The 46795-nt window shown below is 39.8% G+C and carries 43 protein-coding genes, 4 tRNA genes and 1 other RNA gene; 14 read left to right on the forward strand and 34 right to left on the reverse strand.

Annotated elements, in window-relative coordinates; all coding sequences use genetic code 11:
- Positions 1-62: 62 nt before the first annotated feature.
- Complete coding sequence (locus P20311_RS05005) at positions 63-1352, reverse strand: outer membrane protein transport protein (RefSeq protein WP_008110372.1); 1290 nt, start codon at positions 1350-1352, stop codon at positions 63-65.
- A gap of 282 nt (positions 1353-1634) precedes the next feature.
- Between P20311_RS05005 and P20311_RS19260 the strand changes: the two genes are divergently transcribed.
- Complete coding sequence (locus P20311_RS19260; RefSeq protein WP_008110373.1) at positions 1635-1958, forward strand: hypothetical protein; 324 nt, start codon at positions 1635-1637, stop codon at positions 1956-1958.
- On the opposite strand, the gene P20311_RS05015 is transcribed toward P20311_RS19260, so the two are convergent.
- Positions 1918-3135: an HD-GYP domain-containing protein gene (locus P20311_RS05015; RefSeq protein WP_036984879.1), complete on the reverse strand. Its 1218-nt coding sequence runs from the start codon at positions 3133-3135 to the stop codon at positions 1918-1920. The two genes, P20311_RS19260 and P20311_RS05015, sit on opposite strands and share 41 nt — an antisense overlap.
- A 263-nt stretch (positions 3136-3398) precedes the next feature.
- A tRNA-Arg gene (locus P20311_RS05020) sits at positions 3399-3473 on the reverse strand.
- A 237-nt stretch (positions 3474-3710) separates the two neighbouring features.
- Between P20311_RS05020 and P20311_RS05025 the strand changes: the two genes are divergently transcribed.
- On the forward strand, positions 3711-3893 hold the full coding sequence (locus tag P20311_RS05025) for a hypothetical protein (protein ID WP_008110377.1): 183 nt from the start codon (positions 3711-3713) through the stop codon (positions 3891-3893).
- Here P20311_RS05025 and P20311_RS05030 read toward each other — a convergent pair.
- Genes P20311_RS05030 through P20311_RS05040 form a run of 3 tightly spaced genes read right to left on the reverse strand, consistent with a single transcriptional unit; the run spans position 3890 to position 5602 of the window.
- Positions 3890-4693 carry a phosphotransferase family protein gene (locus tag P20311_RS05030; RefSeq protein WP_008110378.1) on the reverse strand — a complete coding sequence of 268 codons (804 nt, stop codon included), beginning with the start codon at positions 4691-4693 and terminating at the stop codon, positions 3890-3892. The two genes, P20311_RS05025 and P20311_RS05030, sit on opposite strands and share 4 nt — an antisense overlap.
- A gap of 3 nt (positions 4694-4696) precedes the next feature.
- The gene (gene pnuC / locus P20311_RS05035; RefSeq protein WP_008110380.1) at positions 4697-5320 is read right to left on the reverse strand and encodes a nicotinamide riboside transporter PnuC; all 624 of its coding nucleotides are present in this window, start codon (positions 5318-5320) and stop codon (positions 4697-4699) included.
- A gap of 30 nt (positions 5321-5350) precedes the next feature.
- Complete coding sequence (locus P20311_RS05040) at positions 5351-5602, reverse strand: hypothetical protein (protein WP_008110382.1); 252 nt, start codon at positions 5600-5602, stop codon at positions 5351-5353.
- A gap of 100 nt (positions 5603-5702) precedes the next feature.
- Between P20311_RS05040 and P20311_RS05045 the strand changes: the two genes are divergently transcribed.
- Positions 5703-5942 (forward strand): DUF2960 domain-containing protein, encoded by a 240-nt coding sequence (locus P20311_RS05045; protein ID WP_004588463.1) that lies wholly within the window; start codon positions 5703-5705, stop codon positions 5940-5942.
- Between the two features lie 71 nt (positions 5943-6013).
- On the opposite strand, the gene alr is transcribed toward P20311_RS05045, so the two are convergent.
- The 18 genes from alr to P20311_RS05135 form a co-directional block, all read right to left on the reverse strand.
- Positions 6014-7093, reverse strand: coding sequence for an alanine racemase (alr, locus tag P20311_RS05050; protein ID WP_008110385.1), 1080 nt, complete (start codon positions 7091-7093; stop codon positions 6014-6016).
- On the reverse strand, positions 7093-8472 hold the full coding sequence (dnaB, locus tag P20311_RS05055) for a replicative DNA helicase (RefSeq protein WP_008110387.1): 1380 nt from the start codon (positions 8470-8472) through the stop codon (positions 7093-7095). The genes alr and dnaB overlap by 1 nt, the downstream gene beginning before the upstream one ends.
- Positions 8473-8585: 113 nt before the next feature.
- Entirely contained in the window at positions 8586-9524 is a 939-nt protein-coding gene (locus P20311_RS05060) for a DUF4097 family beta strand repeat-containing protein (protein WP_008110389.1), read from the reverse strand.
- A 9-nt stretch (positions 9525-9533) separates the two neighbouring features.
- Entirely contained in the window at positions 9534-10013 is a 480-nt protein-coding gene (locus P20311_RS05065; protein WP_008110391.1) for a hypothetical protein, read from the reverse strand.
- A complete protein-coding gene (locus P20311_RS05070) occupies positions 10006-10557 on the reverse strand; it encodes an RNA polymerase sigma factor (RefSeq protein ID WP_008110393.1) in 552 nt (183 codons plus the stop codon). The genes P20311_RS05065 and P20311_RS05070 overlap by 8 nt, the downstream gene beginning before the upstream one ends.
- Before the next feature lie 142 nt (positions 10558-10699).
- Positions 10700-12433, reverse strand: a complete 1734-nt coding sequence (locus P20311_RS05075) for a pilus assembly PilX N-terminal domain-containing protein (RefSeq protein WP_008110395.1) — start codon at positions 12431-12433, stop codon at positions 10700-10702.
- Positions 12430-12951 (reverse strand): PilW family protein, encoded by a 522-nt coding sequence (locus P20311_RS05080; protein ID WP_008110397.1) that lies wholly within the window; start codon positions 12949-12951, stop codon positions 12430-12432. The genes P20311_RS05075 and P20311_RS05080 overlap by 4 nt, the downstream gene beginning before the upstream one ends.
- Positions 12948-13352 carry a prepilin-type N-terminal cleavage/methylation domain-containing protein gene (locus P20311_RS05085; protein WP_370587301.1) on the reverse strand — a complete coding sequence of 135 codons (405 nt, stop codon included), beginning with the start codon at positions 13350-13352 and terminating at the stop codon, positions 12948-12950. Before P20311_RS05085 ends, P20311_RS05080 begins: the two co-directional genes overlap by 4 nt.
- Positions 13349-13801 carry a GspH/FimT family pseudopilin gene (locus tag P20311_RS05090; RefSeq protein ID WP_008110401.1) on the reverse strand — a complete coding sequence of 151 codons (453 nt, stop codon included), beginning with the start codon at positions 13799-13801 and terminating at the stop codon, positions 13349-13351. Before P20311_RS05090 ends, P20311_RS05085 begins: the two co-directional genes overlap by 4 nt.
- Before the next feature lie 5 nt (positions 13802-13806).
- Positions 13807-14235, reverse strand: a complete 429-nt coding sequence (locus P20311_RS05095; protein WP_008110403.1) for a type IV pilin protein — start codon at positions 14233-14235, stop codon at positions 13807-13809.
- Between the two features lie 473 nt (positions 14236-14708).
- Entirely contained in the window at positions 14709-15161 is a 453-nt protein-coding gene (gene rplI, locus P20311_RS05100; RefSeq protein ID WP_008110407.1) for a 50S ribosomal protein L9, read from the reverse strand.
- Between the two features lie 36 nt (positions 15162-15197).
- A complete protein-coding gene (gene rpsR / locus P20311_RS05105; RefSeq protein WP_002962753.1) occupies positions 15198-15425 on the reverse strand; it encodes a 30S ribosomal protein S18 in 228 nt (75 codons plus the stop codon).
- 12 nt (positions 15426-15437) lie between these two features.
- Positions 15438-15755, reverse strand: coding sequence for a primosomal replication protein N (priB, locus tag P20311_RS05110; protein ID WP_008466122.1), 318 nt, complete (start codon positions 15753-15755; stop codon positions 15438-15440).
- A gap of 43 nt (positions 15756-15798) precedes the next feature.
- Complete coding sequence (rpsF, locus tag P20311_RS05115) at positions 15799-16140, reverse strand: 30S ribosomal protein S6 (RefSeq protein ID WP_008110420.1); 342 nt, start codon at positions 16138-16140, stop codon at positions 15799-15801.
- Between the two features lie 454 nt (positions 16141-16594).
- On the reverse strand, positions 16595-17761 hold the full coding sequence (locus P20311_RS05120; protein ID WP_008110422.1) for an FAD-dependent oxidoreductase: 1167 nt from the start codon (positions 17759-17761) through the stop codon (positions 16595-16597).
- Positions 17758-18945, reverse strand: a complete 1188-nt coding sequence (gene ubiH / locus P20311_RS05125; RefSeq protein ID WP_008110424.1) for a 2-octaprenyl-6-methoxyphenyl hydroxylase — start codon at positions 18943-18945, stop codon at positions 17758-17760. Before ubiH ends, P20311_RS05120 begins: the two co-directional genes overlap by 4 nt.
- 14 nt (positions 18946-18959) lie before the next feature.
- Positions 18960-20282, reverse strand: coding sequence for a Xaa-Pro aminopeptidase (gene pepP, locus P20311_RS05130; protein WP_008110426.1), 1323 nt, complete (start codon positions 20280-20282; stop codon positions 18960-18962).
- A 36-nt stretch (positions 20283-20318) separates the two neighbouring features.
- Positions 20319-20882 carry a UPF0149 family protein gene (locus tag P20311_RS05135; protein ID WP_008110427.1) on the reverse strand — a complete coding sequence of 188 codons (564 nt, stop codon included), beginning with the start codon at positions 20880-20882 and terminating at the stop codon, positions 20319-20321.
- Between the two features lie 501 nt (positions 20883-21383).
- Between P20311_RS05135 and ssrS the strand changes: the two genes are divergently transcribed.
- Positions 21384-21566: non-coding RNA, 6S RNA (gene ssrS, locus P20311_RS18605), on the forward strand.
- A gap of 146 nt (positions 21567-21712) precedes the next feature.
- On the opposite strand, the gene P20311_RS05140 is transcribed toward ssrS, so the two are convergent.
- The 6 genes from P20311_RS05140 to P20311_RS05165 form a co-directional block, all read right to left on the reverse strand.
- Entirely contained in the window at positions 21713-24796 is a 3084-nt protein-coding gene (locus P20311_RS05140; RefSeq protein ID WP_008110431.1) for an efflux RND transporter permease subunit, read from the reverse strand.
- Positions 24793-25989 (reverse strand): efflux RND transporter periplasmic adaptor subunit, encoded by a 1197-nt coding sequence (locus P20311_RS05145; RefSeq protein ID WP_008110433.1) that lies wholly within the window; start codon positions 25987-25989, stop codon positions 24793-24795. The genes P20311_RS05140 and P20311_RS05145 overlap by 4 nt, the downstream gene beginning before the upstream one ends.
- Positions 25986-27395 carry a TolC family protein gene (locus P20311_RS05150; RefSeq protein ID WP_008110436.1) on the reverse strand — a complete coding sequence of 470 codons (1410 nt, stop codon included), beginning with the start codon at positions 27393-27395 and terminating at the stop codon, positions 25986-25988. Before P20311_RS05150 ends, P20311_RS05145 begins: the two co-directional genes overlap by 4 nt.
- Positions 27396-27917: 522 nt before the next feature.
- Positions 27918-27993: transfer RNA gene (locus P20311_RS05155), tRNA-Phe, on the reverse strand.
- A 126-nt stretch (positions 27994-28119) separates the two neighbouring features.
- Positions 28120-28195: transfer RNA gene (locus P20311_RS05160), tRNA-Thr, on the reverse strand.
- Positions 28196-28255: 60 nt separating this feature from the next.
- Positions 28256-28331, reverse strand: a tRNA-Phe gene (locus P20311_RS05165).
- A 307-nt stretch (positions 28332-28638) separates the two neighbouring features.
- Between P20311_RS05165 and P20311_RS05170 the strand changes: the two genes are divergently transcribed.
- Positions 28639-31422, forward strand: a complete 2784-nt coding sequence (locus P20311_RS05170) for an ATP-binding protein (RefSeq protein WP_008110438.1) — start codon at positions 28639-28641, stop codon at positions 31420-31422.
- 90 nt (positions 31423-31512) lie between these two features.
- Here P20311_RS05170 and P20311_RS05175 read toward each other — a convergent pair whose 3' ends face one another.
- Complete coding sequence (locus P20311_RS05175) at positions 31513-31785, reverse strand: oxidative damage protection protein (RefSeq protein WP_008110439.1); 273 nt, start codon at positions 31783-31785, stop codon at positions 31513-31515.
- Between the two features lie 32 nt (positions 31786-31817).
- Entirely contained in the window at positions 31818-32879 is a 1062-nt protein-coding gene (gene mutY, locus P20311_RS05180) for an A/G-specific adenine glycosylase (protein WP_008110440.1), read from the reverse strand.
- 150 nt (positions 32880-33029) lie between these two features.
- On the opposite strand from mutY, the gene trmB reads away from it, so the two are divergent.
- The 4 genes from trmB (at position 33030) to arcA (ending at position 37782) form a co-directional block, all read left to right on the forward strand.
- On the forward strand, positions 33030-33755 hold the full coding sequence (gene trmB / locus P20311_RS05185; protein WP_036933398.1) for a tRNA (guanosine(46)-N7)-methyltransferase TrmB: 726 nt from the start codon (positions 33030-33032) through the stop codon (positions 33753-33755).
- 36 nt (positions 33756-33791) lie between these two features.
- On the forward strand, positions 33792-34817 hold the full coding sequence (locus P20311_RS05190; protein ID WP_008110442.1) for a methyltransferase: 1026 nt from the start codon (positions 33792-33794) through the stop codon (positions 34815-34817).
- Positions 34818-35001: 184 nt separating this feature from the next.
- The gene (locus tag P20311_RS05195; protein ID WP_008110443.1) at positions 35002-36606 is read left to right on the forward strand and encodes an ATP-binding protein; all 1605 of its coding nucleotides are present in this window, start codon (positions 35002-35004) and stop codon (positions 36604-36606) included.
- Positions 36607-37065: 459 nt separating this feature from the next.
- Positions 37066-37782: a two-component system response regulator ArcA gene (gene arcA, locus P20311_RS05200; protein WP_008110444.1), complete on the forward strand. Its 717-nt coding sequence runs from the start codon at positions 37066-37068 to the stop codon at positions 37780-37782.
- A gap of 7 nt (positions 37783-37789) precedes the next feature.
- Here the strand turns inward: arcA and arcB are convergent, their stop codons facing one another.
- Entirely contained in the window at positions 37790-40108 is a 2319-nt protein-coding gene (gene arcB / locus P20311_RS05205; RefSeq protein WP_008110445.1) for an aerobic respiration two-component sensor histidine kinase ArcB, read from the reverse strand.
- Between the two features lie 212 nt (positions 40109-40320).
- Between arcB and folE2 the strand changes: the two genes are divergently transcribed.
- The 4 genes from folE2 (at position 40321) to P20311_RS05225 (ending at position 43709) form a co-directional block, all read left to right on the forward strand.
- Positions 40321-41244: a GTP cyclohydrolase FolE2 gene (gene folE2, locus P20311_RS05210; protein ID WP_008110446.1), complete on the forward strand. Its 924-nt coding sequence runs from the start codon at positions 40321-40323 to the stop codon at positions 41242-41244.
- Between the two features lie 93 nt (positions 41245-41337).
- Positions 41338-41934, forward strand: a complete 597-nt coding sequence (locus tag P20311_RS05215; protein ID WP_008110447.1) for a DUF2726 domain-containing protein — start codon at positions 41338-41340, stop codon at positions 41932-41934.
- Positions 41935-42047: 113 nt separating this feature from the next.
- On the forward strand, positions 42048-42755 hold the full coding sequence (gene mtnN, locus P20311_RS05220) for a 5'-methylthioadenosine/S-adenosylhomocysteine nucleosidase (RefSeq protein WP_008110448.1): 708 nt from the start codon (positions 42048-42050) through the stop codon (positions 42753-42755).
- On the forward strand, positions 42756-43709 hold the full coding sequence (locus tag P20311_RS05225) for a regulatory signaling modulator protein AmpE (protein ID WP_008110450.1): 954 nt from the start codon (positions 42756-42758) through the stop codon (positions 43707-43709).
- A gap of 49 nt (positions 43710-43758) precedes the next feature.
- On the opposite strand, the gene tyrS is transcribed toward P20311_RS05225, so the two are convergent.
- Entirely contained in the window at positions 43759-44958 is a 1200-nt protein-coding gene (gene tyrS, locus P20311_RS05230; protein ID WP_008110451.1) for a tyrosine--tRNA ligase, read from the reverse strand.
- A gap of 491 nt (positions 44959-45449) precedes the next feature.
- Between tyrS and P20311_RS05235 the strand changes: the two genes are divergently transcribed.
- Positions 45450-46763, forward strand: a complete 1314-nt coding sequence (locus P20311_RS05235) for a peptidoglycan DD-metalloendopeptidase family protein (RefSeq protein ID WP_008110453.1) — start codon at positions 45450-45452, stop codon at positions 46761-46763.
- The last annotated feature ends 32 nt before the right edge of the window (positions 46764-46795 follow it).

Below are 46795 nucleotides of genomic sequence, written 5' to 3' on the forward strand. Positions count from 1 at the left end.
AGCGGCTTTTTTTGTGTCTAGGTTCTAGGTTCTAGGCTCTAGGCTCTAGGCTCTAGGCAGAATTAGAATGTGTAGTTATACTGCGCGCCTAACAATACTGCATGACCTTTTGATTCAAAAGACCATTGCTGTGGTAGTGTTTCGCTTTCTACTTTTTCAGTAAAGTTTTGTGTTTTACCACGTAATACGCTCACACCTAAATCAACATTTGAGTTTTCATCGATCGTATAGTTACCACCAAACGAGAACCAAAAACGGTCTGTATCAGGGATAGAGATTGATAAATGCTGCTGTGATACAGGCGACTCATCAAACGCAAAACCAGCACGAAGCATTAAGTTTTCGCTGTACTGGTAATCAGTACCAATTGAGTAGCGCATTGCATCAGAGAAATCTTCTGTTTTTTCAAACGCGCTGAACTTGTCACCTGTAGGCGCTGTTACTTGTGCTTCTAATGAATCAAAGCTGCTCCAACCTGTCCATAATACGCTGTAGTGAACGCCTAGCTTTTCATCTAACTGGTGAGAACCAGAGAACTCGGCAATTGCTGGCAATGTGATTTCAACAGAGCCTGGTAAAACTTGATTTTGAAGTGGTGATACTGGAAGCTGTGTAAAGTACTCGCCTTCAAAAGTAATGTCTGTTTCTGTGCGGTAATTAAAACCAAAGCGGCTATTTTCATCTAGCTGATACATTAAGCCAACGTTTAAGCCGTAACCCATATCATCACCTTCAAGGTTAACCGCATCAGCACTTGCAGGAATAGATGCAATAACAGGGTTTACAGGAGGTACGAAACCAAACTTACGGATAATCTTCGCTTCTGCGTAAATTGCATTTAAACCAATACCAAAGCTAAACTGCTCTGATACTTTATATGCAACACTTGCGTTCATGTTTACAGTAACAATTTCAGTTTCACCAGCAATTTGGCCAGCTGCATAATCATCGTTAAACTCAGTCGCTAGGCCAAAGTTAGAAAAAGCACCAAAACCAACCGATACTTTATCGTTTACTGGCATAGTGAAATAGCCCGCAGGAATAATCGCGCTTGGTGCGATGCTGTCATCATTTAATACGCTGTTATCTAAACCGTAGGCATTACCTGTGCCTGTTAGGCTCACATCAGGGATTACAGCCATAGCTGCAACACTCAGTTGCTTCTCTTTAAACAACGTCATTAATGCTGGGTTACGAGAAACCACAGACGCATCGTCTGCTACAGACGCTTCACCTGCGTATGCGCGGCCTAAACCAGATACGTTTTGTTCAGCAAGCTGAAAAGCCGCTGCAAAGGTATCAGCTGAAACAAATGCCAGCGATGCCGCAATAAGAGTTTTAGTAAATTTCATTGTTGTGTCCTTAGCCAAACTCACTGTTTGGATAGCTATGTGTGTTGTTATTAGGATTTCAAACCCGCGTACACTACCTTAATTTTTTATAAAAAACTCTACTAAAACGTTAAAAAAGACTAAAAAACACGTTTTTTAACGACATTTTAACAACTATTTAAAACTCATCGGAGCAGAAGCGTGCTATTAGAGTATATACTCTAATAGCATTGATTCTCATTTGCATTGACTTGGATTACGTTGCAATTTACACTACCAATGGAATCACCAAGGGAGAAAATAGTGATCATTTTACTTATTATTGCAGGGCTTATTTTTTGTGGTTTAAGTGTTTATTTCTTTTATAAAGCAAATTATTGCGCGTGTACGCAAGCTGGTAAATGTGACAATCCTGTCAATCACTATTGGTTAGCGGCCATTAGCATGGCGGTTATTGCTTTGGTTTTTTGCTGCTTAGCACTGCATGTAGAATTAGGCACGTTACTTTGGATAACGCTAATGGGAAGTTGCTTTTTAGGTGGATATATTTCTGCTAAAACAAACAGAAAAAGACGATGCAAAAAAACTAAAGCAGTAAATGCTCTTTTAAAAGTCGAGGCAAATTAATTTTATAATCAGCGGGTTTGACACTTGCTTGTATTTTTATTTCATTATTGTTTAAGCTCAAATCAATATCTTTTGCGGTAACATGATGGTTATGTTTTGCGTTATAAAAAAGCTTCACTTTAGGTTTGATTGGGTTTGAATGATTCCCCTCTAGTACCAAGGCCAACCGTTCATTGGTTAACTTAACAATAGTACCCACCGGGTGAACACCTAAGCACTTTATAAATAGCTGTACTAACTCTGCGTCAAATAGCTGTTTATTAGCCAACAAATAACGTAGCGCATTTATAGGCTCATCCCCTTCTTGATGCGGCCTGTCTGCGGTGAGTGCATCGTACACGTCAACAATCGCCAAAATTCGAGCAGGACGACTTATTTTGCTTTCATCAACTCCTCGAGGATAACCAGAACCATCAAGACGCTCATGATGGTTTACAATCATATCTAGCATTAAAGTGGTGATACCTTTTGCACCTTTTAATAACCCTAAGCTTTGTGCAACATGCTTTTTTATTGCCGTCATCTCGTTACCTGTAACTTTGCCAGGTTTAGAGAATATTCCTTGGGGTAATTTGGCTTGCCCTAGGTCATGCATTAGTGCACCCATTGCAAGCTCCTGCACGGCTTCGCGTTTATACCCTAAGTATTTAGCGAATACCGCTGTAAAAATGGTGCAGTTGATCATATGACGCCAGTTATAACTATGCTTATCTTTAATGCGAGTTAAAATGGTCATAGCATGTTCATTGCGAAATACTGAGCTGACTATTTCATTACTTATCTCATTAAGTGCATCAGTATTCAGTGACAAGCCTGAGGTTAAATCACCAAAAATATTCTGTAGTTTTCTGTTGTGGGCATCATAACTAACGCTGGCTTTGGCAAACTCTTGTTGCAAGCTGACAACTCGTTTTTTACTGGCGGGCTTGTCTTGATTTGTAGCAGCGGCTTGTGGTTTTTCTTTTACTTTATATTTAGCCGGTACAGCCACATCACTTTTTGTAAAATCAATAAGAAGCTCTAGCACTCCTTCAGTAATTAAACGCTGAATTATAGATTTATCACGAACCAAACCGCTGGTTTTAATTTTTATACCATCCACACTCTCCTGCTGCTTGGTCACGCTATTTACGTACATGCCGGGGATAAGTTCTGATATAGGTAAGGTAACTAGCATAAATGTGAGGGTTTCTATAATTAAGGAATATTTACTCTAAATAGCATTATTTAGCTATAAAAGTCTAGTTTTTGAGTTTAGGGTAATAATAAATTATTAACACTAAAAATCTTTACAATTATTGATAATAAACCATAAGTACGGCACTGAGTATACGCCTAACGGTGTAAATTAGATTGCTACAAGCATTTTTTAACGGGGAATAAAATAGTGAGCTAATCTAAATAGCTATTATCGTTTCAAGGGGGGAAGTAAAACGCAAATGGCGCTCTCGGTAGGGATCGAACCTACAACTCAGCCTCCGGAGGGCCACGTGATATCCATTTCACCACGAGAGCACATTTGTTGCCGCCACATCAACTCGCGATATCAATGCTTTAGCATGCGCAATAATAAAGGCATCTTTATATAAATACCAGCATGATTCGTTTACATGTCTATAATTTAAACTATTCACTTAACAAAAGGTAAAAAAAGCGCTATTTATTTATATTCTATAAAAAAACAGTAACGCTTTAGACACATATTATCTATTATTGTCACTGGACGGAAAGATTAAACACGAGGAAGTAATTATGAAGTTAATGTCAACAGAACAAGTTGCTGAGTTTTTAGGCGTAAAGGCAGAGCGTGTTAAACGTCTTGCTCGAGAAAGCTTATTAATCGCTAAATCTGAAGATGATAATGGCGAAATGCAATTTGACGCTGATGAAGTAGCAAAATACAAAGAGCTAGCGGAACGCTTTGGTGGGCTTTAACTACCCACTGATGCTATAAGCTCATCCAATTGCGCGCGCAGTACAACAACCTTGTTGTTGATGGCGCGTTGCTCATACCAACCAATGCATAACAGTAAATAAACTATCTGGTAGCACTCAAGCTTGTGCATAGATAAGTAAAATTGCTCTGATGGCGTATATGCTTGATAACTTTTAAGCAAAGCATGCTTAGTTGCACTATCTAAGTTAAAGCTAACGGCTAACGCAGCAAGATCAAAGTAAACATCATTTTTTTGAGCGTATTCAAAGTCGATTAAATACACGCCCTGCGGATTAACGACTATATTTTCTTTCACTAAGTCATTATGGCAAAAGCCGTGTTCTATGGGCATATTGGCAATGCTTTCTAGCACTTTATCTATGTGCTTATCAAACTCTTTAAACACCAATAAATGCCGATAGGCTTGCAATTCAAGTGCGATATTCATCGTTTGAGTATCTGTCGTATGTGCATGTACTTTAACCAGTTTAGCAAGTAGCGGCATAGCTAAATAAGACTCTGCAACCTCTCCCTCTATATAATTAAAAGCCGCACGTTTATTTTGTTTATCAAGCCAGATAGGTGCAGGGCAAACTTGCTGTTTGCTGAGTTCACACTGAGCTTGAAGCGCGACTTCTGGCCAATATGATTGATAACACTTTAATAAATAAGATTGAGTGTCAGTACGTATTAAAAAGTTATCGTTACTTAAACCATTAACCAAGTACTCTGTTGAGGTTATTATACTAGGTGCTAAAAACGCACTACAAATATTAACTAACTGAGAATGCGGGTTCATAAATTAGAGTTGCGCCATTGGTTTTGCTTGGCTTTGCTCATATTCTTCGTACCACGTTTTAAACCCCCACGCCGCCATAATAGTATAGAATATAAAAAGCACGAGTGTTGGGTAATAACCCTTTTCGTAATACAAATACATTGATGCGGCATCAATCACTATCCAATATAGCCAATTCTCGAGTACTTTTTTAGCCACGAGATAAGTAGTGACTACTGCAAAGCAGGTGGTAAAACTGTCTAGGTAGGCAAAATCTGCATGGGTGTAATTTTGCATCACGTAACCAATCGCTAATGACGCTAGGGTGGTTAATACTATTAAAATGATATGTCGGTTCACAGGCCACGATGTAATCAACCGTTGCGCTTGATTAGCTTTACCTTTTCGCCACACAACCCAACCAAACACGGCCATGTACATATAATAAAAGTTCAGTAATGACTCCATTAGCAACGCGCCATTCCAATACATAATGGTATAAATAAGCGTACTAAAAAATGCCGCAGGCCAGCACCATAAATTCTCTTTTATGGCTAATAATAAATACGCCATTGATAAAGCCACCGCAATATACTCCCAATGCGACATGGCAGTGAAACCACTAAGTATTTGCGTTATAAAATCCATCATTATAAAACGACCGTATTTGTTAGGAGGTTATTCGGGAGATAAATCGCCCGAGATAAATTTACACACAAAGATAGCTTTACCAAATTGCTCGTATGAATGTTTAATCTCTGTACTGATCACTTGCATTACTAAGTCATAATCACCAAATATTTGAGTCGACATGGTATTCGTGATCACTTTGAGCTCTTCATAGGCATTTACTCTGTCGATAAAGCCTTTAATAAAGGGAATATAATCTTGGTGAAGCGGGTATTTACTGATCTCTACTGATAATTTCATTTCAAACTCAACTTTTTAATTATTTGATTTCAACTAATCATTCAACGCAACTTAAATACAGTGTAAAATTACACTAACACTCAATTTAACTGAGCTTATTATGGCACGCAGAATTACCTATACTTTTAAAAATCAACCGCGCGAGATTAACTTCGCAAAAGATAAATACCACGATATGTATCAGGCTATTGCGGCTGCTGAGGGTATTGATTTAACTAACTACTTAAACATGGTACGCCAAATTGAAATGACCTCTAAAGGGTCATCAGCTGTGCGTAACTTTCGTGACCAAGAATTTGCGCGTATGGGCTTTAGCGATATTTACTTTATAAAAGAGTAGCCATACTCATTAAGCTAACATCACGTTCATGTCAGCAATGTAAACTTACCGCATATCTTTAATAATAAATATTATCGCTGGTACTCATAACTTACGCGCGGTGTAATATTACACAATAACTCGTAAGAAATGGTATCAGCACATTGTGCAATCTCTTCTACTGGTAACTCGGGTCCCCACATAATCACCTCATCACCCACTTCGACGTTGTGCACGTTATTACCTATATCAAGGGTGATCATGTCCATGGCTACACTACCCACAATACCGTAACGATGACCATTTATAATCACAGGTGTGCCTTCTTTCGCATGACGCGGATAACCATCACCATAGCCCAGTGCAACCACAGCCAACATCGTAGGTTTATCACTTTGCCAGCGACCGCCATAGCCTACTTGCTCATGTGCCCCCACATTACGCACTGCTATCACCTTAGTAGTTAAGCGCATTACAGGCTTTAATTGATGATCTTTACCTGTGTGATTGGCCATAGGCGATACACCGTAAAGCATTAGCCCAGGTCGAACCCAATCACCATGACCACTCGGCCACGCTATAATTCCTGCTGAGTTCGATAAACAATGGGCTTGCTCAACCTCTTGGGTTAAATTATCAAACAAAGCAATTTGCTGCACTGTTTTAGTATTTTTTACATCATCGGCACAGGCAAAATGGGTCATTAAATTTATTTTGTTTTGTGCATTTGGGCTGGCTTGTAGGCGCTGATAAAACATATCAAACTGCTCAGGCGCAATACCTAAACGATGCATGCCGGTATTTATTTTTAACCAGCAATTTAAGGGCGCATCTAGCTGCGCACTTTCCAACATTTTTAGCTGTATTTCGTCATGAATAATAGTTTGAAAATTATTCGCCAGTAGAATAGGTAAGTCTTCTTGATGAAAAAAACCTTCTAGCAACACAATCGGTTTTGTAAGGCCACCGGCACGCAGTGCTAACGCTTCATCTATACGCGCAACCGCAAATGCATCTGCTTCATTTAAGTGCTGCGCAATAGTGACTAAACCATGCCCATAAGCATTCGCTTTAAGCACGGCCATGACTTTACTATTGGGCGCAAAGCGTTTTACTTGCGCTAAGTTATGTTCAAGCGCGGTTAAATTAATTTCAGCAGTGGCTAAGCGCATTAGTAATCATCATCTACAGCAGGCCCAGCATAATTATCAAAGCGAGAAAATTGACCTTGGAAAGTTAGGCGCACTTTACCAATCGGACCGTTACGCTGTTTACCGATAATAATTTCGGCAATGCCTTTTTCAGTACTGTCTTCGTTGTATACTTCATCACGATAAATAAACATGATCAAATCGGCATCTTGCTCAATAGAGCCTGACTCACGTAAATCTGAGTTAATTGGACGTTTATCAGCACGTTGCTCTAGAGTACGATTAAGCTGCGATAGAGCAACAACCGGACACTGCAACTCTTTCGCTAGTGCTTTGAGTGAGCGGGAAATTTCAGCAATTTCTAAAGTACGATTATCAGACAGACTAGGTACACGCATTAATTGCAGGTAATCGACCATGATCATACTAATACCACCATGATCGCGTGCTATACGACGCGCACGTGAGCGAACATCGGTAGGTGTCAAGCCTGAGGCATCATCAACGTACATTTTGCCTTTCTCCATGAGTAACCCCATGGTTGATGAAAGGCGCGCCCAGTCATCGTCATCTAGCTGACCAGTACGTACTTTGGTTTGGTTAATTCGGCCAAGGGACGCCAGCATCCTCATCATAATTTGTTCAGAGGGCATCTCTAGTGAGTAAATAAGCACCGGCTTGTCTTGAGTCATTGCGGCATGTTCAGCAAGGTTCATCGCAAAGGTGGTTTTACCCATTGATGGACGCGCTGCCACAATAATTAAATCAGATGGCTGCAAGCCTGTGGTCATTTTATCAAGATCAGTATAACCTGTACTCACACCGGTCACACCATCTTGTGGTGATTGGTAAAGCTCTTCTATTTTATCAACGGTTTTTTCAAGTATATTGTGAATGCTTTGCGGACCATCGCTGCTTTTTGTACGCTGCTCAGCAATTTTAAATACTTTACTTTCAGCAAAATCCAGTAAGTCGTGACTAGTTCGCCCTTCTGGGTTAAAACCTGCTTCGGCTATTTCGTTAGCAACGCCAATCATTTCACGTACTACGGCGCGCTCGCGCACGATACTCGCGTAAGCGTCAATATTAGCAGCACTTGGGGTGTTTTTTGCTATTTCGGCTAAATATGCAAATCCACCAATACCTGACAACTGATTATTTTTTTCTAAACTTTCAGAAATAGTGATTAAATCAATTGGATCGCCAATTTCAGCCAGTGCTGTCATCGCCTCAAAAATAAGCTTATGGGTACGGGTATAAAAATCCTGTGACACAACAAGTTCAGCTACGCGATCAAATGCTTGGTTATCAAGCATTAAACCACCTAAAACAGATTGTTCAGCTTCTATTGAATGGGGAGGAACTTTAAGAGTGTCGACTTGCTTATCTGGTTTGGCCATAACTTCACAGTACTAAAATTGAATAGCTCTATTCTATCGACTTGGCGGGGCTGTGCAAATAGCAAAGCAGGAAATCTTTTCCTGCTTTTTGTTACTTGAAATAAAATGGGTGTTTATTGGCGTTTAAGTTCGATAACACCGCTAATAGTATTCATTTCTACGCTAGCATCTGTGCCATTAGTATTAAACTTAATTCCACTTGCAGGGCCGTATTTGGCTTTTTGCACTTGATCGTCAGTTAACTGGTTGTCAATTTTACCGCCAGCGTGTGCTTCTACCTCAAATTGTGCTGATAAATCAGCAGGGAAATAAAACGCAGCGTTGCCACTAACAGATTCAAAGCTCACATCAGCATCACTCAGAAGACGGTTAATTCGCACCTTAACTTCGCCATTTACGGTGCTTATTTGTAATTCTTTTATGGCATCTAGATTAAAGTTGATATCGCCATTTACGTTTTCTAAGCGAATATCGTTGGCCGTCGAGTTTGATGTAATATTGCCATTAACTGCGCTAAAACGAACTTCACCACTAGATTGCTGATCATCAATCGAACCATTAACGGTTTCAAATTGAACTTTACCGTTAAGTGCTTTTGCCTTGATGTCACCATTTACACTGGTCAGCTTAATATCACCATTAAGATCATTTACAGTAATAGCCCCATTAACTACGTCAATTTCAGTGCCTTTTTGTAACTCTTTGGCCGTTACCGACGCATTAACACCAACAAATTCCAGCGCGCTACTTTTTGGCATAAAAATAGTGAGCGTTGAACCATTGTTGTTATTATCCCAATTAGAAAGTTCAGGCATTTTCACGATAAACTGAGTTTTATTGCCTTGTGTTTTAAGAGTATAACCTTGTGCCTTATCATCAAGTTCACCCGTTACTTTAAACTGGTTTTTATCCCAACCCGTTACTTTAATGTCACCGCGCTGGTTTTCAATGTGGATCACTCCAGCATTGGGTACCTCAATTTGCTGATCTATTTTTTCACCAGCAAATACGGCCATGGGTAATAAAGCGATCCCTAATATTATTGCTTTCATTTATTTCTCCTATATGTGTTGCCAACGCGGTGCATGCACCTTGTTAATTAAATCGAGTTGTTGTTGATAAACTTGCGCTAGCATAGACAGTAGCGCCTTGTTTTTCGGTTCATTTTCAAGTGTTTGTTTTATTGCTTGCTCTGCGTCTTCAAGTTCTTGTAACTGCACTTGCCAGTTATCGGTCAATGCTACTTGGCTTTGATATTGCACTAGTAAGCTTTGTTTTTGCTTAGTAAAAAACTCACTCATTGCCACTGCGGTATTTGTCTCTGGTGCTTTAAATAACACCACCGCACTCACTAAAGCCGCGGTAAAACATGCAGCAAGAGCGGTGAGTTTCGGCCAATATTTATTAGTATTTATAAAGGGCTGATTATTAGCTATTATTGCGCGCTCGATTCCATCCCACAGTTCTTTTTTTGGTGGGATACTTTTATCTAACTGGGTTAAAGACTCATTTAAATAGTCATCAAAATTTGTTTTACTCATTTTCGTACCACTGCTTTAATAATTGCCTTGCACGATGATATTGCGCCTTACTAGAGCCTACCGCCATGCCTAACAGGGTTGCAATTTCTTCATGCCTATAACCTTCTACTGCATACAGCACAAATACCATTCTTGCTCGCTCAGGCAGCCTAACAATTAATTTATCCAGTCCATTTAGTCCGTTACAGTCATTTGCAGTTTGTTCATCCATACCGCTTTGCTCAAAGCTAATTACTTTATTAAGCCAATGTTTTTGCCTACGCACATAACTAATAGCAATATTACTGGCGACACTATAAAGCCAAGTGGAAAATTGCGATCGCCCATCAAACTGCGTTATTTTTTTCCATACTTGTACAAACACTTCTTGGGTAGCATCTTGCGCATGCCCCTCATCGGCTATGAGCCTCAGGCATAAGCCATAAACTTTTGCTTTATGCATGTCATAGAGCGCTTTATAGGCTAACTGGTCGCCATTTTTAACTTGATCAATAAGCATTTGCTGCACTTGATCAGTTATTGGCTGATTAGCGTCCATTAACATCGCAAATTTTTCCTATTTATAATTATGTAATTGCAATTTAACTTATTAGACGCGCAGAAGAATAGAAAGGTTTAAATAAATAAAAAATAAAGGGACCTGAGCCCCTTTATATTATTAAGTTTAATGATAAAAAAAATGAGTTTTAAATAATCGGCTCATCCTCTGGTACTTTATAATACCAGCCTAAAAACACGATTTTAGGTTTCAAATTACCACCGGGGCTATTATTGGCATTTAATAACGCCGAATCAAAGTGAATACCACTCCCCCCATTTGCATTTACTGACGCTCCGCGCACCGTACCAAACAAGGCACCCGAGCCAGTTAATTTAACTGATGTAAGAGGTGCATAAATAGCGGCATATAATTGTGAGTCGCTCTGAATTAATATGCCATCGTTACCAACAAAAGAAGAAAACACCTGAAAAGCGGGATGCCCACTTGGCGCTAACCCCTGATCTTCAACAATCACTTTTGCAGATGCCCCAATGTTAAATTTACCAGTAGTAATAATTGTTAAGCTACTACCCGCTTTAACTGTTAGTTTAGAGTTGTTTTGCATATCAAACTGACCATCAACAACCCAAATAACATCGCCACCATCAATAGTCACGGCAGCATTACTAGAGAGCTTTACTCCTGTAAAACCAAAAATATACTCGCTCGGTGCCGCATCTGCTGGTATTTGTGGTAAACCACTAAAAATGAATACTTCATCTGTTGTTGCGGTTAAATCACTAAAGCTGCCACTAATTGATTGACCTTGCTTAGGTTCAAACGCATAAACTGCTCCGCCACCTAAAGCAAAGTTGGTATAACTGGTAGTATCATCAATTAAATTAATAACCCGTGCTGGAATATTAATTGGGTCACAGCTAGTGTCTGGGTTAGTAGGATCATACCCAGGAAGAGTAGGATCAGAGGTAGAGACAGCCTCAACTTCGGGGTTTACATTAAATTGCACTGCAGTGTAAGCACTTCCGCCTTGAGCATGGGCACTGTCGCCAAAACTTCCTGAACCGCCATATAATATATCCAGCCCTTCTGCATTTATGTTATCTATAAAAGTACCTTGCGCCATACTTACGTCGCCGTTTACACGAACATACCCTGTAATATGCCCACCACCACGTTGGTAAGAAAAATCGCCTTGAGTTCGAACATTCCCTTCAACGCGCAAAGTACTAGTATCTCTGCCGCCAGAAATTTCTACCCCACCATTTGAGTGTATATCACCTAAAATAATACCGTCGCTTTGTAAATAAACTATCCCGGTGGCTTTAATGTCACCTCGGATGGAATCACCACCCACACTTACATCGGCGTCTTCATCAATAGTGGCAACATCCCCTTCACTGGTGTTTGTTTCATCATAAGTACCCAAATCAGAATCATAGCTGTCTATAACACCACTACCACGTAAATTTAAGCCAACACACCCCACCAATGCATTAGTAAATAGTGAGCCTGGTGATGCCGGCACAAACCCATAGCGTGCAACTAAATTACTTTGCGCGTCGTCGTCATAGCGGCTACCTTGGCTGGTGATTTCTATTTCACCCGCGGCATTAATCGCAACCGATGAGCTAAACTTTGAATCACTTACCTCACCAGTACCTGTTATAACCCCTGAATCAGCAACCATCTGAATCATATCTAAGCTGCTGTCATCGTTAAGCTTTTGCTGCATAGCTTGGGCTTGTTCAAAAACACCTTTTTCAGCCAACAAGCGACTATTAATTTTCTTTTGAAAATTACCACTTAATCGTTCTTGAACCACGTTTTCTCTTAATGAACTCAGCACAACAACACTTGAAATACCAAGTAAAATAAGGACTATAACCAGCGTAAAACCTTTATCACTAATACGTTTCATGAGCCGAATACTCCTGATAAAATAACGCTAGATACAGCTATATTCATCTCCACTGCATTATTAAACTGCCTAGGTAATCCCTCCGGCTTAATATTTACTGTAACCACATTATTATTAATACTAAAACTTAATGTCTCTACGCCCGTTAACAACCTTTCGGGAGTGTCTGCATCTTTCGCACACATTAAGTTATTGTTCTGTAAGTAGTAACGTTCAACAACAGCAACACTAGACACATCACCATTGCACGTAATCACTCCAGCTGGCATGGTATAGGTAATAGTCATTCCGTCAGCCGATACCACAGGCAAATCAAATGATTGCTTAGTACTTCTTGTCAAAACCGTATTACTGTAACGCAATACCTCTTGTGCATTTTCAAGCTCTTTGCTTACTTGAATACCGCTTTTTATTGCCGAGTACGACAAGCTAACACCTGCTAGCAAAAAAGCCCCTGCAGCCATTGCAACCATTAACTCAACAAGGGTAAACCCTTTTGCAACTCGCCAGTTTTTCATGGGCATTCTCCACTAATGTCAGGATAAGTTGCATTTAAAGTAATTTGATTAATTACATTATCGGTTAGGCGCTCATCCTGCCATGAAATACTGACTTGCATTTCATTAGCGTAACTAGCCGGTAATGACAAACTATAATCGGCAATTTGTGGAGCTAATGACGCTTTAAAAGCAACATCATTAAAAAAGTCGGGGTTATCTTTTTGCAGGGTACATAAATGAGGCCATATTTGCTCTATGGTATTTTGAGCCTGAATTAACGATACCGTATAGTTAAAACTATTAGTAGCATACTGCAATGACTTCAGCTGAGCTGCCGCTAATCCCAACAATGCAATTCCTGCTACAACAACAGCTATCATCACTTCAAGTAACGTAAAGCCTTTTTGTAACTTCATCATGCGCACCCATTTAAAGACACATCAGCTAACCAACTCTGCCCACTTTTTAAAATGCACAGATAATAATCTTTTGTATCGCTAATGCCATCTTTAACCAATATAGTAGTAGCAGCAGATACTTCACCTGTTGCTTTTACTTCACGATCTTGTAGGTTAATTTCTATATTAGAGTAGTTAGAAACAAACTCACGCAACACTTCATCAGAGCCACTTTCAGAACTAACTACCTGCCACTTTGTACCTGCAGTAACTAGTTTAAGATTAACTTCTCGCTTGGCCGCTTCGCTTCGCGCATATTTATATACGCTAATTAATTGGTTAGCCGTTGTTACTATTCGGTCTTGTTGAATCTGCTTTATAAAGCTAGGCACAGCCACTGTCGCTAAAATACCAATGATACTCAGCACGACACTTAGCTCTATGAGTGTAAACCCTCGCGACTTTTGCATTTTATTTACTCCCAACAGTCAGTGCCTTGTGCCTCAACACTGCCATCATGCTTAATTATTAATGCCCCACATCTGTCCGCAGCTTGAGCAGATCCTGTTTTAGGTGTTGCCTTCAACGAGTAACCTCTGTTTTTAAAATCAGCCGTAGCGCCTGTTACTTTATTCGTGGGTGTATAACTAAACGTATAATATTCAGTGTTAGCAGCTGCATCAAACGCATTAGGGTACCCACCATTACGAGAGTAAACTCGTTCTAGCGTGGCACTGTATTGTAATATTTGCTGCTGCACATCTGCACGCCGACTTCGCTCTAAGTAACTTTGATACGAAGGCAACGCAACGCTGTAAAGAATACCTATAATCGCCACTACAATTAAAAGCTCGACTAAAGTAAACCCAGCACAAATAATTCTTTTGTTGTAATTTATTAACATTGATCAAACTTTTATAACCATAAAGCACTAATATAGCTCATACCATAGTTTTGTCAATATTGCAAAAAAGGAACAAAATGAATTAATATACTGAATTTATTAAAGTTAAAGCGGTTTAACTTTTTTAAGAACTTTTAAATGGGGTAGGTTGTTTGTATATATAAGAGAGTAATAAAAACCTGAGTTCTGAATAGTAAATTAATTAGTACCAATTCGCTTGATGAAGTGAGCTATTTTAAGGAAGGAAAATAGTGTCGATATCAAGGCAAAAATTTCGTTGTTTAGTTGTTCTAAATGAGACGTTTTTAATGCAGCTAGCATCTGATTTAGCCCCTCAAAATGATTAAGTATTATTGCAGATTGGTGTAACCAAGCTGCTTTTAGCAAGCTCAAAGCTATTGGGTAAAGTGCCTTTAATTTTGATCAAAAAAAACCGTGCCTAAGCACGGTTTTTTTAACTTAATTTTAAAAAATTAAGCTTCAGCAATAACGATTACTTTAATAGTAGCTGTTACGTCTGAGTGTACTGCGATTGCAACGTCAAATTCGCCAGTCTCACGGATAGTACCTAGAGGTAAACGAACTTCTGATTTAGCAACTTCAACACCAACAGCTGAGATAGCGTCAGCGATATCACGAGTACCGATTGAACCGAATAATTTACCTTCGTCACCAGCTTTAGATACTAATGTAACTTCTGCTAATGCTTCAAGTTTGTCAGCGCGTGCTTGTGCTGCAGTTAACTGTTCAGCGATTTTTGCTTCTAGTTCTGCGCGACGTGCGTCAAACGTTTCAATGTTTGCTTTAGTTGCAGGAACTGCCTTACCTTGTGGGAAAAGGAAGTTACGTGCGAAGCCAGATTTAACTACAACCTGGTCACCTAGGCCACCTAGGTTAGCGATCTTATCTAGTAGAATAACTTGCATGTTTCTACACCTTTTAAAAACGTGTTAATCCGCTGCTTACTTATGTAAGTCAGTGTATGGAAGAAGGGCTAAGTAGCGAGCACGCTTAATAGCAGTTGCTAGCTGGCGCTGGTATTTAGCGCTAGTACCTGTGATACGGCTAGGTACGATTTTGCCACTTTCTGTAACATAGTTTCTAAGAGTAGCTAGATCTTTGTAATCGATTTGTTGTACGCCTTCCGCTTTAAAGCGGCAGAACTTACGACGTCTGAAATAACGTGCCATGAGATTAATTCCTCAAATAATTCTTTCTATATGCTGAGCATGCAAAACCAATTGGCTAAGGCCGTTACGACCTTCGTGGCGATTTAAAAAACCACTCACTTGCAATGCCTGCCCAACGTGCAAATGTTGAGTCTGTTGTTGCATTTGCTTACCACTGGCAACCACCTGAAGCCTAACGTAACTATTACGGTTAAGATCTGCTTCAACTTGCATTGATTTATGTTCTACAACAAAAATACAATGCGGTATGCCCGCGGGGCTTTGGCTAAACTTGGGTGTTTTACAAACTACCCCCGATATAACCAGCTGATTCGTATATGGGCTAACCATTATAGTAACTGCTGACTACGTGCCATGCTAGGACTCAAAACAATTAAGCAGCTGGTGCTTCTTTCTTCTCTTCTCTTACAAGAGGAGACGCTTCAGTTACAGCGTTTTTAGTACGCATAACTAAGTTACGAAGCACTGCATCGTTGTAGCGGAAAGTAGTTTCTAGCTCGCTGATTACTTCAGTTGGTGCTTCAACGTTCATAAGAACATAATGAGCTTTATGAAGCTTGTTGATTGGGTAAGCCAGTTGACGACGGCCCCAGTCTTCAAGACGGTGGATAGTACCACCCGCTTCAGTGATAGAACCAGTATAACGTTCGATCATACCAGATACTTGCTCACTCTGATCAGGGTGAACCATGAATACGATTTCGTAATGACGCATGGATATTCCTTACGGTTAATAGAGCCTTCTACCGTTTCGGCCGGTCGGTTTAAGGCAAGGAATTAATAGTTTAAAAGCCGAAATGAGCGCGTATTTTACGCTTAGTAGGATAATTAAGCAAGCAGGTTTTTTAAGCTTTGATAGATAAGTGTTGAAGGTTTCGGGTTTCGGGTTTCGGGTTTCGGGTTTCGGGTTTCGGGTTTCGGGTTTCGGGTTTCGGGTTTCGGGTTTCGGGTTTCGGGTTTCGGGAAAACATTATTGAATGATCCCTTTATATCAACAGATAAAATAAAGATAAGTGTTTTATTTTTTTGTAGCAAACGCCGAGCTTTGCTCGCGTAAAAAACGTGGCTTTTAAATACATTAGCCTATAAACAAAAAACCGATGTTTAAACTAAACATCGGTTTTTCTTTGGCTAAAAGCTGACAGCTAAAAACTGACCGCTTGTCTTCATCACTTCCCTATCGCTTCTTTGGCGAATAAGTGTTTGATTGGGCCTAAGTTATCAACGAGTGAAAGCCCAACTCCACGAATCAGCTTTTTAACTGGGTTTGCGCCTTCAAATAACTCTTTTAACCCTTGCATCATGGCTATGTGTTTTTGTGCGTCGAGCTTGCGGGTACGTTCGTAATCACGCAGTGTCCGTGTACTGGCAAATTCTTTGGCGTCTTGACTTAACAGCTCGATTAAATAAGCCGCATCTTTTAGGCCCAGGTTCATACCGAGCCCTGCTAATGGATGAATGGTATGCGCTGCATCGCCCATTAACACCACGTTGCCATTAACCCATTGTTGGGCGTAACGCATTTTAAGTGGGAATGCGACGCGCTTACTTTGCACTTCACATAAACCACATTGGCCATCTATGGCAGCCATAACTGCTTTATTAAAGGCGGTGTCGTCCATTGCTAGCAATTCATCGCAATGATTGGGGCTGGTAGACCACACAATAGAATGAGTATGCTCATCGCTCAGAGGTAAAAAAGCTAGCGGCCCGGTTGGTAAAAATACTTGGCGTGCGGTATTTGCATGTGACTCTTTGGTTTTAACTGTCGCTACTAACGCATGGTGATCGTAATCTTTAAAGCTCAGCGCCATATTAAACTGTTTACGAATCGCTGAATTTGCCCCATCCGCCGCCACCAGCAACTTAGCAATAATAGGTTCGCCAGTTTTTAAATTAATAAATACATCAGACTCACTTTGATGTATTTGCTGATACTCAGTATCAAACATCACTGTGGCATTACTTTGTTGCTCAAGCTCTTTTATTAGCGCAAAGCGAATAATATCGTTTTCAACAATGTGCCCTAAATGCTCAAGCTCAAGTTGCTCGTTATTAAAGGTTATTTTTCCAAAGCTGTCGGCATCGCGTACATCCATGTGCGTATAAGCACAAGCACGCTCAGCTATTATGTGTGGCCATACATTTAATTGCTTCAGTAAGGTCTGGCTGGCAATACTTAGTGCACTAACTCGTAAGCCATAATCATCGCTAGGTGAAGCTTGAGTTGGCGCTGCATCTAACACAGCCACGCTAATATTCGCTTTAGCAAGCCCGAGCGCCAGCGTTAACCCAACGCAGCCACCACCCACTATACAAACCTGTACTTGTTTCATAAACGTGTACCTTGTTTAACTTGACCCATTAATTGTTTTGCTAATGGGGCTTTTAATGCAGGGAATAAATCCATTGAAAATAGCCCAATACTTCGACCAAGCGCTAACACCCGTGATGAGTTTGAAAAAAGTCTGACCAGAGCATCGGTCAATGTCATTACGGTTTTTATATCATCACTGCGCTTGATTGAATATTGACGAGTAAAAGCATAGCTACCTAAATCATGTTCACTGTTTGCAATTAAGTTACTCAGCACTTGTACATCTCGCAACCCTAAATTAAAGCCTTGTCCTGCAATAGGGTGAATGGCGTGTGCCGCGTTGCCTATCACCACTGTGCGGTGCGTCGTTAATGACTCTATTTGCCCATAAACTAGAGGGTAACTAGCGCGCATACCGACTTTTATAAACTGTCCTGCACGATAACCAAAGGCAGTTTGCAGCGCACTTATAAAGTCTGGTTCACTTAGCGACATATACTGCTCAATATGCTCTTGGCGCATACACCATACTAACGAATAGCGGTTATTACTCATGGGTAACAAAGCCATTGGCCCATTTTGGGTAAACCGCTCAAACGCCTGATGATTGTGTCCACCAGCGACTTCTATATTGGCAATAATCGCACCTTGTTCATAAGGCTGGGTATTGAAGCCGAGCCCCAATAAATTACGAGTTGGCGACTGTGCACCGTCGGCAATCACCAACAGCTTGGCACTGAGTTTTTCGCTACTTTGTAATGTAAGTTCATTACTATCGGCGTTTTGTTTTATCGCTGTTACGCTATCTGGGCAAAAAAGCGATATGTTTGATTGCATTAAACGCTGATGCAGCGCTCTGCCAAATGGGTTTACCTCTACCACATAACCTAATGAGGGTTTTGCAAACTCATCACACTGTATATGGGTTTTACCAAAGTGTCCTTTGTCTGACACACTCACTTTTTTTATGGCCGCAGCATAGGGAGCGTTCATTTCAAATAAATTGAGGCTTTGTAAATACTCTACCGACTGCTGGGCAAGTGCGATACTTCTGTCATCAAAGCTTGGATGATAATCAGTGGTTACTTGATTTGCTTCAATTACAGCAATATTTAAGCTGGGATTTTTTTTACTTATACTTAGAGCACAACTTGCGCCAACTAAACCACCACCAATTACTACAACATCAAACTGCTTAGCCACTTTTATCTCCAAGCTTATGCGTTTTTAGCGCTTTGCATTAGCGCTTCTATTTCACTAATTGTTTTAGGCACACTAATGGTTAAGTTGTCGTGACCTGAATCAGTTACTAATAAGTTATCTTCAATACGAATACCTATACCTTGGTATTTTTGAGGCGCATTTGAGTCTTTACTAATATACAGCCCAGGCTCAATGGTTAGCACCATACCCGGCTCTAAGGCGCGATCTTGGTTATTAACCTTATAATCACCCACATCATGAACATCAAGTCCTAACCAGTGACCAAGGCCATGCATGTAGTATTCTTTACAGGCACCTTGTGCCATTAACTCATCAAAATCGCCGGTTAAAATATCTAAATCGAGTAACCCTTGGGTTAGCACTTGCATAGCGAGCTTATTTGCCTGAGATAAGAGGCCTCCGGGTTTTATTTCGCTAAATGCGACTTCTTGCGCTTTAAGCACAATATTATAAAGCGCAGCTTGCTCGGTGCTAAATTTACCGTTAACCGGGAAAGTACGCGTTATATCGGCGGCGTAGCCTTGTAGTTCACAACCTGAATCAATCAGTACTAAGTCGCCATTGTTTAATACGTCGCTATTTTGGGTGTAATGCAAAATATTGGCGTTATCGCCACTGCCGACAATAGTGCCATAAGCAGGATGTGGCGCCCCATTCATTGCATAGTGATGATGAAGCTCAGCTTCTAGTTGAAACTCGGTTGCGCCAACGTGGGAAAAACGCATGGCTCGCATGTGTGCTCGAGCGCTTATTTCACAGCCCTCACGCATAATGTTAATTTCGCCTGGCGATTTAAATAAGCGCATTTCATGCAATAAAGAGCGAATATCTTTAATTGTACTCGGTGCTGCATCCCCTTTTTTAGGGGCACTGCGCAAAGTGTTAAGCATTGAAAATACTTTGCCATCAAAGGCAGGATACGTCCCTTGTGCATAAAATAAAATCTGTTGGCCGTTCACCAAATTCAATAATTGTTCATTTAGCTCACTAAGTGCATAAGTTTTGTCGAATAAGTATTCGCTTTGTGCTTTTTCAAAACCAATGCGTCTGCCGTGCCATACCTCTGCAAGTTTGTCTTTATCTAAGCAAAATAATAGTGAGGGTGTATCACTGTTTTTGCAAAGCACCAACACGGCATCGGGTTCGTTAAAACCAGTTAAGTAAAAAAAGTCACTGTCTTGTCGAAACGGATAATGTGTATCACGGCTACGCGTGAGTTCTGTTGCTGCGGGAATTATAGCAATACTGTTATTATCCATTGCCGCCAATAAACGCTCGCGGCGCGCTTTAAACTCTGACTTTTGTATTTCAACCATTAATAACTAACCCATTACTTTTATTGTGTTGCTCAATTAATGCAGTGTTTTTTTGTTGCTTTGTGGATTTTGCTCTTTGCCAAGCTCAGCAAAACACAGAAGCGCCGATACGCGGACGTACTCAATCACTTCATGCAGTGCTTGGCTATCTTCTTCGGTTTCTTCAAAGGTTGTATCTAGGCGTGTAATTTCGCTAAAGTCACTGATCACTTCTTTTACATCTGCCGACAGCTTGCCATAGTCTTTTTGCTTTAAGCCAAAGCCCAACATAAACCCAGCTACCCATGATACGAGCCCGTTGGCCTGATCGATGAGTGTTTCGTCATCACTAGGTAAAAACAAGTCAAATTGAAACTCTTCGTTATTAAAACTTTCAACCACTTGTTGATAAATTTGGCCAAAAAACTGTTTTAAATCGTTGCTAAACGACTCGCCATCATTAAATACATCGCTCAGTAAGCCTAAATACTCTTTATCGTCAATGCTTAGCCCACAAGCAAGTAAGCCGCTAATAACGCCATGCGCTTCTGCGGGTGATACAAATATTTCATTTTTCTCTAAAAGAAGTTGGGCTTTTTCGTAATCTGGTAAGTTATTCATAATGACGTCTTCGCTTTGCTAATTAAAGCAATGCTACCACTCGATAAAAAGCAACTCCAATGAATTCTATGACTGAGGTCAAAAGCAAGCGATTGAAAAGCAAATTGAGTTCAAAAAGCAATCTTAAAAGTAAATACAAGATTAGGGTCTGTTGACCCTTCAAGGTTAAATTTGCAGCAGTCTGTTTGGTATTTAGGCAAGGCAGAGCCTATGTGGTGTGGTGTGGTGTGGTTATTCCCCATAAATAGGCGATAACGCAGCATCAATGCCAAACAGGCGCTGCCCGAAGGGTTCTGCCTAGGGGCGATTTACTCTTTGTTGCTCGGTTTTTACTTAGCCCACTAGGTTACAAACCTCGCGCCGCGATTAAACCGCCCCTAGTTTGAACAAATTTTAATCCGCAAAGGTCAACAGACCCTAAATTTGCAGGAAAACTGAGCGAACAGTGTAATTTTTTACGATTGGGGTTTAAGGATTGGAATATGTCTTATATACTGAATTTGTTCCCTGGGGTGAAGGAGCTTGGTTAAGTCCCTGAGCCGATAAATTTTATACTAGGATTTTTGTTCGTCTACTATTGTGCAAGCTCGGCATGTACCGAGAAGCCTACGGTAGACCGCAGATTTCCGCCCTGAAACCTCAAGGTTTCAGGACTGACACCGGCACCGCATGCTCGGGGAACACCTTCCTTTATAGCTTAGGTTCTTAAGCATTTCTTTAGACTAAATATTCCCTATCTTTCGTCTTTAAATATATCGAACTGCGTCTCCACAGCCCGATATTTAATTTTATTTCTAACGCCTATCCCTTTGTCTTTCTAATGCCTAACACTACTTAAACCAACCTTGAAAGCGCTCCATAAGCATATAGTTAACTGGAACAAGTAATAAAGTTATAAAGGTCGCAAATATGATCCCGAACCCTAAGCTCACAGCCATAGGAATTAAAAACTGCGCTTGAGTCGCCTTTTCAAACAGCAATGGCATTAAGCCTATAAAGGTGGTTAAACTAGTGAGCATAACCGGTCGAAAACGCGCTACGCCAGCAGTTTTAACCGCTTCCATTAAATCGAGCCCTTCACTGCGCTTCTTATTAATAAAATCAACCAGTACTAACGAGTCATTCACAACCACACCAATTAACGCAAGCATGCCTAGTAAGCTCATTATGGTAAGCTCCATCCCCATTATCCAATGACCGATTACCGCGCCTATCATGCCAAAAGGAATAATACTCATCACCACCAGCGGTTGTAAGTATGATTTAAAGGGAATGGCGAGTAATCCATAAATGACAAAGAAGACAAAGATCATTCCCCACAGTAACGAACCAAACGATTCGCGCTGCTCTTTCGCTTCGCCTTCAAGCGAGTGGCTAACACCTGGGTACTGTTGAACTAACTCATCTAAATAAGCCTTTAAATCGGCTTGTAAAACGGTCATATTGGTATCGGTTTTTTCTACATCTGCCGATACATTAAGCGTACGGTAACGGTCGATACGGGTAATAGTTGATGGGCTTTGACCCGGTACTAAAGTGGCTACGTGCGATAACGGCACTCGCCCACCATTAGGCGTTTGTATTAATATATCTTTTAAATCAGCAACTGAGCGTCTTTCATCTATAGGTAAGCGCACCATAACGCGCACATCATCGCGCCCGCGTTGAATGCGTTGCACTTGTACACCAAAAAATGAGTTACGCACTTGCCTTGATACATCAACCCTATTTAGCCCAAGGGCTAATCCTTGCTCTGTTAACTCTATTTGCAGCTCTTCCTTACCGTCAGACATGCTATCGGCAATATCAAATACACTGGGGTACGTCGCTAAACGTTGTTTAATTTGCTCAGCAACAGTTTGCAGTGTGCTAATAGAATTACCCGATAATTGAACATCTATAGGGTTTGAGCTTCGGCCTATCTCAGCTCTGAATGTTAAGCTTTCAGCTCCTGGCACTATACCTATCAGTTGCCGCCACTCTTTTACCAATTCACGCGAGCCGATATCTGACTCTCGCTGTTCTGCTGGGGTGATTTCAAAGCGCACACTACCCGAGTTAGCAGCCCCTCCTCTTCCACCAGTGCTGGCTAAAATGTTAAGGATAATACTTTGTCCTGTTTCTTCATCTTGATACTTACGCTGAAGCTCTCTGGCTTTATCTGACATATCAATAATGTATTTATTGGTAACCTCAAACGGGGTGCCTGCAGGAAAAGTTAAATTAACGCGTACAGTTTCACTTGGGATCCGCGGGAAGAAAATAAACTTAGTCCAACCACTGGTGATCATAGTTAAAATAATTAAAAATACGCCCATAAATAAACTGACTGTAGCCAATTTATTACGTAGTGCTAACCCCAATACCGGTTGATAATATTTTAAAATGGCATGTTCAAAACCATCTGCAAAACGCTGTTGAAGTTGTTCCAATTTAGAGCCTTCGCCTTTTTGTTGACGCAGTTTGATATATTTTAAATGCGCAGGTAAGACAAATTTAGACTCTATAAGAGAGAATAATAAAACAGGAATAACCACCACCGGAATTTGCGCAAAAATAGCGCCGCGAGCGCCTTCTATAAAACCTAAGGGTAAAAAAGCAGCTACGGTTGTAAGTACCCCAAAAGTAACGGGCGTAGCAACTTCTTGAGTCCCTTTTATGGCAGCCTCTTCACCGGATTTAGCAGTTTTTAAGTGGGTATACACGTTTTCCCCAGTGACAATGGCATCGTCCACCACAATCCCCAGCACGAGTATAAAACCGAATAAGCTAATAACATTAATGGTGACACCAAATGCCGCCATTGCCATAAATGCACCCATAAACGAAACCGGGATACCAATAAACACCCAAAACGCAATGGCTGGTCTTAAAAATAAAGTCAGCAATCCCAGTACTAAAATACCACCTTGTAAGGCATTACTAGTCAGTGTTGCAATACGACTCTTTACTACCTCAGAGTCATCATCCCAATAGCTCAGGTAAAACCCTTGCGGTAAATTAGCTTGCTCACTGGTAATATAATTCTTAACTGCATCAGCCACTTCTATCGCACTTTGCGGACCAATACGATACACATCTATAAAAGCCGCTTGCTTACCATTAAAGCGGGTGCGCACGGGGGTTTCTTCAAAGTCATCGTTAATGGTTGCGATATCACTTAAACGAATAATGGTGCCATCAGCCTGATTTTTTATCACTATGTTGGCAAATTCATCTTTTCGATAGGCTTGCCCTTTTGAGCGAATAAGTACATCACCGCCCTCTGTTTTAAGATTACCGGCAGAAATGTCTGAGCTTGAATTAGCAATAGCGCTAGATACTTGTGCCAGGGTTAAATCGTATTGGCGCAGCGTATCTTGGCTTACTTCAATTGCCAGCTCATAGTTGCGTACGCCGCTTAGTTCAACTTGGGTAATAGCCGGAATTCGCAGTAATTGATCACGTACTTGCTCTGCGTATTCTAAGGTTTCTTTTTCGTTGTAGTCGCTTGAAACTGTAACAGCAATTACTTCACGCTTACGCTGGATTAACCCTATTACTGGTTTTTCTGCATCCGCTGGAAAAGTATTAATGGCATCAACACGGCTTTTTATATCCGCTAACAGTTCACGCTCATCGTAGCCGGTATCAACTTCGACACTGACTTGTGATGATCCCTCAGAAGAGCGACTTGATATTTGTTTAATACCTTCGAGATCTTGTAATGCTTCTTCTATACGTATGGTGACCCCTTTTTCTGCATCTTCAGGGGTTGAACCACGTAAGCTCACGCTAATATTAATCCGATCAGAAACAAACGAAGGGAATACTTCTAAAGGCAATTTAGAAGAAAGGCTGAATAATCCACCCAACACAATACTAATGAGCAGTAAATTGGCAGCCACATGGTTACGAGTAAACCAAGCGATCATGGCTGCTCTCCTCGTTTTTGTGCCTTAGGAGTAGCACCCATTACCTGTACAGGTGTACCTGAACTTACCTGCCCAAGCGGTGTTAACACTAACTGGCTACCAGCTTCTAAACCTTTTTTTACAATGCCTTGCTGTGCATTTTGCCATGCTAAGGCAATATTTTTACGCTGTAGTGTGCCATTTTCAACCACATAAACATAACTGCCTTGATATATCGCACTATTAGGAATAACGAGTACCTGAGAGGCGACTTTGCCATTAATTTTAGCTTTAACATATTGGCCTATTTTTACTGGATATTGATTATCACTAGTTGATTTATAGGGGTCGTTAATTTTAGCCACTACATATAATTGCTGGGCGCTTTCATCTATTGCGCCCTCAGTACGAATAAGTTGGCCTTGCCATTGTTGCTCGCCAATTAAATCAGAAGTGAAGTTAACCGCTGAGCCACGCTGATTTTTAGCACCATCTCGATATTGCTCTGGTAAATTAATAAAAGGCAGATCTTTATTTTTGATTGGTAAGCGTATTTCAACACTGTCAGTGGCATAAATAGTCGCTAACTGCATGTTATTAGACACCACCTGACCTAGGTCGACACTGCGGTTTAATACTCGTCCAGCATAGGGCGCTTTAATTTTAGTGCGCTCAAGATTGAGTTGTGCTTTTTCTAGCTGTGCTTGAGCTGATAAAACCTGTGCTTGGGCTGCTGCTAGCTGCGGCTTTCTAAGCACTAATATGCTTGGTTCAGACTCATTCCCTAAGCGCTGCCAGTCGGTCAATGCTTGGCGACCACGAGCTTGCTCTTCTAACAAACTTTGCTCTGCATTTAATAAGTTAGCTTGTGCAGATTTAACTTCCGCTTTTAAATCGCGATCATCTAGTTGCAATAGCACATCATCTTTGGCAAAAAAGCCACCTTCGCGAAACTGCTCATTTATATCGATAATTTGACCAGAAACTTGAGCCACTAACATACTCTGAGTCCGCGGTTTAACCGTACCAAAACTATCAATTTCAACTGGGTAGTCAATTAACTGTAATGGCTTTACTGCAACATTAATTTTTGCTTTCGGTGGCGCTGAAAGACGTGATGCGGTTGGTGGATTGCCTTTAATAAACATCACTAAAAAAAGTGTAGCTATGATGATAGCGGCAGGAACAATTATTTTTTGTTTATTGAGTTTCATATTGCTTGTTCATCCTGTACGGATATTGATTTTACAAAATCGCCACCAAGGGCAACATGTAAATTAATTCGGTTAGTTAGTAGTTGATTTTTAATTTCAATCAGTGAGCTTTGCGCATCAAATGAACGGGCTTGCGCATCAAGTACTGTGGTGTAGCTAACTAAGCCACTTTGATATTGTTCAAACGATAGTTGTTCGGCGGCTAACGCATTCTCTTGTGCTTGTAATGTACTTTGGTAGCGCGCTTTGAGTGACTGCTGTTGCGAAATAGCATTTTCAACATCGCTAAATGCATCATACAAAGACTGCAGATAAGCTTGCTCTTGCTTTTGCGTTTGTAAACTGGCTATTTCTTCGTTGGCAGCAAGTCGCCCACCATTAAAAATAGGAGCTGAAATACTACCTATCAGAGACCATGCTAGGCTTGATGGAGAAAATAAGTCGCTTACCCTGCTAGTACTATCACTTAAGCCTGCACTTAAGTTTAAACTTGGGAAACGCTGTTTATGAGCATAAGCCAGTGAAGCATCTGTGGCTAACAATTGATACCAACTAGCACGTAATGTGGGTTTACGAGTAATAAGCTCTGAGGGGAGACCAAGAGGAATATCGTCATTAATAACGGGTAAGTCGTGATTAGCCGCCAGTAATCCTTTTGGATACTCGCCCAACAAGCGCTCAAGACGACGAGCAGATTGACTTAAATTTGCTTGCTGAGTGGCTATACGTGAGCGTTCATTATTTAATTCGTTACGCGCCAAATAAACATCTAACGCTTCATTTAAACCTTGGCGATAACCCGACTCAATAATCTCGAGGTTTTGTTTAGCATTAGCTTCTCTGCGCTTAAATAAATCAAGTAATTGCTCTGCACTGATTAGGTTAAACCAATTAGTTACAACATCTGCAATAAGCTGTTGTTTAGCCTGCTCATAACGAGCTTGCTGAGCAAGGTAGTTAAGATTGTCCCTGCGTTTTGCGTTTGAAAGCTTACCCCATAAATCAATTTCATAACCTAACTCTAACGATACAGAGCTCGAATTATTATAACTAACAGGGCGATTGTTTTTACTGCGCCCCACCCGTGATGAAATATCTAAGCTAGGCCACAATGCAGCACCAGTAATAATTAATTGTTGTTTTTGTATTTCTACATCGAAACGCTCTTGTCGTAGTTGTTGATTATTTTTAAGCGCTTGCGTAACTAGCTGCTTTACTGTTGGTGAAGCTAGCTTATTGAACCAAGTATCGTTTACGGCTATTACCGATTTAGCGGCAGCTTGCTGCCATTGGGTAGGTAGTGCACTCGGCGCTCGCTCACGTTGTTGCGGGTTTAAATTACTCGCACAACCGCTTAGCATTATAATGCTTATTGCTAATAAAGATGGCTTACATTGCCACATCATATTTAAACCTGATTAGTGCTATTTATGAATGTTATTCAATCACTTTAGCAAACTTTGCTCAATTGACTTTACATAACATTACATAGCTTGCGATGAAATTATAAGTTCACTCAATACGCCAAGTGTTAACACAATGATCACAAAAAAATCAGCAAGCCAACTTTTAATCAAAAAGTTAATTTAAACTCTTAAAAAGTGAATATAGAAAAGACGGCAGGATTTACTGTTGGCATTACACCAGCTAAAGCGGAATAAAATTATAAATATATTTTGAGATGGAAGGTAGTTTGATGCTGAGCCAAATTTAGAATAGAAACAAAAAAGCCCCGCATATGCGAGGCTTTGTATAAATGGTGCCTCGACCCGGCAAAAAATTGTCAGGAACAATTTTTAACATCTCAAAGATGGCCCGAAGGGGAAAATACAAGGATGTATTTTATAATCGAACGTAGTTCGATGCCGAACAATAGCTCAGCTAAATTCAGAAACAAAAAACCCCGCATGTGCGAGGCTTTGTATAAATGGTGCCTCGACCCGGAATCGAACCAGGGACACGAGGATTTTCAATCCTCTGCTCTACCAACTGAGCTATCGAGGCACTTAAACAGTGCAAATAGTTAAACTAACTATTTAAATAAATGGTGCCGACTAACCGAGTCGAACGGATAACTTAGATGAGTTACTGATTACAAGTCAGTTGCTCTTTTAAATTATCTGAAATAAATGGTGCCGACTAACCGAGTCGAACGGTTGACCTACTGATTACAAGTCAGTTGCTCTACCAGCTGAGCTAAGTCGGCACACTAAACTGTGTGCTAAGGCACTTTATCAATTTTAAAGATTGATAACTTCTTTGTAAATGGTGCCTCGACCCGGAATCGAACCAGGGACACGAGGATTTTCAATCCTCTGCTCTACCAACTGAGCTATCGAGGCACTTATACAGTGCTGATTAAAAATCTAAACAGATTTTTAATGCAATTCCCACCAAACTCTACTGACTTGGCTATCTGGGCGTGCGGCGTATTAAACGAGTTTTGCCCTTACAAGTCAACTTTTTTTTTATTCTTTATAACCGTTTGAACGGTTTTCAAACAACTAACCAGCATTTTCGTTAACACCGTGCATTTATTCAACAAAAGAGTTTAAAAAACGTAGTGAATTATTTTTTTTAGGTGTTACGATTGGTCCATAACTTTCGGTACAGGCTTACCGTTTTAATAATACCACGATAGGAAAACTCATGCAGAGTAAGTTCTCTTCAGCAATAAAAGGCCTACTACCTTTATTTTTAGTTAGTAACCTTATAATAACCACATTATCTATAGTCGCCTATTCGCTTTACTCACAAAACAATGCTAAGAACAATGAACTTTCCTCAGCCTCCACCATCGCGGTCACTAAACTTGCTGAAAGTCTTGAGCAGCCCATTGTAGAAGCACTAACATTATACGGACAAGACAAGGCCAAACCACTTTTTGACATTGCAAGCTTACTCAACAATGATTTTAAATATACTCTGCACCGTTTTAATGCCAACAATCAAGCAGAGCTAATTTATAGCAATAATAATAATTCAATTGCACCTTTAGCCATTAATAAGCACATTAAACAACAAGGCATACTGCATCATGTTATTTCAGTGGATGGGCAGATCATTGCTGAACTTATTATTGAGCAAAAACAACCTTTAACTTTACCTTCGCCCCAAAGTTCACTAATGAATGCCTTTTTTGCCGGTATTGTAGCTCTAATAGCGCTGTTTTTATTAGCCATAGTGTTTAATAAGTACATTAATAAGCGATTACATAAAAACACAGACTCTCTCACTCAAGAACTCAAAGCAATTACACAAAATGATAATTATCAAAGCACCCTTAATGAGCAGCTTGAAGGGGGATTAGAAACCGTTGCTCAACAAATTAACTTGCTGCTAAAAAAAGTAAGTACGGTTCAAGCTGACGATCAGGCTGCACAAAAAGAATTAAAAAAACTACAAACTAGCCTTGAAACAGAAGTACAAAGCAGAACATTTGAATTAGAAAAGCAAACTCAAAAAGCATTAAAAGCCAGCGAAACTAAAACCACCTTTTTAGCCACTATGAGTCATGAAATAAGAACACCAATGAATGGCGTAATTGGCACTATTGATTTACTTCGTCAAACAGAGCTTGATGGTGCCCAGCAACGTTTAAGTACTATTATTCGTGAATCAGCATTTTCGTTATTAAGTATTTTAGATGATATTTTAGATTTTTCTAAAATTGAGGCTGGAAAGCTCAATATAGATCCAGTTCCGTTTTCCGTTGCCGATACGCTAGAAGAAGTTGCTAAGGTGTTATCGTCGGTTGCTAAAAATCGCCACTTAGAACTCGATTTATCAATTGCCCCCGATATACCCAATAACCTTAAGGGTGACTCTGTTAGAGTGCGCCAAGTGCTATATAACTTATGTAGTAATGCCATCAAGTTTACCAGTACCAATGGTACAACCCAGGGGAAAGTAAGAATATCAGTAGAAGTAGCACATAACACCGCCGATCACTTTACATTGCGTTTTTGCGTAAGTGATAACGGTAAAGGAATGAGTCAATCTCAGTTGAGAAAAATCTTTAACCCGTTCACCCAAGCAGAAAACTCAATTACGCGAGAGTTCGGTGGTACAGGGCTTGGGCTTTCAATTTGCAAAAGCTTAACTGAGCTAATGCTTGGTACCATTCATGTAACAAGTCATGAAGGGATAGGTAGTGAGTTTACTGTTGAACTGCCCTTTTCAACCGCAGGTAAAATTGAATTTGCCCATAAAAATACACTTAATGGTAAACATGTCATTGTTGTTAGTAACAACGCAGAACGCGGCAAAGTAATTTACCGTTACTTGTCATTTATGGGAGCTAAAATAACCTATGCTCATGAGCAGCAAGATATAGAAGCTCATCAAGAAACCAAGGATATTATTTGGGTTGTTGATGGTATTGATGACATGAGTAGTATTAGTACCCTACTAAGAAGTTTACTTTACTCATTAGAAGATAATAACCAACAAATGGTGGTATTAAGTAAGTTAGATGAAGCGGTTATTAACCATAAAAATATTTTTTATATTAACGCCTCCCCTTTGTGTAAATCTAACTTTATGCTTTCAATTTTAGTGGCAGCCGGCTTACATAAGCCTAAGCAAATTAAAAAAGCCAGAACGATGAATCACTACCTAAGTTCAGAAGAGGCACTCGCTGCAAATAGGCTGGTATTATTAGTAGAAGATAACCGATTGAACCAAGAGGTACTCACCGAACAACTACATATACTAGGTTACAGTGTAGAGGTGGCTAATAACGGTGAAGAAGGTTTAGATATGTGGCGTAAAAATAGCTACTCGCTCATTTTAACCGATTTACATATGCCAAAAATGTCTGGCTACGACATGGTTGAAAAAATTAGAGAAGAAGCTTCATTACTCGAATCAATTGACGCACAACCTTATATTATTGCTGTCACTGCCAATGCTCTAAAGGGAGAGAGAGAGCGATGTTTAGCAGTGGGTATTAACGACTTTATTACTAAACCTATTGAGCTTAATGCACTTGAAGACACATTAAAGCAATGGAGTGATTTATACAGCGAACAACCACAACAGGTGAATTCGGCCGAAAAGTCTGTTATGCCTATTGATATGGAATCAGCGAATAAGTACATAAATGGCGATGATGCTAAAATAATCCGCTTCTTTAAAATGTATTTAGAACAGAGCCAAGAACAAATTAAAGCGATTAACTTTGCTGTGTTGCAAAGTAACAAAGCTGAAATTTTATCTGCCTGCCATCAATTAAAATCTATATCAAAAACAGTAGGAGCTAATATTGTTGCTGATTTAGCGCAGTCATTTGAAGATAAGTGTAAGAGCGATGAGATAAATGCTGATGAGTTAATTGAAATGAGAGATGAACTCGAAATTGAATACTCAAAAGCAGCACAGTTCTTAAAAGAACAAATTAGAAATAATGAGGAACAGGACGAACTTGTTTAGCTAAGATCGTATGTTTCTGAGAGCGTTATTATGACAATAAAAAAGGGCTAATAGCCCTTTTTTAGTAATTTTACATAAACAGAGGTTAATTTATTTTTCTACTGGCTTATAGCCTTCAATCTCAACCTCTTTACCTTCGAATAAAAAGCCAACCATTTGCTCTTCTAAAAAAGTACGATGCTCTGGATCCATCATGTTTAAATGCTTTTCGTTGATCAGCATCGTTTGCTTATGCTGCCATTGCCCCCAGGCTTCTTTAGAAATATTATTAAAAATTTTCTCACCAAGTTCACCAGGGTATAACTGAAAACCAAGCCCTTCGGCCTCTTTTTGTAACTTTTGACAAAATACTGTACGTGCCATGATTGTTCCCCTAAACGCTAAATGCCAATAGTTTAACCTATTGGGCTCATTTGTTTAACCAACTTTTTAGTCGGTGCCGCTAACCCTACTTCTATTGATTGATCGAGTGGATACCACACCAGCTGCTTGTCGTTGACTACATCAGGGGCTTTCTCAATATTCAGTACATGTGGGTTAATCGTAAGCTCAAAATGTGAAAATACATGAGTAAAAGGTACTACTTCATCAAGATCACTTTCAAGCCCTTGTTGTGCTAAAAAAGTTTCAAGCTCGCTGTACTCATTAAATTCAAAAAATCCAAATAATCCGCCCCAAATACCGCTGTTTGGGCGTTTTTCCATAAGCACTTTGTCGTTATGTTTAATAATTAACTGGTGGCAGCTTTTTTTAGGCACTACTTTTTTAGGCTTAGAGTGAGGAAATTCCTTAACTTTACCAGCGTTAAACGCACCACAGCGGCTATTTAATGGGCACGCCTCACAATCAAAACGACTGCGCGAACACAAGCTTGCACCCAAATCCATCATAGCTTGGTTAAACTCGGTCACATTATTTTTAGGCGTGAGTTGTTCGCTTAAATGCCAAAGCTGATTTTCTACCTTTTTGACCCCATACCAACCTTCGACCATAAAAAAACGAGCAAGCACTCTTTTAACATTGCCATCAAGAATAGGGTGATGCTGCCCCAAAGATAATGATAAAACAGCACCGGCAGTAGAGCGCCCTATTCCGGGTAAATCCATTACTTCTTCAAGCGAGCTAGGAAACTGGCCTTGGTACTTATCCCGAACTATTTTAGCCGTTTTATGCAAATTGCGTGCACGAGCGTAATAACCTAAACCTGTCCAATGATGCAGAACCTGATCTTCATCAGCATTGGCTAAAGCAATAATATCGGGAAAGCTTTGCATAAACTTTTCAAAATAAGGAATAACAGTAACAACCTGAGTTTGCTGTAACATCACCTCAGATACCCACACTTTATAAGGCGTTTTAGCTAATTGCCATGGTAACGTTTTGCGTCCATAAAGATGATACCAATCAACTACTTGGTTAGAAAACCAAGCTGACTGCTGTTTTTTTAAATCCAACATATTTACTTTTTTACTAATGCTTAATGGCGGCTCAGTCTATTGGAGTGACTGAAAAGATCAAGCTATAACGCCCTAGTGCTTGTCAACCTAGCGCCGGTCAGGGATAATATGCAACCATTTTTAAACACATTGTTTTGTCAGGCCAATAATATGAGTGAATCAAGTAACAACAACCTTGAGCAAGCTAAGCAAGAAGGTAAGTACATCCGCACTATTCGCAGTTTTGTAAAACGCGAAGGCCGATTAACCAAAGGTCAAGCTGCTGCAATCGAAAAGTGCTGGCCAACAATGGGGCTTGAACACAAGAACGGCCTACTTGATTTAAGCGAAGTTTTTGGCAACAACAATGATGTAGTGCTAGAAATTGGTTTTGGTATGGGCAAGTCACTGGTTGAAATGGCAAAAAATGCACCACATCTTAACTTTATTGGCATAGAAGTTCATCGCCCAGGCGTTGGCGCATGTTTAATGGATGCTGATGAAGCTGGCGTTACTAATCTTCGTGTATTTGAACACGATGCAGTAGAAGTTCTTGCTGATTGTATAAGCGATGAAAGCTTATCAACTTTACAGTTATTCTTTCCAGATCCATGGCATAAAAAGCGCCATCATAAGCGTCGCATAGTACAAACTGAGTTTGCTGAAAAACTGCGTTCTAAATTAAAAATCGGCGGCGTATTTCACATGGCAACCGATTGGGAAAACTACGCAGAGCATATGTTAGAAGTGATGCAAGCAGCCCCTGGTTACAAAAACCAATCAGAGACTAACGAATATGTTCCTCGTCCTGAGCTACGTCCATTGACTAAATTTGAACAGCGTGGTCACCGTTTAGGCCATGGCGTATGGGATTTAATGTTCGAACGAACTAAGTAACCGTTAATTAAATAATCAAGTAAGGTAAAGCCATTTATGAGCGTATTAACCAATCCGAGCCTACTATTACTTCGCAACAGTGAAGAGTTGAAGGGTAAATCAATATTGGTGGTCAACTTTGTTCAAGATGGCTTTTTAAATGGGCTTAAAACGCTCAACCCACAAAGTAAAATAACCGCTTTTAGTTATAACCACGCTAATGGTGAATTTGCAAAGAACATATCAGGTATTGATGTAACCGTTAATCATACTATTGATGCGGGCGATTATGATTTGGTGATACTTTATTACCCTAAATCTAAACCTGAGCTGTTAATGGGGTTAGACAACATACGCGCAGTGATAAGCAAAGATGCAGAGCTACTAGTCGTTGGCGAAAACAAGAGCGGTGTTAAGTCAATTGAAAAGCAACTCGCTGGTAAGGCTGAGTTTAGTAATAAAATAGACTCAGCAAAACACTGTGTTTTATATTCATTTTCCGAACTTACTCTTAATAGCGCGTTTGATATTAGCACTTACCATAAAGAGTTTACGGTATGTGTGAGCGATATTGAGTTTACAGCAGTCAGTATTCCTGGTGTGTTTAACCATGGTGCGCTAGATGCTGGAACGAAAATGCTACTAGAGAATGCTCCTAACTTAAAACACGGGAAAGTACTTGATTTTGGTTGTGGCGCGGGACTTATTGCTACTTTTTTAGGGCTAAAAAATCCAGCACTGACATTTATCTGTAGTGACGTAAGTGCACTTGCTGCCTATGCAACAACGCAAACCCTGAAGCTAAATAATGTAAACGGTGAAGCCATACTCAGTGATGGCTTAAATAGTATTACTGGCAAGTTTGATTTAATTATTAGCAACCCGCCATTTCATACCGGGATTGCAACTGACTACAGCGTTGCTGAATCTTTTTTAACGCATGCAAAGCAACATTTAACTAAGGTAGGCAAACTGACCATAGTGGCAAATAGCTTTTTAAAATACCCACCTATTTTAGAAACTCAATTTGATAGCTACCACACAGTGTTCAAAAACAACAAGTTTGCCGTATACAGTAGCTAAAATAAGTTATTAATATCCTGTCAAAACATAAATATGGGCTGTATTAGCCACATATTTATGTTTCATCAGTAGATTAGCTAAAAATAAAAAGTGTAATTAAGCTAATCTTTTTACTTCACTTTTTTCTGTTTTTGCTAAACTACTACCTATTAGATTCACAATTGACACGGATGACCTTCTCGCAATGCCCAAAACTGTAGAGCAAAATAGCATTCGTAGCATATTGTTTAAAACCATCATGCTTATAACAGCTATCTGTTTGTTATTATCGCTTTCAATTTCTACCTATTTAAGTGCGCAAGAGCAAAAAAAGCAGCTCATTAGCAAACTTGTCTTGGTATCAGAGATCATTGCATTCGACGCGATGCCCTCATTACTAAATAAAAATAGGCCTGCAGAAGAAAGACGTTTGAAGCTGCTTCAACAAGTATCATCGGTTACAAACTTACATATTTATGCGCTAGATGAGCAAACAAGAAAACCAGTATTTTTTACCAGTTTTAATGCCCGAAAATCGCCACCTGTACCAATCAAAACAGACAGTATTAACGACTTTATAGAACCCCAAGTAGGTGATGAGTTTATTGAATACATTACTCCAATACTCAATAATGACCAGTTACTGGGTTATGTGTATATTAGGAGCAGCTTGGATAACTTAAATAAGCTTATCACTAAAAAAATTATAATTGATATTGCCATTATCGCTTTAATACTTATTTTTATCTCTTTGATTATTTTAAGGCTACAAAAAAGGATAGCCAGCCCCATAGAAAACTTAAGCTTGTTACTGCAAAACATAGCTAAAAATCATAACTACTACGCCCGGGCGCCTTTAACAAACTTAACTGAAATAACCCGGCTTTCTAATAGCTTAAATGTAATGCTGGCGCGAACACAAAGACAAATAGAGCGCCACGAAGAAGATAAAAAAGAAATTAAGCTACTAAACTCAAATCTTGAAGAAAAAGTAAGTCAACGAACCATCGCGCTCAGAGAAGCAAATAAAGAGTTGCTATCTACACTTGAAAAGATGCACCAATACCAAACTCAAATTGTTGAAAATAAAAAAATGGCTTCATTGGGGCAAATGGTGGCAGGGGTTGCCCATGAGGTAAATACACCAATTGGACTTGGTATTACAGGCTCTACTTTACTGCGAGATAAACTCGCAGAGCTACAGGTTAATTTTCATAATAAATCATTAACAGCGAGTCAATTCGAGCAATTTACTAACGATGGTATCGAAAACTTAGACTTAATATATAGCAGCTTAAACCGCGTTGCAGAGCTCATTTCTAACTTTAAAAAAGTTGCGGTGATCAAAGACGATGAAATAACCAGTACTGTTAATTTACAACAACTCATAAACGATACGCTACTGTCTATGGGGCAGGAGCTAAAAATTAAAAACCCTAAAGTTCTTATAAATTGTCCCCCAGATTTAACCGTTGAAAGTAAAAAAGGGCCACTGCAGCAAGTATTCCATCAGCTTATTTTAAATTCCCTGTTACACGGATTTGTAGCTGGCGGTGACAATGAAGTGCAGATTGATATTGTGGCAACAAACACACAAACACAAATTACCTACACCGACAACGGCCTAGGTGTAGAGAGCAACATAAGAGCGAAAATTTTTGACCCCTTTGTTACCTCAAAACGCGGTCAAGGAGCCAGTGGATTAGGCATGCATTTAGTTTACAACTTAGTGACCCAGGCTTTGGCTGGAGAAATTGTGTTAGATACTGAGTATCAATCAGGAGCACGATTTATTATTACGCTATTTTAAAAAGTGAAATAAATCCGTTGCCTGCTCTTGAATTACGACTTTATGACCATACTAAGACAGCACTCATTGAACAGTTGTATCATTAATGCTGTATTTTCACACAATTAATGAACTTAATTGTGTTTAACATATCACATACATTGATGAAAAATTGTAAAGTGATATAATTTCGTTTTGAATTAGTCTGATTATTTTAAGTATCTTTAGGTGGTTGATGGATGTATCAATTATTAAAGGGAAATGGCTTCGACTTTATAATTCAAATTATACATCCAACGTTAAGTATCAATTAAGCCGCGGTTTTTAATAATACGTCAAAGTAGGTTAGGGCGCGCAGCTGTTTTTATCTAATTTGTTTTTACTTGTTAACATTTAGATATAATCCTATAATTCTAGTAATCGGTTTTGATGATCACACCGATTTTAAAATAAAACACACTCCAAAAAGGTTAATTAAAAATGCAAACGCCAGTCATTCTGATCGTAGAGGATGAAGACGTAACTAGACTAAACCTCGTTAGTTTATTTGAAGCCGAAGGTTACAAAGTTATTGAAGCCATTGATGGCGATGATATGCATGATAAGCTTACAAATAACGATGACGTCAATCTTGTAGTTATGGACATCAACCTGCCAGGTAAAAACGGGCTTATTTTAGCTCGCGAATTACGCCAAAAACGCAAAGTTGGTCTTATTTTCTTAACAGGCCGTGACAACGATGTAGACCGTATTTTAGGTCTTGAAATTGGTGCTGATGACTATATTACTAAGCCTTTCAACCCGCGTGAATTAACTATTCGTGCTCGTAACTTAATTACGCGTACTGCATTAGGTGGTGAAGAATCAGCTATTGAAACAAATGGCGTGATCACCTTTAACGGTTGGGAACTTGACGAAAACAGTCGTTGCCTTACTTCTCCAAACGGAGACGCAAAGCGTCTACCTAAAGGCGAATACAGAGCACTGCGTTTAATGCTTGACTCTCCAGGTCGTATATTTAGTCGTGAGCAGCTAATTAAGCACATGACTGGCCGTGAGCTTCGCGCTAACGACCGTACAGTTGATGTTACTATTCGTCGTATCCGTAAACACTTTGAAAGCGACAACTCAACGTCTGAGTTAATCAGCACCATTCATGGTGAAGGTTACCGCTTCATTGGTAAAATCGACAGCTAATTAGTTTTTATTCTAATTGTTGTAAAAATAAATGAAGGGCCTGTTGTCCTTCATTTATTTTGTCTGCTAATTCATCAAGCCAAACTGTTAATACTTCATCACTTTGCTCCAGCGCACCATGCTCCATTTGCTTGGCATGCAACTGCACATCATTCAGACCGACCGAACCTGCGGCACCTTTTAACTTATGCGCAACGGATTTGTATTCTTCTCTGTCTGCTGCTTTTAATGACGCTAATAGCTCTTGTTGATACTGCGGATTTAGCTTTGCAAACAGCTGACTGCTGCGTTTAAATACTTCAACGCCCATCGAATTTACAAAGTCTTCAATGGTTTCAACATCTAACAAGTCAGTATTTATTTGATTTAATAACTCTTGATTAACTACTCGTTGAGGAGCCTCGGTTTGCGCTTGTTTAATACCAAAGAGTTCAGCGAGCATATTATCTAACTTACTGGTGTTTATTGGTTTAGCTAACGCTCCTTGAATAGAAATTCCCTCAAGCTCTTCTTCAGCACTGCGAACATTGGCGGTAAGTGCCACAATAGGTAGCTGATCAAAATGGCTTTGTGCGCGTATTTGCCTTGCTACTTCATCACCATTAATATCTGGAAGCTGCATATCAAGCAATACTAAATCAAGATCATCTTCGGTCTCTACAAACGATAAAGCATCTTCACCCGTTTCAGCCCACAGCACTTCATGCCCACGCTGTTCTAATAGGTTAGTTGCGATTTCAGCATTAAGTGGTACATCTTCCACTAATAAAATATATAAGCTACGTCCCACATAACTATGCTCGGTAGGTGCACTACATAAATTCAGCGGAATTTGTACGGTAAAGCAGCTCCCTTCTCCGGGGGTGCTATTAACAGTTATAATGCCTTTCATAGCACTTACTAACGCTTTTGTTACAGCTAAGCCAATACCCGATCCAATTGCATTAGTCCCTTTAAGATCAGGCGCTTTATAATACATATCAAAAATACGGGTAAGTTGTTCTTGCGGGATCCCTTCACCGGTATCAAGTATTTTTATAATAAGCCATGGGCCATCTTCGCGGTTTTCTCTACCGCAATCTAAGGTGACACTGCCCTGTTGGGTAAATTTAACCGCATTATTAATTAAGTTCCACACCACTTGGCGTAAACGTGTGGGGTCAAGTAAGGCGTATATATCAAGCATGCCCGAACGCTTCACTTCAAAGGAAAGCTCTTTTTGCTCAGCAATAAGGCCTGCAAAGTTAACCACATCATTGATAAAGTCAGACACATTAATTTCGTTAGCGGCAATATCTAACTGCTCACGGTCAATTTTATCTAAATCTATAATATCGTTAAATATGTTACCCAGCGTTTCGGCGCTTGAAAATACCGTATTACACCAACTACGCTGCTGTTTATTAAGCTCAGTATCCAATAGCATTCTGGTTAAACCGACGATACCATTGAGCGGAGTACGCAGCTCATGGCTTAATGTGGCAATAAATTTCCCTTTGTCTTTATAAGCAGTCTCCAGTGCCTGCGCGGCTTCTTTACGACTGGTAATATCACGACCAAAAGCGAGTAAACCTATGTAATCGCCCTGCTCATTGATAAAGGGAAGTTTTCTGAGTTCAAACCATCTTATCTCACCATTTACAGAATACTCTACATCAATAGTTAAACCTTGATGAGTCCGTTCAACTTGCTCATCGGTTCTGAGTACTTCAGATAAAAAGTGACTTGGAAATATTTCTTCTGCGGCTTTACCAATTAATTCGCCACTGGTTTTGCCCATCACCTCTTCAAACATTTTATTACAACCAGCAAATACCCCGTTGTTATCGCGGTAATAAAATAAATCTGGCGAGGAGTCGACAATTGAGCGCAGTAACATGCCTTGTTGGGCGAGCTCTTGTTGCGTTTTTTTACGCTCTGCAATTTCACGTCTGAGCTCTTCTATTGCTCTATGCTTGGCGTGAAAGGCCATTTTACGTTCGTCAATTTCAATGTTTAAACGATTAATATTGTCTTTGAGGGTTTGATTTAAAAGCTTTTCTTGTTTTGTGGCACTATCTAAATAGGCATAAGAGGCATCAAGTTGCCGAATAGAGTTAAGCAGTACGCTAATCACCAAAGGAGAAACAACTGAGGTAAAAAATACCACAGCGAGTATATCAACTAAGTTCACTTCCCCTATGGCAACATAGTAAAACATACTCGATAAAACCAGCGATACCGTCAGTAATAATGCATAGCAAATAGCTGCAGTTTTAAACTCACCAAAACGAGTTATTGAACTGGAAAGAACTCGAACCCACGGGTTCAAAGAAGAATCAGTCATATATCAGTTTTTCTCTTAGCTAAAGCTAAATGCTTAGTTTTTATAAGTAAGTATGATTAAAGGCTAATTTTAGCATTTTCTATCAGCTATTTTCATGTTGTGCGACAAAAACAATAAAATTTCATGTTTGCTGTTATTTGCTGCATTTCAGCAACTCTTTATTTAGTGTAATATGCGGCGTCTTAAATATTGCAAATAACGAGTAACGTATCATGCAAACGACTATGCCAGATATTGCTAACACGGCTGCCGCATTACAAACAGGTAAATTAGACTGGGTAGGTATGGCCGATATAGAGCTGCCTTTTATTTTTGAATCTCTTGATTTAGCTCCAGTTACCGTTAATGCAAAAGCACGCGCTTTTGTTAACTTACACCAAGAGGATGCTAAAGGCATCCACATGTCGCGTCTGTTTTTAGCACTTGATCACCTCTCAACTGAGCAACAGGTCAACCCACACACCTTAGCACAAGCATTAGATACCTTTATCACCAGCCATGAAGGCTTGAGCGATAAAGCACAAATCGAATTTAAGTTTGAATTACCACTGCGCCGTAAATCATTGCTCAGCGGTAAAGCGGGCTGGAAAAGCTACCCTATTGTACTTACTAGTACCATAAATCAAGGTGTCATTAGTTTTGAACTCAGTGTTGATGTTACTTACTCATCAACCTGTCCCTGCTCTGCAGCCCTTGCTCGCCAACTGATCCAAAATGCGTTTAGCGAAAAGTTTGCTCAAGAAACACTAACTCAATCTGAGGTTTTAGAGTGGCTTGGAACAACTCAAGGGATTGTCGCGACCCCGCATTCACAGCGCTCTATTGCCAATGTTAAAGTTAAACTAGCGAATAATATTGAACAGTTTGATGTGGTTAACTTAATCAATCTACTAGAAGATGAGCTTAAAACACCAGTACAAGCCGCGGTAAAGCGTGAAGATGAACAAGAGTTTGCTCGCTTAAATGGTCAAAACCTGATGTTTTGTGAAGATGCAGCACGAAAGATTAAAACCACCTTAGAAGCAAAACAGTATAGCGACTACTTTTTACAAATTAATCACTATGAGTCTTTGCATGCCCATGATGCAGTTGCGATTGCAGTAAAAGGTATCGAGGGCGGATACACAGCACTTTAAATAACAACGGTAACTAAAATAGCCATAACAACTATTTGGGCACATAACTTGCTTTAGAAAAGCAGTGTCAATTTGTTGTTATGGAGTTACCGTATGGAATTCGCTTTATTATTAATATTAGTGCTAGTTGTTGGGGCATCAGTGGTTGCGTCAAAATTTAATGATGATGGCGGAAACCCTTATCCTTTTACTCGTAAACAAAGTGTATTTACCCAAGTAGAAGGGGCGTTTCTGGGCTTATTAGAGCGTGCTGTTGGCGACCAATATAAAATTGTTAGTCGCGTTAAACTAATCGATGTGATTGACTGTAAACAAGGTCTGTCTGTTAAATCTAAACGTGCGGCAATGGCTAAAGCAAAAAATAAACAGCTCGATTTTGTGCTAGTAGACAAAGAAAAAATGACCATAGTGGCCGCTGTTGACTTAGTCAACAACGCCAACAAAGATGGCCACAAAGCACAACGTGATTGGTTTGTTAATGGTGCATTAGAAGCAGCTGGCATTCCGCATATTCGTATGAAAGTGAAGTCAGGTTACCGCCCAAGTGAAGTTCGCGATGCTATTATGTTTAAATTAGGTAAGCCAGCTAAATCACAACCTGCACGCCCGACTCGCGCAAGAGTACATAAGCCAGCAGTATTATCACCTTCTCAAGCAAAAGCACATTCCACTGCCCTTGCTGAAATATAACTATCGAATTACAAGCAATCTATTAAAGCGAGCATTTTAAATGGCTCGCTTTTTTGTTTTTTATAGCTGACTTCACGTATAATCAGGCTATTCAAACTTAGGAATTTAACACTATGAATGTTGGTATTATTGGCGCAATGGAGCCAGAAGTTAAAATTTTGCGCGAGGCGATGCAAAATCCACAGATTTTAACCAAAGCAGGCTTTACGTTTTATACTGGTGAGCTTGCGGGCAATACCGTTACTTTAGTGCAATCAGGCATTGGTAAAGTTGCTTCAACTATTGCAACCACTTTACTTATCGATAACTTCAAGCCTGATTGTGTTATTAACACAGGCTCTGCCGGTGGTTTCGACCCTTCACTTAACGTTGGTGATGTGGTGATTTCATCAGAAGTTCGTCATCACGATGTAGATGTAACAGCGTTTGGTTACGAAATTGGTCAAGTACCACAAATGCCAGCAGGTTTTGCAGCGCACCCTAAGCTAGTAGAAGCCGCCGAGCAAACAATTGCACAAATCAGCGAAGTAAAAACGCTTGTTGGTTTAATTTGTACTGGTGATTCATTTATGTGTGACCCTGTTCGCATTGAAAAAGCACGCAGTGACTTCCCTACAATGCTGGCAGTAGAAATGGAAGGTGCATCAATTGCACAAACGTGTTTTGCACTTAACACACCATTTGTTGTTATTCGCTCAATGTCTGATATTGCTGGCAAAGAGTCACCACAGTCATTTGAAGAGTACTTAGAAACAGCCTCTATTAATTCATCAAAAATGGTGGTGGCATTACTAGAAAAGTTAACGGCGGTTACGCTGTAAATGCTCAATAATATTGTTCAAAATCATTTGGACTTTATTGTATTTATTTGTGCGCTCCTAGCTGAGCGCTTTTTACCTTTAGTTAGCTGGTATCACCCTAATCATATACTTTCTGCCATTTTTAACGCGATTGGTCAGCGTATTTATAAAAAAACAGACAGCAAACAATATCATTATTTAGCCGCTTCACTGGCAAGCACCCTTGTTTTAGCTGTTATTATGATTATTGTGGTTTTACTGCTGCAGTTTGCCTTTTACCCTGAACTGCTATCCGGTCTTATTTTATATTTATGCTTAGAAAGCACTAGCCTGAATAAAAAAGCGATCCGCATTGCGAAATTAACCAAAAATAATCAAAAATCGACTGCGCGAGAATTATTAAAACCACTAGTAGCCCGTGAAGTTAACGCACTTTCAAACCCTGGGGTTATTAAAGCGGTCATGGAAAGTGTCATACTGAGAACAGCACGCCATTATTTTGTAGTTATTTTTATTTTTTTACTATTGGGCCCCATTGCCGCTCTCGCCTACCGTTTACTTACCTTAATCCAACAAGCATGGCGCACTGATATAGCCCCCGACAGCTCTTTTTTGACGCCACTTAAACTCGTTCTTTTTATTGTTGAATACATTCCCATGCGGTTACTCGCGCTGACAATAGCGTCACTTAAAGCCAGTAAAAAAAGCATGCACTATATTAAGCATTATGGCCGTCATTTTTATCAAACCAATACTGGCTGGTTACTTAGTGTGTGCTCTGCATCTTTAGGAGTGCAACTTGGTGGGCCTGCTATTTATAGTAAGCAGCGTTTCAATAAAATGCGGGTCGGTGCTGAGCGCCTGCCAAGTGCTGATGATGTGCCAAAGCTACTGAACACCCTAAATCAAGCCCGATTTTTTTGGCTACTCGTTATTGTTAGCGTTGAAATTATAAGGGCCGTTCTAACTGTTTAATCAGTCATAAAAAAACCAGCCGAAGCTGGTTTTAATACTTTATAAAGTTTTAAGCTACGGTAATATTTGCAAACTTACGTTTACCTACTTGGTAAATAGCGGTTGTTCCTTTTGCTACTTCCAATTTGGTATCGGTAATTTTTTCTTCGCCGTTAAGCTTTACAGCACCTTGCTTGATCATACGCATAGCTTCTGAAGTGCTCGCTACTAAGCTCGCTTCTTTTAGCAAGTTAGCAATTAAAATCGTGTCTTCATCAATATTTACTGTCAGCTCTGGAATTTCATCAGGTAGTGCTTTTTTCTGAAAGCGCTGAATAAAGTCATCATGAGCAGCCTGTGCGTCTGCTTCACTATGGAAACGTGCAATTAACTCTTTCGCTAATTCAATCTTAATATCGCGCGGGTTAGTGCCTTGCTCTACACGCTGTTTTTGCGCTGCAATTTGCTCAATAGACAAACCGCTTAGCAAATCATAGTAACGCCACATTAATACATCACTAATTGACATGATTTTACCAAACATGTCGCTAGGCGTATCAGTAATACCTATGTAGTTTCCTAGTGACTTTGACATTTTCTGAACGCCATCAGTCCCTTCAAGTAAAGGCATCATTAGTACGGTTTGTGGTTTTTGACCTTCATCTTTTTGCAGCTCACGACCCATTAGTAGGTTAAAGCGCTGATCAGTACCACCTAGTTCAACATCAGACTCAAGTGCGACTGAATCCCAGCCCTGCACAAGTGGATATAAGAACTCATGGATTGCGATAGATTGGCCGCCAGCATAACGCTTTTTAAAATCATCACGCTCAAGCATACGCGCCACAGTTTGGCGAGCGGCTAATTTTATCATTCCCGCCGCGCCCAATGTTTCCATCCACGTAGAGTTGAAAGCAACGGTTGTTTTAGCTGGGTCTAAAATTTTGAAAACCTGCTCTTTATAGGTTTCGGCATTAGCAAGCACATCATCACGAGTCAGTGGCTTACGGGTTACATTTTTGCCCGTTGGATCGCCAATCATACCGGTAAAGTCACCAATTAAGAAAATAACCTCATGACCTAAATCTTGAAAGGTTTTCATTTTGTTAATTAGTACAGTGTGACCTAGATGCAAATCTGGAGCCGTAGGATCGAAACCAGCTTTAATTTTTAGCTTTTTCCCCGACTTTAATTTTTCAACCAACTCATCTTCAATTAATATCTCTTCTGCACCGCGTTTTATCTCTGCTAGAGCGGTTTGTAAATCCACTGTGTGTTACTCCAAAAAATTCTGACAACGAAGGGGTGTAATATGCTCACGATTTATTGCTAGCGCGTTTTAACAAAGCAAATAAAACTATTTAGCTAACATAACAAATTTCCACTTAATTAGAACAACTTTTTTAACTAATCGCAGCACCGACTAAAATGCAGGGTGTACGTTCTAAAAAGGGATATAAAAGAGCGATTAATAATACGCTAAAAGTATTTATAAAAACCCAAAAAACAGTTTATAAATTAATCACTTCTCGCTATTAAATCGTTTTAAAAGCTAATTTAACATTACGATGAAAAAGCAAAGTATCCAAGAATATAAAATAGTCCGATTGTTCAACTTTAAACACAAACAGCCTGAATACCCTATGATTTTAGCTTAATTTAACGCGAGTTTAAATCTACAAAATACTAGTATTCACAGATTATTCGTTATATCCTGCAATATAATCTATTTATTATCTTGACAGCAGAAAAAGGCACGTTATGGTCCACGTGGTTAACACGCTCCCCAAAAAACACAAAATGCTCATTCTAGGTTTGGTTTCTGCTATTGTTGCCTTAGCTTTTTTACCTTCTGAAAAAGCCACTGCATCCAAAGACAATAGCGAGAACACGCTAGAGATTGGTAAGCGCTACGAATTACAAATAAAAGTAGGTGAAAACGAAAAACTCACCGACTTAAATTCAGAGCAAGCAGCGCAAAAACTTCCAGAGTACGATTTTGTCGATCACCTTGTTAAAAATGGTGACAATTTAGCGATCATTTTTAAGCGCGCTGGTTTTTCTGCGCAAACGCTTTATAAACTGGTTAATACCAATGCTGAAACACGTAAGCTAACCAAAATTCACCCTGGTGAAACACTAAGCTTTGCAACTGCAGAAGATGGCTCGTTAGCTCAATTACGTTATGTTATTTCTAAAACAGATACCTTATTTGTCACCCTAAATGACGAAGGCCAATACGACACTTCAATTGACAGCAAAGAAATAGAAACACTGAGCAAAACCGCACGTGGTGAAATTTCTAGTAGCTTTTGGACATCGGCGATCGCAGCAGGGTTAAGTGAACGCCAAATAATGAACTTTGCCGATATATTTGGTTGGGACGTGGATTTTGCAAATGACATCCGTAAAGGTGATGAATTTGGCTTAATTTATGAGTCTCATTTTGTTGACGGTGAATTTATTGGCACTGGTAAGATCATTGCCGCTGAATTTATAAACCAAGGCGAACGTTACACAGCAATTCGACACACAGACGGTAATTTTTATACCCCTGAAGGTCGCAGTATGAAAAAAGCCTTCTTACGTGCACCAGTAAACTTTAAATATATCAGCTCAAGCTTTAATCCTCGCCGCTTACACCCTGTTACAGGACAAGTAAAAGCACACCGAGGTATTGATTACGCCGCACGTACAGGCACCCCGGTTGTGTCATCGGGTAATGGTAAGGTGATCAAAGCGGGCTACAGTAAATACAATGGTAATTACGTATTTATTAGCCACGGTACGCAGTACGTTACTAAGTACTTACACCTTAACAAGCGTCTAGTTAGAACAGGGCAAAAAATCAAACAAGGTGAGAAAATTGGTACTGTAGGCTCAACAGGTCGAGTAACTGGAGCGCACTTACATTATGAGTTTTTGGTTAACGGTGTTCACCGTAACCCTAAAACCGTGAAATTACCTAAATCTGAGCCATTACCACGCTCAGAGCTTGCTAAGTTTAAGCCTATTGCTGATAACTTTATTGCGCAACTCGAGCGTAATCGTGAACTTCAATTGGCACTTAAATAAAGATCTTAATGGTTAAATAAAAAAGCCTTGTC

Source organism: Pseudoalteromonas sp. BSi20311 (genome assembly GCF_000239875.1).
Taxonomy (GTDB): Bacteria; Pseudomonadota; Gammaproteobacteria; order Enterobacterales; family Alteromonadaceae; genus Pseudoalteromonas.

Coding starts and splice junctions, on each gene's coding strand:
- P20311_RS05005 (WP_008110372.1), bottom strand. CDS start 1,352: ATGAAATTTACTAAAACTCTTATTGCGGCATCGCTGGCATTTGTTTCA.
- P20311_RS05015 (WP_036984879.1), bottom strand. CDS start 3,135: ATGCTAGTTACCTTACCTATATCAGAACTTATCCCCGGCATGTACGTA.
- P20311_RS05025 (WP_008110377.1), top strand. CDS start 3,711: ATGAAGTTAATGTCAACAGAACAAGTTGCTGAGTTTTTAGGCGTAAAG.
- P20311_RS05030 (WP_008110378.1), bottom strand. CDS start 4,693: ATGAACCCGCATTCTCAGTTAGTTAATATTTGTAGTGCGTTTTTAGCA.
- pnuC (WP_008110380.1), bottom strand. CDS start 5,320: ATGGATTTTATAACGCAAATACTTAGTGGTTTCACTGCCATGTCGCAT.
- P20311_RS05040 (WP_008110382.1), bottom strand. CDS start 5,602: ATGAAATTATCAGTAGAGATCAGTAAATACCCGCTTCACCAAGATTAT.
- P20311_RS05045 (WP_004588463.1), top strand. CDS start 5,703: ATGGCACGCAGAATTACCTATACTTTTAAAAATCAACCGCGCGAGATT.
- alr (WP_008110385.1), bottom strand. CDS start 7,093: ATGCGCTTAGCCACTGCTGAAATTAATTTAACCGCGCTTGAACATAAC.
- dnaB (WP_008110387.1), bottom strand. CDS start 8,472: ATGGCCAAACCAGATAAGCAAGTCGACACTCTTAAAGTTCCTCCCCAT.
- P20311_RS05060 (WP_008110389.1), bottom strand. CDS start 9,524: ATGAAAGCAATAATATTAGGGATCGCTTTATTACCCATGGCCGTATTT.
- P20311_RS05065 (WP_008110391.1), bottom strand. CDS start 10,013: ATGAGTAAAACAAATTTTGATGACTATTTAAATGAGTCTTTAACCCAG.
- P20311_RS05070 (WP_008110393.1), bottom strand. CDS start 10,557: ATGTTAATGGACGCTAATCAGCCAATAACTGATCAAGTGCAGCAAATG.
- P20311_RS05075 (WP_008110395.1), bottom strand. CDS start 12,433: ATGAAACGTATTAGTGATAAAGGTTTTACGCTGGTTATAGTCCTTATT.
- P20311_RS05080 (WP_008110397.1), bottom strand. CDS start 12,951: ATGAAAAACTGGCGAGTTGCAAAAGGGTTTACCCTTGTTGAGTTAATG.
- P20311_RS05085 (WP_370587301.1), bottom strand. CDS start 13,352: ATGATGAAGTTACAAAAAGGCTTTACGTTACTTGAAGTGATGATAGCT.
- P20311_RS05090 (WP_008110401.1), bottom strand. CDS start 13,801: ATGCAAAAGTCGCGAGGGTTTACACTCATAGAGCTAAGTGTCGTGCTG.
- P20311_RS05095 (WP_008110403.1), bottom strand. CDS start 14,235: ATGTTAATAAATTACAACAAAAGAATTATTTGTGCTGGGTTTACTTTA.
- rplI (WP_008110407.1), bottom strand. CDS start 15,161: ATGCAAGTTATTCTACTAGATAAGATCGCTAACCTAGGTGGCCTAGGT.
- rpsR (WP_002962753.1), bottom strand. CDS start 15,425: ATGGCACGTTATTTCAGACGTCGTAAGTTCTGCCGCTTTAAAGCGGAA.
- priB (WP_008466122.1), bottom strand. CDS start 15,755: ATGGTTAGCCCATATACGAATCAGCTGGTTATATCGGGGGTAGTTTGT.
- rpsF (WP_008110420.1), bottom strand. CDS start 16,140: ATGCGTCATTACGAAATCGTATTCATGGTTCACCCTGATCAGAGTGAG.
- P20311_RS05120 (WP_008110422.1), bottom strand. CDS start 17,761: ATGAAACAAGTACAGGTTTGTATAGTGGGTGGTGGCTGCGTTGGGTTA.
- pepP (WP_008110426.1), bottom strand. CDS start 20,282: ATGGTTGAAATACAAAAGTCAGAGTTTAAAGCGCGCCGCGAGCGTTTA.
- P20311_RS05135 (WP_008110427.1), bottom strand. CDS start 20,882: ATGAATAACTTACCAGATTACGAAAAAGCCCAACTTCTTTTAGAGAAA.
- P20311_RS05140 (WP_008110431.1), bottom strand. CDS start 24,796: ATGATCGCTTGGTTTACTCGTAACCATGTGGCTGCCAATTTACTGCTC.
- P20311_RS05145 (WP_008110433.1), bottom strand. CDS start 25,989: ATGAAACTCAATAAACAAAAAATAATTGTTCCTGCCGCTATCATCATA.
- P20311_RS05150 (WP_008110436.1), bottom strand. CDS start 27,395: ATGATGTGGCAATGTAAGCCATCTTTATTAGCAATAAGCATTATAATG.
- P20311_RS05170 (WP_008110438.1), top strand. CDS start 28,639: ATGCAGAGTAAGTTCTCTTCAGCAATAAAAGGCCTACTACCTTTATTT.
- P20311_RS05175 (WP_008110439.1), bottom strand. CDS start 31,785: ATGGCACGTACAGTATTTTGTCAAAAGTTACAAAAAGAGGCCGAAGGG.
- mutY (WP_008110440.1), bottom strand. CDS start 32,879: ATGTTGGATTTAAAAAAACAGCAGTCAGCTTGGTTTTCTAACCAAGTA.
- trmB (WP_036933398.1), top strand. CDS start 33,030: ATGAGTGAATCAAGTAACAACAACCTTGAGCAAGCTAAGCAAGAAGGT.
- P20311_RS05190 (WP_008110442.1), top strand. CDS start 33,792: ATGAGCGTATTAACCAATCCGAGCCTACTATTACTTCGCAACAGTGAA.
- P20311_RS05195 (WP_008110443.1), top strand. CDS start 35,002: ATGCCCAAAACTGTAGAGCAAAATAGCATTCGTAGCATATTGTTTAAA.
- arcA (WP_008110444.1), top strand. CDS start 37,066: ATGCAAACGCCAGTCATTCTGATCGTAGAGGATGAAGACGTAACTAGA.
- arcB (WP_008110445.1), bottom strand. CDS start 40,108: ATGACTGATTCTTCTTTGAACCCGTGGGTTCGAGTTCTTTCCAGTTCA.
- folE2 (WP_008110446.1), top strand. CDS start 40,321: ATGCAAACGACTATGCCAGATATTGCTAACACGGCTGCCGCATTACAA.
- P20311_RS05215 (WP_008110447.1), top strand. CDS start 41,338: ATGGAATTCGCTTTATTATTAATATTAGTGCTAGTTGTTGGGGCATCA.
- mtnN (WP_008110448.1), top strand. CDS start 42,048: ATGAATGTTGGTATTATTGGCGCAATGGAGCCAGAAGTTAAAATTTTG.
- P20311_RS05225 (WP_008110450.1), top strand. CDS start 42,756: ATGCTCAATAATATTGTTCAAAATCATTTGGACTTTATTGTATTTATT.
- P20311_RS05235 (WP_008110453.1), top strand. CDS start 45,450: ATGGTCCACGTGGTTAACACGCTCCCCAAAAAACACAAAATGCTCATT.